Here is a 46,908-nt window from a genome sequence, read left to right on the forward strand (position 1 = left end):
ACGAGATTCGCCTTAGTCTCGTGGGCTCGGAGATGTGTATAAGAGACAGATCTGGGGCGATACAACGACAAGCGGAGACGTATTAGGCGGAAGTTAGAGGCTTGGGGCCGTTGGTCAGGGAAAGAGGTTTTATAAGCGGGGTATAGCAAAGCCTATCAATAATAGGTAAACGCTATTTCGAAGCTGAAGTTATAGGCGAAAGAGGCCCGCACTGGGGCGAGCCTCTCCGTTTGCGCATCGACGAAACGTTACGCCATCTTCTTATATTTGATGCGGTGAGGCTCCAACGCCTCCGCACCTAAGGTACGTTTTTTGTATTCTTCATATTCGGTGAAGTTACCTTCGAAGAATTCCACTTTACCTTCATCCTGATAATCGATGATGTGGGTCGCGATACGGTCCAGGAACCAGCGGTCATGCGAGATAACCATCGCACAGCCTGGGAATTCCAGCAGGGCGTTTTCCAGCGCTCGCAGGGTTTCGATATCCAGGTCGTTGGTCGGTTCATCGAGCAGCAGCATGTTGCCGCCGACCTGTAGCAGTTTCGCGAGATGAAGACGTCCACGCTCACCGCCTGACAGTTCGCCGATGCGTTTGCCCTGATCCACGCCTTTGAAGTTGAAACGGCCGACATAGGCGCGGCTGGGCAGCTCGAAGTTGCCGATGCGCATGATGTCCTGACCGCCGGAGACTTCTTCCCAAACGGTTTTGCTGTTGTCCATGTTGTCACGGAACTGATCGACGGAAGCCAACTTAACGGTTTCGCCCAGGCTGATCTCGCCGCTATCTGGCTGTTCCTGACTGGATAACATACGAAACAGCGTGGATTTACCCGCGCCGTTCGGACCGATGATCCCCACAATCGCGCCTTTCGGCAGTGTGAAAGAGAGATTGTCGATCAGGACACGATCGCCATAAGATTTAGACAGGTTAGTGACTTCCAGCACTTTGTCACCGAGGCGCTGACCGGCTGGAATAAACAGTTCGCTGGTTTCATTACGTTTCTGATACTCAACGCTGTTGAGCTCTTCAAAGCGAGCCAGACGCGCCTTGCCTTTTGACTGGCGGCCTTTAGCGCCTTGGCGAACCCACTCCAGTTCTTTCTCGATAGACTTGCGACGTGCCGCTTCGGAAGATGCTTCCTGAGCCAGACGCTGGTCTTTCTGTTCCAGCCAGGATGAGTAGTTGCCTTCCCACGGAATCCCTTCGCCACGGTCAAGCTCCAGAATCCACCCGGCCACGTTGTCGAGGAAGTAGCGGTCATGGGTGATCGCCACTACGGTGCCTTCGTAATCGTGGAGGAAACGTTCCAGCCAGGCGACGGACTCGGCATCGAGGTGGTTGGTCGGTTCATCCAGCAGCAGCATGTCCGGTTTTTCCAGCAGAAGCCGGCAGATGGCGACGCGGCGACGTTCCCCGCCCGAAAGTTTGCCGATCGTGGCATCCCACGGCGGCAGGCGCAGGGCATCTGCGGCGCGCTCCAGCTGATTGTCGAGGTTGTGACCGTCGTGCGCCTGAATAATCGCTTCAAGCTCGCCCTGTTCTTTGGCGAGTTTATCGAAGTCCGCATCTGGTTCGGCATAGGCCGCGTAGACCTCATCCAGACGAGTCAGCGCCTGTTTGACTTCACCGACCGCTTCTTCAATCGCTTCGCGTACGGTCTGCTCCAGATTCAACTGGGGCTCCTGCGGCAGATAACCGATTTTGATGCCGGGCTGCGGGCGTGCCTCACCTTCGATGTCTTTGTCGATGCCAGCCATAATGCGCAGCAGCGTTGATTTACCGGCCCCATTCAGACCGAGTACGCCAATCTTGGCGCCCGGGAAAAAGCTGAGGGAGATATCTTTCAGAATATGGCGTTTCGGCGGAACAATTTTGCCGACGCGGTGCATGCTGTAAACGAATTGAGCCACGTTGCTCTGAGCCTCTCTCTGTCAATGTGGGTGCGGCGGCAGTTGATTTCACCGCACCGTAGGGGAATCGGTCGGATGCGGGCATAGCACGCGAATCCGGCCGATGAGTTCACTGTGACGAAGTTTAGCTGTTTTCAGCCGGTGATCCCAGCCATCAGGCGTATTGGTGGTTCGCTTTGCGTGACGCATTCCGGGAGTCATGCAACGGCAGAGTAAAGTTTCATTGAGAACTGGGAACCTGCTCGGAAATGGCATAAATACCGTTAATTTTCCGAGTGATGAATATTCCATGCTGGCGTATCGTTGTCTGACTGGATGTGCCACACTTAGCCGAAGTGAGAAGCATGACAGCTTTTTGGGCAGGATCACCGTTGCTTGGAGCACTGGCACCTGCGGGCAGATAAAACGATAACGAATGAGGTCAGCGTAGTGATATTCAAAGCGGTTTATTGGCGCCATGCCTTGGTGGCAGTTTCTCTGGCCGGAGTCTCGATTGCCGCGCAGGCCGACTCTCTTACCGAACAACGTGAACGCTATCAGCAGGTTAAAACCGCCTGGGATGCGAACCAGATGGATACCGTAGCGCAGTTGATGCCTACCCTGCGGGATTATCCGCTTTATCCCTATTTGGAATATCGTTCTCTGACGCAGGATCTTTCGCTGCTGACCAGTATTCAGGCGAAACAGTTCATCACGTCGCATCCCACACTTCCGGTTTCTCATAATTTGCAGACCAGCTTCATTAACGAGCTGGCACGGCGTCAGGACTGGAGAGGACTGCTGGCGTTCAGCCCGACCATGCCTAAGCCAATGGCCGCTCGTTGTAACTACCTCTACGCCAAGTGGATCACCGGGCAGCGTCAGGGAATATGGGAACAGAATCGAGATATCTGGCTGAATGGTCGCTCGTTGCCGGCAAGCTGTGACAATCTGCTGACCTCCTGGCAGCAGTCAGGAATTTTGACGCCCTCATTGATACTTGAACGCATTCTGTTGGCAATGGATTCGGGCAGCAGCGGTTTGGTGACACATCTGGTACGACAGCTGCCGCCGGATTATCAGACCATCGCGGATGCGTTAAGCGCGCTGCAGCGCGATCCGATGACGCTGGAGCACTTCGCTCGTACCGTCGGGCCGACGGAGTTCAGCCGGAAAGTGACGCTGGCGGCATTTACCCGTGTGGCCCGTCAGGACCCCGATGAGGCACGCTCCATGCTCCCTGTTATTGCGCGTTTGCAGGGGATGGGGAGTCTCGAGCGCAGCAAGATGGAAGAGGACGTCGTCTGGCGTCTGATGGGGAAAGAGATTTCCAGTGAGCAGGCAGAATGGCGCGATGCGGTAATACAGCGTAGTCAGTCCACCGCGCTGCTGGAGCGTCGCGTGCGTATGGCGTTGGGAGAAGGCGACCGACGTGGACTGGCGACATGGCTGGCGCGTTTGCCCGCCGAGGTGTTACAAAAAGACGAGTGGCGATACTGGCGGGCCATGCTGACAATTGAAAACGGGCAGCGCTCGGAGGGAGAAGGGCAACTGCGCGAATTGATGAAAGCCCGCGGCTTCTATCCCATGATTGCGGCGCAGCAGCTGAAGACTCAATATCCGCTGACGATTAAGGTAGCGGCCAAGCCCGATCGCACGGTGGATCAACTCGCCGAAGTCGCGCGTATTCGTGAGCTGATGTATTGGCATATGGATAATCTGGCGCGTGCCGAATGGTCAGGCTTGGTGGCGAGCCGCGAACGGTTGCAGCAGGAGGCGCTGGCTCGTTATTCCTTTGAGCAAGGCTGGTATGATCTCAGCGTGCAGGCCACAATCATCGGCAAAATGTGGGACAACCTGGAAGAGCGTTTCCCGCTCGCCTGGAATGATGAATTTCGTCGTGCCACTCAAGGCAAAGATATCTCTCAAAGCTATGCGATGGCGATAGCGCGTCAGGAAAGCGCGTGGAATTCTCAGGCGAAGTCCGCCGTGGGCGCATCAGGCCTGATGCAGCTAATGCCAGCGACGGCGCAGCATACCGCCGCAAAATTTAATGTCTCGAGTTATTCCAATAGTGCGCAGCTCATGGATCCGCAGACCAACATTGAATTGGGCACGCTCTATTTAGAGTATGTCTATCAGTCGTTTGGGCAAAACCGCATTCTGGCGTCTGCCGCATATAACGCTGGGCCATCTCGGGTTAATACCTGGCTGAGAAGTAGCAACGGGCGTATTGACGCCGTCGCTTTTGTCGAAAGTATCCCATTTTCGGAAACGCGAAATTACGTCAAAAACGTGCTGGCCTATGACGCCTATTATCGCTATTTCTTGAAACATAACTCGCCTGTACTCATCGACAGCGAGTGGCAGCGCCGCTATTAGACAGTCTGCAGGCCAGGTAGTCCAAAGGGGCGGCTTTGGCCTGAGGGTATGCAAAGGTACTTTATGAGTTAAATCCGTTTCTTTAAATATGCTATGCTTGCGTACTAGTTTATTAGTATGGCAAAGGGCTATGACGACACCATTTCCTCACGATCCCGCACTTTCTGAAGAAGATAATGAAAACTGGTCGTATTTTCTGGATCTCTTACGTCAGTCGGTGAAGGACGATCTGGCGCTAACGTTGCTTCAGCTGCTGCTGACGGCGGATGAACGAACGGCGCTTGGAACACGGGTACGTATTATTCAAGAGTTGTTGCGCGGTGATTTAAGTCAGCGAGAGTTAAAAAACGAATTAGGCGCCGGAATTGCGACGATCACGCGTGGGTCGAATAGCCTGAAGGCTGCGCCGCCCGATTTGAAGATTTGGCTTGAGGCGCAGCTTCTGGAAAAAAAAGCAGGGTAACGTTAAGGATGACGTTTTACGGCTTGGAAACGGCCTGTTGGAACAAGGTGTTTTGAAACGGCACCAGGGCCAGCAACAGGGCCTGATGATAAACGCTGGTTCGGGTCAGTTTACCGTTGGTGAATACGCCAATCGCGCCACCTTTTTGTTTCACATTCTGAATACCGCTCAGGCGCGCCATTTCATCGCCTAGCTCGCGGCCTTCACGGATCCCCTGCAGGACCGCTTCAGGGAGCATCAGACTGGCGGAACGGGACTCTCCGCGAATTGTCGCGTTTTCGACAACCATCCAGGCAAAGGTCATGTTGTCTTCAATACCGGCCTCAACGCCGACCCAAAAATCGGCCTCGGGACGTACCTGTCGAGCCATCATGACGCGGTTTCTTGCCCCCGTACGTGTTTCTGTGGAACCTAAGGGCTGTTGTGGAACGCCGCTGTCTACGTCGACTCCCTCAATGCGGCAATTTTCCGCACCAAAAACATCAGCAAATGCTAAAGTTACGGCGTTAATTTTTGCCGGGTTAGTCGTAGACGCTACAACGTAATACATAATGTTCTCTACTCTAGTCGTTAATTTGACGCAGTATAACGGAAAACAATCATGTTACAGGTATATCTTGTTCGCCACGGAGAGACCGAATGGAACGTGGCGCGGCGCATCCAGGGTCAATCAGATAGCAAGCTGACGTCGGCGGGGGAGCAACAGGCTCGTCGGGTGGCGGAACGGGTAAAACATCTGGGAATTACCCACATTATTGCCAGTGACCTGGGTCGGACGCGTCAAACGGCCGACATCATTTCAGAGGGCTGCGGCGGTTGCCCCATTCTGCTCGATCCCAACCTGCGTGAGCTAAACATGGGCGTTCTGGAAGAGCGTCTGATCGACTCGCTGAATAGCGAGGAAGAGGGATGGCGCAAGCAAATCGTGGATGGCACGCGGGAAGGTCGTATCCCTGAGGGGGAATCACTTTCAGAGCTGGCCGAACGGATGCACAAGGTGCTTGAGTTCTGCCTGACTCTGCCCCCGGGGAGCCGTCCGTTGCTGGTGAGTCACGGTATTGCGTTGGGCTGTTTGCTCGGAACGCTGCTGGGGTTACCTGCGTGGGCTGAGCGTCGCCTTCGTCTGCGTAATTGCTCACTGTCCCGTATCGACCATCAGCAGAGTCCGTGGCTGGCGTCTGGTTGGGTTGTCGAGACGGCCGGAGATGTATCCCATTTGGATTCTCCGGCACTGGACGAACTGCAGCGTTAGCGCAGCACTGGGATGAAGTATTCGCAGCGGATGACAGCTGGTGGCTCATCCTGCTTGACTCCCCCAGACAGGTTAAACCGCTCGATGTCGCAACCTTTGCGTCGGGTCAGCTTGAAGGTCGGCAGGCATGTGTCATACAGACTGACAATAAAGTCCTGCAGCTCATCCTTCGGGCCTTCATAGTTGAACTTTGCATACTCACCGCCCGGCAGGGTAATCGGGTCGCCCGGCGCAGTGCCTTCCGGCACGTTATCGGGCTCCATCGCCGTGGTATAGAGCACTTCATGCTCGTCATCTTTTTCTTTGCTCGGCCGAGAGTGCGCCAATCCATACAACAGGTTGGGAATTTGCTTGGCGTCGCCAAGATACTGGCGCCAGAAATGCACCCGAAGTTCCATACGGAAATGACACAACTGTTCCAACGTACCGCTGTAAGTTTGCGTCACACCAACCAGTTTTAATTCTGGCAGTGTGATGAACTCTGGCTGAGGCATAGTAAAAGCGCCCAGTCGGATGGGGGCTTGAATGCCGTGAGTGTTCCAGTCATCCGAGCGACGGTATGACGCGGGCGTTTGGGAAAACTGTTTCTTGAACGCGCGAGTGAAGGTTTGCTGAGAATCAAAGCGATACTGTAGAGCAATATCCAGAATGGGCCGACTTGTGAGGCATAGCGCCACGGCGGCTTTGGTCAGGCGTCTGGCCCGGATATAAGAACCGATGGCATGGCCTGTGACGTCCTTGAACATTCTCTGTAGATGCCATTTCGAATAACCCGCTTTTGCTGCGACTTTATCCAGCGACAGAGGCTGGTCCAGATGACCTTCCAGCCAGTTAAGCAGGTCATGTATGATACTGGCTTGATCCATAGCTCGTCCTCATAGAACACTCAGAGCGTTAAAGGTTATAAGACCTTGCATGATAGCAACTTTTTTCACCTACGACTGCCTGGAATTTCAGGTAAAACCTCAATGGCGCTCGTCGGTAGAGTGAGACCTCGCTACCGATGGGGGAAAAGTTTTCTTTGTCAGCTTTTACACGTCATGAGTGATGGTCACATATCAGGAAAATTGCAGAATGTTTAAAAAATCATTGTTGAGTCTTGGGCTCTTTCTAAGCGTTGCGGTTTCAGCGAGTGCTGAAGAGGTAGGCTCCGTCGATACGGTATTTAAGCTGTTTGGCCCCGACCATAAAATTGTGGTGGAGGCTTTTGATGACCCGGATGTCGCCAACGTCACGTGCTATTTGAGCCGGGCGAAAACGGGTGGTATCAAAGGGGGATTAGGGCTGGCTGAAGATACGGCGGATGCGGCTATCTCCTGTCAACAGGTGGGGCCGATCACGCTCAGTGAGAAAATCGCGAAGAGTAAAGGAAAGGGGAACGTTGTTTTTCAACAGCGCACATCGTTGATTTTCAAAAAGTTACAGGTGGTGAGGTTTTACGATGAGAAACGTAATGCGTTGATCTATCTGACTTACTCTGACCGCGTTATCGACGGTTCGCCCAAAAATGCGCTCAGCGCGGTGCCTATCATGGCATGGGCAAAAACGCAGTAATGCAGTAGAGCGGGCAAACCGGAGATTGACGCTCCGGTCTGCCCTATCGATCACTCTTCCAGATCGCCACAGAAGCGGTAACCCTCTCCATGGATGGTGGCGATGATTTCCGGCGTATCGGCGGTGGATTCAAAGTGTTTACGGATACGGCGGATGGTCACGTCGACCGTACGGTCATGCGGCTTCAGCTCGCGGCCGGTCATTTTCTTCAACAGTTCTGCACGGGACTGAATTTTTCCCGGGTTTTCGCAGAAATGCAGCATGGCGCGGAATTCGCTGCGCGGCAGCTTGTACTGCTCGCCGTTAGGGCTGATCAGCGAGCGGCTGTTGATGTCCAGTTCCCAGCCGTTGAAACGATAGCTTTCAACCAGACGGCGTTCTTCGGTGCCTCCGCCCAAATTCATGGTGCGTGACAGCAGGTTGCGTGCCCGGATAGTCAGTTCGCGCGGGTTGAATGGCTTGGTGATGTAGTCATCAGCGCCAATTTCCAGGCCCAGAATCTTGTCGACTTCGTTATCGCGGCCTGTGAGGAACATCAGCGCTACACTGGCTTGTTCACGCAGCTCGCGTGCCAGCAGCAGGCCGTTTTTACCTGGCAGATTAATATCCATAATCACGAGGTTGATATCGTTCTCGGACAGGATCTGATGCATTTCAGCACCATCGGTGGCTTCGTGAACGATATATCCCTCAGCCTCGAAAATGCTTTTGAGGGTATTGCGAGTGACTAACTCGTCTTCGACAATGAGAATGTGCGGGGTCTGCATGTTTGCTACCTAAAATTGCCAACTGATAATTTGAGAAGTACAAAAGTCTGGGTTCTTCAGGCGCTCTAGAAATAATGTTCACCGTCTCACGCGCCAACTGACTCAAGTACGTAAATGCGTTTCGATGCACTTTTCCTCACCCGCAAAGTGTTTTAATGGCTGGTGAGAGGAGGCGCTAAACTCGGCCTCAAGTTTTAAAAGTGGCGCACAGTTTAACCTTATTAACAGCAACATAACAGTAAGCACTGATTTCGCCAGCCAGCAAATTTACGGTTCTGTTGACATATATCAAATTTGATTGTAGCACGTTAAAAATTTTGTGAAAAACAGATATAAAATTGTCAATTGAAATCACATTTTCGCGGCTTGTTGAATCGATTTGACCTATAAATTGTGTGGTTTTTTGGCATAAACAACACCAAGAATGACTGTAATAGGGTGATACAAATGGTTTTTTATTTTGGGCACTTTCTTTAAGTCGATTAACCGCGTCATCTGGGCAGCAAAAATAAATAAGCCAACTATTGTTGCTTTTATGTTTCGATAATGTTTGATTTCTAATTTTACCCCACTTTATTTCTCCGCTTCTGACACCGTTTTTGTTGAGAGCACAATTTTTCCTTCTTTTTACCGTATTTAGCTGGCGCCTTTCAGCGGGGTGTTCGCCATGCCTTTGTCATCGCCATTAGGCTATCCGTGGTAAATTGTCTCCCCCATCGCGTTACACGATTTAGCGTGAAAGGGAGGACGTTTTTTTTGGCGATGCAGGATCTCAAGAGGCAGTCATGCAGTTTTATATTATTTTGGTGGCTCCGGCGCGGGCTGAGAACGTGGGCGCGGCGGCGAGAGCGATGAAAACCATGGGGTTCACCCGGCTGCGCATCGTCGATAGCCATGCGCATCTGGAGCCCGCCGCACGGTGGGTCGCTCATGGCTCTGGGGATATCCTGGACGGCGTTGAAACTTTTAGCTCGCTCGCCGATGCAGTGGCTGACGTTGATTTTACCGTTGCCACCACGGCGCGCAGCCGCGCCCGTTTTCACTATTACTGCACGCCGACCGAATTGCAGGGGGTGATGGAAGAGAAACGCAGTTGGGTTTCTTCCGCCGCGCTGGTGTTTGGCCGTGAAGACTCCGGGCTGACCAATGAGGAGCTGGCGCTGGCCGATGTCCTGACCGGCGTGCCGATGCAGGCGGACTATCCTTCCTTAAACCTGGGACAGGCGGTCATGGTGTACTGCCATCAGCTGTCGTCGCTGATGAATGTGCAGCGGGATAATGCGCCGGTAGCGCAAGCGGGGCAGTTGAACGCGCTGCGCCAGCGTATGGATCGCTTGCTGGTGGATATCGGGGCGGAACAGGATGCCAAACTCAAGGATTGGCTGCATCAGCGTTTAGGCATGCTCGAACAGCGGGACACCGCAATGCTGCATATGCTGCTGCATGACATCGAAAAAGCCCTCTCGAAAGAAAATCAGGGGAAATGAGTTTTTTGAAGTCAAATATAAGACTTGGTTATTTTTCATAAATCAATCTGTGGCGGTTTGTAAATTTACTGGTTTATCTGTCTGTCTGGCGATGTGGGGAACAGGGGCGAAAAATCAGAAATCCATTGACTTAGCGGTGTGATTGCCCTAACTAATAGGGCCAGAAAAAGTTTATTACGAACGAGATACGACTATTCCATGCGTCCATTTAGCCTGATCACCACGATTATTATTACCATCACCGATACGATGTATTGCGGTGCGGGCTGACGCGTAAAGAAGAATCCAAAAAGGCCCGCACTTCACAGTGCGGGTTTTTTTTTATGGCAGGCGAAATCCTGCCTGCCACAAGCGGCAATCAAGAATGCAGTGAGCGTTTTTGTTGACGGAAATTCAGGAGAACAGATAAAAATGCGAGTGTTGAAATTTGGCGGGACTTCGGTGGCAAATGCGGAACGGTTTGTTCGCGTTGCCGACATTATTGAAAGTAATGCACGGCAGGGACAGGTTGCCACCGTCTTGTCCGCCCCGGCAAAAATTACCAACCATCTGGTTGCGATGATCGAAAAAACCGTTGCCGGACACGACACTGAGACGCATTTTAACGAAGCACTGACGATTTTCTCTTCGCTGTTGTCCGGATTGGAAAAAGCGCAGCCGGGTTTCCCTTACGCCCGTTTGAACACGCTGCTCGATCAGGAATTCGCACTCATCAAGCAGGTACTTCATGGTATCTCCCTTCTGGGCCAGTGCCCGGACAGCGTGAACGCCGCCATGATTTGCCGCGGTGAAAAATTGTCCATCGCGATCATGGAAGGTTTGTTCCAGGCGCGCGGCTATCAGGTTTCGGTCATTAATCCGGTCGAAAAACTGTTGGCGCAGGGACACTATCTGGAGTCCACCGTCGATATCGCCGAGTCCACCCGTCGCATCAACGAACAGGCTATTCCCAAAGAGGACGTAATCCTGATGGCGGGCTTTACCGCCGGTAACGAGAAGGGTGAACTGGTGGTGCTGGGCCGCAACGGCTCGGATTACTCCGCCGCCGTGCTGGCCGCTTGCCTGCGCGCGGAATGTTGCGAAATCTGGACCGATGTCGACGGTGTTTACACCTGCGACCCGCGTCAGGTTCCGGACGCGAGGTTACTGAAGTCCATGTCGTATCAGGAGGCCATGGAGCTCTCCTACTTCGGCGCCAAAGTCCTCCACCCTCGCACCATCGCCCCCATCGCTCAGTTCCAGATCCCCTGCCTTATCAAAAACACGGAAAACCCCAAAGCGCCCGGCACGTTGATCGGACTCGACAGCTCCGACAAACAGTATCCCGTGAAGGGCATCACCAATCTCAGCAATATGGCGATGATTAACGTCTCAGGCCCGGGGATGAAAGGCATGATCGGGATGGCGGCCCGCGTATTCGCAGCCATGTCCCGTTCCGGGATTTCCGTCGTGCTGATTACTCAGTCCTCTTCCGAATACAGCATCAGCTTCTGCGTTTCTCAGAATGAACTGCGTCACGCGTGCAAAACGCTGGAAAGCGAATTCTATCTGGAGCTGAAAGAGGGCGTGCTCGATCCGCTGGATGTGATTCAGCGACTGGCTATCATCTCTGTGGTCGGCGACGGTATGCGCACGCTGCGCGGCCTGTCGGCGCGTCTGTTCACCGCGCTGGCCAGCGCGAACATCAACATCGTCGCCATTGCGCAGGGGTCGTCCGAACGCTCCATCTCCGTCGTGGTGAACAACGATGTCGCCACCACCGGCGTGCGCGTGGCTCATCAGATGCTGTTCAACACCGAACAGGTGATCGATGTCTTCGTGATTGGCGTCGGCGGCGTCGGCGGCGCTCTGCTGGAACAGATTCATCGTCAGCAGCCTTGGCTTAAGCAGAAACATATCGACCTGCGCGTGTGCGGCATCGCCAACTCCAAAGCGCTGTTGACGAACATCAACGGTATCTCGATGGACAACTGGCGCGAAGATCTGGCGAAAGCCCGCGAGCCGTTCAATCTGGAAACGCTGAGCCGTCTGGTGAAAGAGTACCACTTGCTGAACCCGGTTATCGTGGACTGCACCTCCAATCAGGCTGTGGCCGATCAGTATGTGGATTTCCTGAAAGACGGTTTCCACGTCGTCACGCCGAACAAGAAAGCGAACACCGGCAGCCTGAACTATTACCATCAGCTGCGTGATGCGGCGGCCGCCTCTCGCCGTAAGTTCCTGTACGACACTAACGTGGGTGCGGGTCTGCCCGTGATTGAAAACATGCAGAACCTGCTTAATGCGGGCGATGAACTGGTTCAATTCAACGGGATTCTGTCCGGTTCGCTATCCTTTATCTTCGGCAAGCTGGATGAGGGTATGACGCTGTCGCAGGCGACTCTGCTGGCGAAAGAAAAAGGGTATACCGAGCCGGATCCTCGTGACGATCTGTCCGGTATGGACGTTGCGCGTAAATTGCTGATTCTGGCGCGCGAAGCGGGCTATGAGCTGGAGCTGGACGATATTCTGGTCGAATCCGTATTGCCGGACAGCTTCGATGCGTCTGGCGATGTGGCGACCTTTATGTCCCGCCTGCCGGAACTGGACGGCGAGTTTGAACGCCGTGTGGAAAAAGCGCGCGACGAAGGGAAAGTGCTGCGTTATATCGGTATGATTGAAGACGGTCAGTGCAAAGTCGCCATCAGCGAGGTGGGCGGCAATGATCCGTTGTTCAAGGTCAAAGACGGTGAGAACGCCCTGGCCTTTTACAGCCGCTATTACCAGCCTCTGCCGCTGGTGCTGCGCGGTTACGGAGCTGGAAACGATGTGACGGCGGCGGGTGTTTTCGCCGATCTGTTGCGTACCTTGTCATGGAAGGTGGGAGTGTAATCATGGTCAGAATTTATGCACCGGCCTCCATCGGGAATGTGAGCGTTGGGTTTGATGTCCTGGGCGCGGCTGTTTCGCCGATAGATGGTTCTTTGCTGGGAGACTGTGTCTCCGTCAGCGCGGCTGATGAATTCAGCCTGAAGAATGAAGGGCGCTTCGTCAGCAAACTGCCGACTGAGGCCCGCGAGAACATCGTTTATCAGTGCTGGGAGCGTTTCTGTCAGGAACTCGGCAAAACCGTGCCTGTGGCGATGACGCTGGAAAAAAATATGCCTATCGGCTCCGGTCTGGGCTCAAGCGCCTGCTCCGTGGTCGCCGGGCTGATGGCAATGAATGAATTTTGCGGTAAACCGCTGGATGACAATCGTCTGCTGACGCTGATGGGCGAGCTGGAAGGCCGCATTTCGGGCAGCGTTCACTACGATAACGTTGCGCCGTGTTTTCTGGGCGGCATTCAGCTGATGGTGGAAGACTGCGGGATCGTCAGTCAACCCGTGCCGGGGTTTGACGACTGGCTGTGGGTGATGGCTTATCCCGGCATCAAGGTGTCGACCGCCGAAGCGCGGGCGATTCTGCCTGATAGCTACAGTCGCCAGGACTGTATTCGTCATGGCCGCTACCTGTCTGGCTTTATTCACGCATGTCATACCGGCCAGGCTGAGCTGGCGGCGACCTTGATGCACGATGTGATTGCGGAACCTTACCGCACCCAGCTGCTGCCCGGTTTCGCCGAGGCACGACAGGCGGCGCAGGAAATCGGCGCGCTTGCGACCGGGATTTCCGGTTCCGGTCCGACGCTCTTCTCAGTCTGCAACGATAAAGTGGTCGCGGAGCGTCTGGCGGACTGGCTGCGGGTAAACTATCTGCAAAATGACGAAGGTTTTGTTCATATTTGCCGTCTGGATACGTCCGGCGCGCGACAATTGGGATAACGCATGAAACTGTACAATCTGAAAGATCATAACGAACAGGTCGATTTTGCTCAGGCGATACGACAAGGATTGGGAAGCCAGCAAGGTCTGTTTTTCCCGCTGGATCTGCCGGAGTTTGATCTGACGGCGATCGATGAGCTGCTGGAGCAGGACTTCGTGACCCGCAGCAGTCGTATTCTGTCGGCCTTTATCGGTGACGAGCTGCCGCCGGAAACGGTCTACCAGCGGGTCAAAGCGGCGTTCGCTTTCCCTGCGCCGGTCGTCCCGGTCAGCGAAGATATCGCGGCGCTGGAATTGTTCCACGGTCCGACGCTGGCCTTTAAAGACTTCGGCGGTCGCTTTATGGCGCAGATGCTGGCGGAAGTCGCCGGCGATCAGCAGATCACCATTCTGACCGCAACTTCCGGCGATACCGGTGCCGCGGTGGCGCATGCGTTCTACGGTCTGGAAAACGTGCGCGTCGTTATCCTGTATCCGCGCGGCAAAATCAGCCCGCTGCAGGAAAAACTGTTCTGCACGTTGGGCGGCAACATCCATACCATCGCCGTCGACAGCGACTTCGATGCTTGTCAGGCGCTGGTGAAACAGGCGTTTGACGATCAGGAACTGAAAGATACGATCGGTCTGAACTCCGCTAACTCCATCAACATCAGCCGCCTGCTGGCCCAGATCTGCTACTACTTCGAAGCTGTGGCGCAGCTGCCGCAGGAAGCGCGCAATCAGCTGGTCGTCTCGGTACCGAGCGGCAACTTCGGCGATCTGACCGCGGGTCTGCTCGCCAAATCGCTGGGCCTGCCGGTCAAACGTTTCATCGCCGCGACCAATGCGAACGACACCGTGCCGCGCTTCTTGCAGAACGGCGCATGGCAGCCTAAACAGACGGTCGCCACGTTGTCGAATGCGATGGACGTCAGCCAGCCGAACAACTGGCCGCGCGTGGAAGAGCTGTACCGTCGTAAAAACTGGCAGTTGAATACGCTGGGCTTTGGTGCGGTCAGCGACGAGACCACTAAAGAGGCAATGCATGAGCTGGAAGCGCTGGGTTATACCTCTGAGCCTCATGCGGCCATCGCTTACCGTCTGCTGCGCGATCAGCTGCAGCCAGGAGAGTTCGGCCTGTTCCTGGGAACGGCGCATCCGGCGAAGTTCAAAGAGAGCGTGGAAGAGATTCTGGGTAAACCGCTGGAGCTGCCTGCCGCCCTGGCGGAGCGCGCCGATCTGGAGCTGCTGTCTCACCACTTCGGTGCTGACTTCGCCCAGCTTCGTCAGTTCCTAATGGAACTGCCGCGCTAAACCACATCGCGAGCCGTGAGGAGAGCCTTCTCCTCACGGCGCTGGCGAGCGTCCGGCGGCGTTGCAGGCGTTAGGCCAGCAAACCCGCGCCGTTGGATGGCTGGCTGATATACAGCGTAGGTTGCAGGCCGGTGAGACGCGGGTATTCCCGCTCAATCACCGCGCCGATGTCCTGCGTCATGTCTACGGGAACCAGCGCCACCACACAGCCTCCGAAACCGCCTCCCGTCATTCTCGCGCCTCCCCGATCGCCGACCTCATCCTGAATTAACTTCGCCAACGCATCGACGGGCGGGACCGTGATTTCAAAGTCGTCACGCATGGAAAGATGCGACTGCCTCATCAGCGTGGACAGGCTCGGCATATCGCCTGCGGTCAGCGCTTCGGCGGCGGACAGCGTACGGGCATTTTCCGTGATGACGTGACGCGCGCGGCGCGCGGCAAGATCGTCCAGCCCGGCTTTTTCCTGCTCGAACTGTTCCAGAGAGACATCCCGCAGCGCAGTGACGCCAAAATGGCGGGCCGCGATTTCGCACTGCTGCCTGCGCAGGTTGTATTCGCTGTCCACCAGACCACGATGGACGTTGGAATGGACGATCATGACGGCGATCCCTGTGGGCATTTTCACCCGAGAATGATCCAGCGAGCGGCAGTCGATCAGCAGGGCATGACCTGCGCGGCCCTGCGCTGAGATGTACTGATCCATAATGCCGCAGCTACAGCCGACGAAGTCGTTCTCTGCCTGCTGTCCGTTCAGCGCGAGCTCAAGCTGGCTGAGCGACAGTCCATTCAACGCTTTAAAGGTTTGACCGATGGCGACTTCCAGCGACGCGGAGGAGCTTAATCCCGCGCCGGTGGGAACGTTGCCGACGATGGTCATATCCATCCCCGTCAGATTCACACCGCGCAGCCGCAGGCATTTCACCGTACCGCGAACGTAATTGGCCCAGCCGAAGGTGGGATGCGGCACAATATCCTGCGTCAGATCGAACTCATCCCGCTGACGATCGTAATTAATGGCGACGACCCGGATGCGGCCATCATGACGCGGGCGGGCGGCGATCACGGTCTGATAGTCAATTGCGCAGGGCAGGACAAACCCCTCGTTATAGTCGGTGTGTTCGCCGATCAGATTGACGCGCCCCGGCGCCTGAACGAAGGCGGCCGGCGCGTAGCCGAATGACTCCTGGAATACCGCGGCTGCGGTCATTTTCAAATGGGTGATGCGAGTGGTCATCTGTCAGCCTCAGGCGTGTTCGCGAAAGTGAATGTCGCTGACCGCCCGCAGGCGTTCTGCCGCCTGCTCCGCCGTCAGATCGCGCTGGCTTTCCGCCAGCATTTCATAGCCCACCATGAATTTTCGGATACTGGCGGAGCGCAGCAGCGGCGGGTAGAAGTGTGCGTGCAACTGCCAGTGGTCGTGGCTTTCCGCCGTGAAGGGCGCTCCGTGCCAGCCCATGGAATAGGGAAATGAGCACTGGAACAGATTGTCGTAGCGGCTGGTCAGCTTTTTCAGGGCAAGTGCCAGATCGTCGCGCTGTCGGTCATTCAACTGCGGTAATCGCCGGACGGCGAATTTCGGCAGCAGCAGCGTTTCAAACGGCCACGACGCCCAGTAAGGGACCACCGCCAGCCAATGCTCGGTTTCCACCACGGTGCGAACGCCCGCCTGTTGTTCGCGTTGCATGTAGTCGAGCAGCATCGGGGTTCCGTACCGCGTCAGATAGTCGCGCTGCTGCTGGTCTTCAATCTTCGCCTCGTTGGGCAGAAAATCATTGGCCCAGATCTGCCCGTGCGGATGCGGGTTGGAACATCCCATCATCGCGCCCTTGTTTTCAAACACTTGCACCCAGGGATAATGGGCACCCAGTTCTGCGGTCTGATCGCTCCAGGTATTAATGACGGCGCGCAGCGCGCGGAGGGGGAGCTGCGGGATCGTTTTACTGTGATCGGGAGAGAAGCAGATCACCCGGCTCAGCCCACGGGCGTTGCTCATCTGAAAGAGCGGATCCTCGCCCGGTGAGACGTCCGGGGTGTCCGGTAGCAGCGCTGAAAAATCATTGGCGAAGACAAACGTGCTGGCGTAGTCGGGATTGACCTCTCCAGAGATACGACGGTTGCCGGCACACAAGTAACAGCTCGGATCGTGGGCGGGCGGTGTCGTGAGATCGGGGTGATCCTGCTGTCCTTGCCAGGGCCGTTTGGCCCGATGCGGCGAGACCAGCACCCAGTCGCCCCTAAGTGGGTTGAAGCGTCTGTGTGGGTGTTCTGTAGGTTCAAACAACATCATGGACGACTCCTGTGTCATCACTGGGACCGATGCCCCGTGTTGCAAAGCGTTGATCCGCTTTTTGGGCGAGAGAAATTGATGAATTGTGTAATCAGTTACACCCCATTTTATATAGGAATGTGGCCTAAAATTGGCATACTGTTGAGCGGTGATTTGTTGTTTTTTTTGATTTTGTGTAATCGGTTACCCCATTTAAACAGCGGCGGATCATTTTGTGAAGTGCCGATAGAGGTAAGGACCGTGACCACGATCGCGTAAACGTATCGCGCCTGCGTGAGGTGCGGTAGAAGGTCGCAGGCTTAGGGTGAAAGCGGTATATTGAGCGGCATGGCGAGCGCTGTGTGTCGCCCCGTAATAGGCAATAACGTCAATGTGTGTGCCACTGCACGCCGTTACGTATACAGGAATGTGATATGGCTACCATAAAGGATGTTGCCCGTTTGGCGGGTGTCTCAGTTGCGACAGTGTCCCGTGTGATTAATGACTCCCCCAAGGCCAGCGTGGCGTCGCGCGAGGCTGTGACTCAGGCGATGGTGGCGCTGCAGTATCATCCTAACGCCAATGCTCGCGCGCTGGCGCAGCAAAGCGCCGAGACGATGGGACTGGTGGTGGCGGATGTCTCCGATCCCTTTTTCGGCACCATGGTTAAAGCGGTCGAACAGGTGGCCCAGAGCGCTAAAAAGTTCCTGCTGATCGGCAATGGTTATCACGATGCCGAACAGGAAAAACAGGCGATCGAACAGCTCATTCGCCATCGCTGCAGCGGTTTGGTGGTGCATGCGAAAATGATCGCCGACGATGAGCTCGCCATGCTGATGGACCATATTCCGCACATGGTGCTGATCAATCGGGTGCTGAAAGGTTATGAACGACGTTGCATCGCGCTGGACGATCGTCAGGGCGCATTTTTATCCACGCAGCATTTGATTCAGTCAGGCCATCGGCGCATCGGTTTCCTGTGTTCAAACCATCCTATTTCCGACTCAGCCGACCGTCTGCAAGGATATAAAGAGGCGCTGGCTAAACATCAAATCGCCTACGATGAGCGGTTGGTGGCGAGTTCTACCCCGGACGAAGCGGGCGGTGAGATGGCGATGACGATCCTGTTGAGTCGCGGCGGAGATATGACCGCGGTGGCCTGTTACAACGATTCGATGGCGGCGGGCGCGCTGTCGGTGCTGGATGATAACGGTATCGCGGTGCCTCAGGCGATGTCGCTGGTGGGATTCGACGATGTCCTGATCGCCCGTTATTTACGTCCTCGCCTCACCACGATCCACTATCCTGTCTCGGCGATGGCGGTACAGGCTGCGGAGCTGGCGTTGGCGCTGTTCGAAGGCAGAGAGCCGGCGGAGTCGACGCATCTGTTTCACCCCACGCTGGTGAGACGTCAATCGGTCGCAGGGCCGTCCGAGCCCCGCTGATGTCATCGGCTGTCCGTGCGCGATAAAGGGGATCGTCCTCTATCCCCGAGCGCGATACCGCGGCAGCCTCCGCATACCGATATGCGCTTCTGTGCGCTGAACGCCTTATTGGAGGTGTTGGTCCAGAAAGGCCCGGATGACCGGAATGATCTCCTGTCCGTGCGTTTCCAGCGCAAAGTGGCCGGTATCGTAAAAACGGATGTCGGCATTCGGAATATCGCGCTTCCAGGCTTTCGCGCCAGCGGGCAGAAAATAAGGGTCATTTTTGCCCCAGACGGCGAGCAGCGGTGGCTGTGTCTCACGGAAGTAGGCTTGAAAACGCGGGTAATTACGTACGTTGGACGCATAATCCAGCACCAGATCGAGCTGAATATCGGCATTGCCCGGGCGTGATACGTGCAGTCCCTCGAGTGTATAGCCATCCGGCGATACGAGGTCAGTCTCCGGCACGCCTTCCAGATACTGCCATTTGACGGCGGCAGGCGTCGGAAAATCGCTCAACGCTGCGCGGTTTTCCGGCGTCGGCGAGTCCCAATACTTTCTGATGGCGTCCCAGCCCTGAGCTAAACCTTCTTCGTACGCATTACCATTCTGAGAAATAATCGCCGAAATCCGCTCCGGATGCGCCGCCGCCAGGCGCCAGCCGACGGGTGCGCCGTAGTCATGCACCATGATCGCGTAGCGCTTGAGCTTCAATTGCTCTGTGAATTGGTCGATCGTTTCCGCCAGATTATCAAACGTATAAGCATACTCGCCCCTCGACGGCGCTTCGGTGAAACCAAATGACGGCAGGTCAGGCGCAATCACATAATACTTCTCCGCCAGCGCCGGGATGAGATCCCGGAACATGTACGACGACGCGGCGAAGCCGTGCAGCAGGAGCACGCAGGGGGATGAGGGATTCCCCGCTTCTCGATAGAACATGTTGACCTGTCCCACCGGTTCATAGCGGTAGTGGACCTGCGGTGGCGTTTTCACGGTGCTGGCAGCGTTCATCGTTTTTCCTTTGTAACCTTTAAAGTGGTTATTTGAAGGTTACTGATATCTCGTGTAACCTGTCAATTATTTTTTAAGGGTTACATCGATGACGGCATCCTCTTCTTCGCAGCCTCACTTTCTCGCGAACCATCTGGCTCTGGACTTTATTAATAGCGCCTATGGCGTCGGGGAGGCGTTTCAGGACTGTCTGACCGATGATGTCAGCGTTGTCTCCTGGCTTAAGGCCGCCGGGCAACTTCCTGACGATTTTTCAGATATTCCGTCCGGCCTCGCTGAAAAGGCCAGAGCGTTAAGAGAGACGGCAGGGCAAATGATTGCGTCGGGCCGGGCTGGGGTGGCCTGTTGTCCGGAGGCGGTCAATCAGGTCTTGGATCAAGGACGACCAACCAGACGGTTGGAGTGGGACGAACCGGCGTCAGCGTTCAAACTGATTGAATGCCGCAGAGACGACCGTGTTGATAGCTTGCTTGAGCCGATAGCGGCTGCGCTGGCGGTGCTGCTGTCTGGGGAAGAGTTGAAGTATGTGCGCCAGTGCGAGGCCCACGACTGCACGCTGCTGTTCCTGGACACCACAAAGTCGCATCGACGCCGCTGGTGCAGCATGGCGCTCTGCGGTAACCGAATGAAAGTGGCGGCGTTTCGCTCACGGAAGCAGGACGCGAGATGAGCGGGTTTCGAGCCGTCACCTCAATCACATTCAGGTGACGACATCAATAAAACATCAGCGTGGTGAAGGCTGAACATCGCTCGGTATGCTGTTGAATAGGCTAAACGATGGATATGTCCAGAACGCCTTCAATACCAGAAGGCCGAAAGGCGACGAAGTGTGGATCGCCGCCGTGGCTTCCGCCACTCCTTATACGCGTTCGGCGCGTTTGAATACCAGCTCGTCCGCTGACGACTCGGCGGCGGCGAAGCCGTATCCCTCAAGATCAAACCCTTTCAGCTGTTCCGGCTGCGTGAGCTGATTCTGGATGATGAAACGGCTCATCAGCCCACGGGCTTTTTTGGCATAGAAACTGATGACTTTGTATTTGCCGTTTTTCTCATCCAGAAAGACCGGCTTGATGATGCGCGCGTTCAGCGCCTTGGGCTTCACCGACTTGAAGTATTCGTCGGAAGCAAGGTTAATCAAGATGTCGTCACCCTGCGCTTCCAGTGCCTGATTCAGCGTGTGGGTGATGGTATCTCCCCAGAACTGATACAGGTTATCTCCCGCCTGATTGTTGAGTTTTATCCCCATTTCCAGCCGGTAGGGCTGCACCAAGTCCAGCGGGCGCAGCACGCCGTACAGGCCTGAAAGAATACGCATGTGCTTCTGGGCGAATGAAAAATCACGATCGCTGAAATCCTCGGCCGCGAGTCCGGTATACACGTCGCCCTTAAACGCGAGCAGCGCCTGACGAGCGTTATCCGGCGTGAAGTGGGGCTGCCAGTCGTTGAAGCGCGCCGCGTTCAGCCCGGCGAGTTTGTCGCTGATGCCCATCAGCGAAGCGATCTCCGCAGGCGTCAGTTTCTTGCAGCGTTCGATGAGCTGGGACGAGCGCTCCAGCAGTTCTGGCTGAGAGTGACGCTGAGTCGGGAGCGGGCTGGTGTAGTCCAGCGTTTTGGCCGGAGAGATCGTGATAAGCATGAGCGGGTTCCCTTTGATTTCTATGCGCAATTTTTATAGCACTAATGTAGCAAAAAACGGGCTAATACCGGGGAAGGAAAGGGCGATGGTTGCGACAGGGAGGGGTAATCGACGCGGCTGCCAAGGGACTTTTTTTCGCCTTTATATCCACATCAATGAAAATGTTATTGGCGGTGATTTTTGATTTTCTTATTGATTTTAAAAGTGAAAATCATAAATAAAACACGATGGCAGTGATTTGTCAGGCCGTCTTGCATGGGGTTTCGCGCATGCTATTATCAATTTCTGGCGACGGCACCCTGCCACCAGTTCATGTACTAACAATGAGAAAGGCCAACATGACGGATAAACTGACTTCCCTACGCCAATACACTACGGTGGTGGCTGATACCGGTGATATCGCGGCAATGAAACTGTACAAGCCGCAGGATGCCACGACTAACCCTTCTTTAATTCTGAATGCGGCCCAGATCCCGGAATATCGCAAACTGATTGATGACGCCGTGGACTGGGCGCGTCAGCAGAGCAACGATCCCGCTCAGCAGGTGACCGACGCCTCCGACAAACTGGCCGTGAATATCGGGCTGGAAATTTTGAAGCTGGTTCCCGGCCGTGTTTCCACCGAAGTGGATGCTCGCCTGTCCTATGACACCGAAGCCAGCGTGGCGAAAGCGAAGCGCCTGATCAAACTTTACAACGATGCCGGGATCGACAATGGTCGTATCCTGATCAAACTGGCCTCTACCTGGCAGGGCATCCGAGCGGCGGCGCAGCTGGAAAAAGAAGGCATCAACTGTAACCTGACTCTGCTGTTTTCCTTTGCTCAGGCTCGCGCCTGTGCGGAAGCGGGCGTGTATCTGATCTCTCCGTTCGTGGGCCGTATCCTTGACTGGCACAAAGCCAACGGCGAACAGCAGACGTTTGAACCGCAGGAAGATCCGGGCGTTATCTCGGTGAGCGAAATTTACGATTACTACAAGTCTCACGGTTACGAGACGGTGGTCATGGGCGCAAGCTTCCGTAACAGCGGTGAAATTCTGGCGCTGGCGGGCTGCGACCGTCTGACTATTGCGCCTGCTCTGCTGAAAGAGCTGGCGGAAGCGGAAGGCAGCGTTGAACGTAAACTGTCTTACCGCGGCGATATTCAGGCACGTCCTGCTCCGCTCACGGAATCCGAGTTCTATTGGGAACACAACCAGGATCCGATGGCCGTCGATAAACTGGCGGAAGGGATCCGTAAGTTTGCCGTCGATCAGGGCAAACTGGAAAAAATGATTGCCGATCTGCTGTAAGGGCGGCAAAGACAGGAAGCATCGCAATACGGCCAGCCATCGCTGGCCGTTTATTTTTCAACGCGGTTACGGTTTATTTTGGCGGCGTACAGCTTGATGTCAGCACGATTGAGCACTTGTTCCAGCGTTTCTTCGCCAGCCGCGTATTCCACCAAACCAATACTGACGGAAAGATGGTGTTTGGAGAGTTTGTCGTAGGTCATTTCGTGGATCGCCAGGCGGATGCGTTCCGAGACTCTGTAGGCGTTATCCAACGTCGTATTCGGTAATATCACGGCGAATTCGTCGCCTCCCAAACGTCCTAAGATGTCGCCTCTGCGAAAATAATGTCGGGTCACATCAGCGACATCTTTCAGCGTTTCATCCCCCGCAGCATGCCCCAGCGTATCATTAATTTTCTTGAAGTGATCGAGGTCGATCAGCAGGACGCACAGCGGTTGATGTTGCTGGGTGGCGTTGCGCATGACTTTGTTGGCGGCATGGTAAAAGGCGTCTCTGCGCAGGCAGCCGGTCAGGTCGTCGTAACGTGCAATGGCTGGCAGATCTATCAGGTATTTTTTGATCAGCAGTGCCAGCAGGGTGCCAAGAAACGCGCCAAACAGGCTGATGCTCAGCAGCGCCACCAACGAGCTGAGAGAGGAAAATACGGAGCCGAAAACTGGCGGTCCGCTCAACGTGGCGAAGCGGATACGGATACCTACCAGGTCATCCGTCGACGACAGGAGAGGAAGTACGGACGTTAACTGATCTTGCCTATTCAGCTCCCCCACAGTAGGCAGCTTGCTCTGGCAGACGCGCGTGATCGACTTTTCGCTCATCGCGATATCGAATGACGAAAGTCGGTGAATACACTCTTTGACGACATCGTTGCTTCGGAACGAAAGAATAATCACTCTTGAAAAGAGCGACTCACCATTTTTATAGCTATGGTCGCTTTCTACGAGTGCATTACCATTATTGAATGATTCATAGATCTGAATGATATTATCAAAATAGCGTTTTTCTTCCTGCCAATTATTTCGCTGTGTGTTCAGCAGAATGCTGGCAGTAATGACAAATGAGACTATACCAAACAGGACGAACGCGACCGGCGTATGCGATAAGGTTTTTAATACATTGCGTTGAATTTTATTCATTCAGACATCTTATTCTAATTAAATCATTCACCTAAAATATTTATGCAGGATAACCATAAGTAATACTGATGAAAAACAGGGTGACCAAAACCACGTACCAGTGTGGCATAGCAAGCGCTCTATTTTGGCGATTTTATTCTCGAGTGTCAGCAGTTGACGATAATATATTATCGCATTCCTAAATTCGTTTTTATCCTGGGCGTTAATTCGCCAGCGTTTTCATTGTCGATAAAAAATTAAATGGCGATGAATGCGTGGCGGGATATTTTCTCGATTAGCCTCCAAATTTATTTCCGGAGGTGCTGTTTACGTCGGCCTGATAAAATGGGCTTTTCCGAGACAATTAAGATAGGCACGAGGTCATTATGAACAGTCTGCGCATTGGGTTAGTGTCGATTTCCGACAGGGCGTCCAGCGGCATTTATCAGGATAAAGGGCTCCCTGCGTTGGAGACCTGGCTCTCACAAGCGCTGACGACGCCGTTCGAGATACAGTCGCGTCTGGTGCCGGATGAACAAGCGTTGATCGAACAAACGCTGTGCGAGCTGGTGGATGAATTTGGCTGCCATCTGGTGCTGACCACCGGTGGAACCGGTCCGGCCCGACGTGATGTCACCCCCGATGCGACGCTGGCGGTCGCCGATCGTGAGATGCCGGGATTCGGCGAACAGATGCGTCAGATCAGCCTGCGATTCGTGCCGACGGCGATCTTGTCCCGTCAGGTGGGCGTGATTCGTAAACAGGCGTTGATTCTGAACCTGCCGGGTCAGCCCAAGTCGATTCAAGAGACGCTAACCGGCCTGAAGGATGACGCGGGGCAGGTCATCGTTCCCGGCATTTTCGCCAGTGTCCCCTACTGCATTCAGCTGCTGGAAGGCCCGTACGTTGAGACCGATCCCGACGTGGTTGCCGCTTTCCGTCCTAAAAGCGCGCTGCGCGATTTTCAGAACTAAAGTCGGCGCTTATGCGCCATAAGATTTAGATTTGTCTGGCTGACTGAAATTTGTCGGTATAGTCATGTTTTCGCAAGGAGACTACAGCGCCCCGACTCAACGGCGCATAGCGCGGTTATTATGGATAACGAATCTCATCAGCAGTTGAATCGACAAGACTACAAAACCCTCTCTCTGGCGGCGCTGGGCGGCGCGCTGGAATTTTACGATTTCATCGTGTTCGTCTTCTTCGCACCGGTGATCAGCCAACTTTTTTTCCCATCCGACAGTCCAGAGTGGCTGCGTCAGCTGCAAACGTTCGGCATTTTTGCCGCAGGCTATCTGGCCCGGCCGTTGGGCGGCATCGTCATGGCTCATTTCGGCGATCTGGTGGGACGTAAAAAGATGTTCAGCCTGAGCATCTTGCTGATGGCGTTGCCGACGCTGGGTATGGGGCTGTTGCCTACGTACGCGACTATCGGGATGGCCGCCCCGTTGTTACTATTGCTGCTGCGTTTGTTGCAGGGCGCGGCCATTGGCGGGGAAGTGCCCGGAGCTTGGGTCTTCGTCGCCGAACATGTGCCGGCAAAGCGTCTCGGCATTGCCTGCGGCATCCTCACTTCGGGTCTGACTCTGGGCATTCTGGTGGGGTCAATGCTGGCTTCGCTGTTGAACATGCTGTTATCTCAGGATCAGATTCTCTCCGGCGGTTGGCGTATTCCCTTTTTCATCGGCGGCCTGTTCGGTTTTATCGCGATGTACCTGCGGCGCTGGCTGAAAGAAACCCCCGTGTTCGTAGAGATGCAGGCGCGTAAAGCGCTGGCGAAAGAACTGCCGCTCAAATCAGTCATCCAAGAGCACAAAAAGTCGGTCGCTTTATCGATGCTGCTGACCTGGCTGCTCTCGGCGGGAGTGGTCGTCGTCGTGCTGATGTCGCCCACCTATCTGCAGAAGGTTTACGGCATCGCCCCTGCGCTGACCTTGCAGGCGAACAGTCTGGCGACCGTCATGCTGATGTTGGGCTGTATCGTTGCCGGTGCTATTGCGGACCGACTGGGGTTGGGCAAAACGTTCATCGGCGGCAGTTTGCTGCTGGCCGCCAGCAGCGGATTCTTTTATACCCACGCGGCGGACAGCACGACCACCCTGTTCGCGAGCTATGCGCTGGCCGGTTTCAGCGTCGGTGTGACGGGATTGGTGCCGTGTGTGATGGTGCGCGCTTTCCCGCCTGTCGTGCGATTTTCCGGTATCTCATTATCCTACAATATCGCCTATGCGATCTTTGGCGGACTCACGCCGGTTTTGGTGACCTTCTTGATGACATTGACGCCGTTGGCGCCCGCGTTTTACGTCTTGTTCTTGTCGATAGGCGGCGTCCTGATGGGCGGCTATCTCATGCGTTATCTGCGCGAAAAAGAGCAGGGTGACGCCTCCTCTGACAGTGAGGCCGCCTCTTCTTCCTTCTCCGGCCGTGGGTAAAAAGCCCCTTCGGCTTAACCCGCACCGTCGACGCTCACTGGTCCTATCTCTGACGGGGTATCCATCCCCGTCGGCGACAACATCGCGGGCGAAACGGGCTCACACGCGGTACCAAAACACGGCTTAGCGCCTTTCGTCTGTACACAGAAAAAGCAAAATAGCAAAAGAATGGTTTTTTTTACCTGGTAGCCCTTGATGCTGGCATTGTCGTCCCCATCTATGAGTCATCGAGAACAGTTTGACCGAACACGGCATGGTATAGCGGGGAGTTGAAAATTCATCCGCTGCCCACATAGTAGGTTGAACTACCACAACCGAATATGACTTTTTAGTGGAGATGTTTAGATGGGTAAGATCATTGGTATCGACTTGGGAACAACCAACTCTTGTGTTGCGATTATGGATGGTACGAAGGTTAAGGTACTGGAAAACAGCGAGGGCGATCGCACCACGCCTTCCATCATTGCTTATACGCAAGACGGTGAAACTCTGGTTGGCCAACCGGCTAAACGTCAGGCGGTGACCAACCCGAAAAACACGCTGTTCGCCATCAAGCGTCTGATTGGTCGTCGTTTCCAGGACGAAGAAGTCCAGCGTGATGCCAACATCATGCCGTACAAAATTATCGGTGCCGACAACGGCGATGCGTGGCTGGAAGTGAAAGATCAGAAACTGGCTCCGCCGCAGATTTCCGCCGAAGTTCTGAAGAAAATGAAGAAAACGGCTGAAGATTACCTGGGCGAAGCCGTCACTGAAGCGGTAATCACCGTACCGGCTTACTTCAACGATGCTCAGCGTCAGGCAACCAAAGATGCTGGTCGTATCGCCGGTCTGGAAGTCAAACGTATCATCAACGAACCGACGGCTGCCGCTCTGGCCTACGGTCTGGATAAAGAAGTCGGCAACCGTACTATCGCGGTTTACGACCTGGGTGGTGGTACGTTCGATATCTCCATCATCGAAATCGATGAAGTGGAAGGCGAAAAAACCTTCGAAGTACTGGCGACCAACGGTGATACCCACCTGGGTGGTGAAGACTTCGACAGCCGTCTGATTAACTACCTGGTTGACGAGTTCAAGAAAGAGCAGAACTTCGACCTGCGTAACGATCCGCTGGCAATGCAGCGTCTGAAAGAAGCGGCAGAAAAAGCGAAAATCGAACTGTCTTCCGCACAGCAGACCGATGTTAACCTGCCGTACATCACGGCTGACGCTTCTGGCCCGAAACACCTGAACATTAAAGTGACTCGCGCCAAACTGGAATCTCTGGTAGAAGAACTGGTCACCCGTTCTCTGGAGCCGCTGAAAGTGGCGCTGCAGGATGCCAAACTGTCTGTATCCGACATCAATGATGTCATCCTGGTCGGCGGTCAGACTCGTATGCCGATGGTTCAGAAGAAAGTCGCTGACTTCTTCGGCAAAGAGCCGCGTAAAGACGTTAACCCGGATGAAGCCGTGGCTATCGGTGCTGCCGTACAGGGCGGCGTTCTGTCTGGTGATGTGAAAGACGTACTGCTGCTGGACGTGACCCCGTTGTCTCTGGGCATCGAAACCATGGGCGGCGTGATGACGGCGCTGATTGCCAAGAACACCACGATCCCGACCAAGCATAGCCAGGTGTTCTCCACCGCGGAAGACAATCAGTCCGCCGTGACGATCCACGTGCTGCAGGGTGAGCGTAAACGCGCTCAGGACAACAAATCCCTGGGTCAGTTTAACCTGGACGGCATTCAGCCGGCACAGCGTGGTATGCCGCAGATCGAAGTCACCTTCGACATCGATGCCGACGGTATCCTGCACGTGTCTGCGAAAGATAAAAACAGCGGTCGCGAACAGAACATCACCATCAAGGCGTCTTCCGGTCTGAACGAAGACGAAATCCAGAAGATGGTGCGTGAAGCTGAAGCGAATGCCGAATCTGACCGTAAGTTCGAAGAGCTGGTTCAGACTCGCAACCAGGGCGACCACCTGCTGCACAGCACGCGTAAGCAGTTGGAAGAACTGGGCGACAAACTGGCCGCTGACGACAAAACGGCGATCGAAGACGCGCTGAAAGCGCTGGAAGCGTCTCTGAAGTCTGAAGATAAAGCGGACATCGAAGCGAAAATCCAGGCGCTGGCTGAAGCATCAACCAAACTGCTGGAAGCTTCTCAGCAGCAGCAGGCTCAGCCGGAAGCGGGCGCCGCTGGCGGCGAAAGCGCTGACCGTAAAGACGACGATGTCGTTGATGCGGAATTCGAAGAAGTCAAAGACAAAAAATAATCGCCCTTGAGCGGGCGCGGCAGCGATAAGTTATCGTTGCCGGCAAGGCAATCAGCACGGGCGTCGGGGAAACTCTGCGCCCGTGCACGCATGTTGAGGGCAGATAACAAGCATGGCTAAGCAAGACTACTACGAAACGTTAGGCGTTGCGAAAAGCGCGGATGAACGTGAAATCAAGAAGGCGTACAAGCGCCTGGCGATGAAATTTCACCCGGACCGTAACCCCGGTGACAGCAGTGCTGAAGCCAAATTTAAAGAAGTCAAAGAAGCCTACGAAGTGCTGAGCGATTCGCAGAAACGTGCTGCATACGACCAGTACGGTCATGCTGCGTTTGAACAAGGCGGCATGGGTGGTGGTGGTGGCGGCGGCGGTTTCGGCGGCGGCGCAGACTTCAGCGATATCTTTGGCGACGTTTTCGGCGACATTTTTGGTGGTGGACGCCGTCAACGCGCGAGCCGTGGCTCAGACCTGCGTTACAACATGGATCTGACTCTGGAAGAGGCCGTGCGTGGCGTCACCAAAGAGATCCGTATTCCGACGCTGGAAGAGTGTGATGTTTGTCATGGCAACGGCTCCCGTCCGGGCAGCTCGCCTGCGACCTGTCCAACCTGTCATGGTAACGGTCAGGTGCAGATGCGCCAGGGCTTCTTCACCGTACAGCAGGCGTGTCCGCACTGTCATGGTCGCGGCAAGATCATCAAAGATCCGTGCGTGAAATGTCACGGCCACGGTCGTATGGAAAAAAGCAAAACGCTGTCGGTTAAAATTCCGGCTGGCGTGGATACGGGCGACCGCATTCGTCTTTCCGGCGAAGGTGAAGCCGGTGAGATGGGCGCTCCAGCAGGCGATCTGTACGTACAGGTTCAGGTGAAACAGCACCCGATCTTCCAGCGTGAAGAGAACAACCTGTACTGCGAAGTGCCGATCAACTTTGCGATGGCGGCGTTGGGCGGCGAAATCGAAGTGCCGACGCTGGATGGCCGCGTGAAGCTGAAAGTCCCGGCGGAAACGCAGACCGGCAAGCTGTTCAGAATGCGCGGCAGGGGCGTGAAGTCCGTTCGCGGCGGCGTGCAGGGCGACCTGCTGTGTCGCGTCGTGGTAGAAACGCCGGTCAGCCTGAACGAGCGTCAGAAAGAGCTGCTGCAGGAGCTGGAGCAGAGCTTTGGCGGACCTTCCGGCGAGCGTAACAGCCCGCGTTCGAAAAGCTTCTTCGATGGCGTGAAGAAGTTCTTCGACGATTTGACCCGTTAAGATCGTTCTAAGCGTCAATCCTCATCAACGGTCCGCTTTGCGGGCCGTTTTTTTATGGCGCGAGGATGACTCATTTTTCCCCTGCCTTGCGGACAGTCTTGCGTAAGCCGGTTTTCCCGGCCAATACGGAGCGCTGTTACAAAAACGTCATATCGCGACGATATGCTTAGGCCCCTTATTGATTGCTCAAACAGGTGCTTAGCATGCAACGATTTTTCCACTATTTCTGTGCGTTTCTGTGTTTAGCGGCGGTGTCCGGCACGGCGTATTCCGCGAGTGCGCCCCAGGTGATTGCGCATCGGGGTGGGACCGGCGACGCGCCGGAAAATACGGTGATAGCGGTTGATACCGCGCTGAAGAATGGCGCGGATGCAGTTTGGGTCACGTTGCAAGAGGCGAAAGATGGTGTGATTGTGCTGTATCGGCCGACGGATCTTAAGGCGTTGACCGATCAACAGGGGCCGATTTCTGCGTACACCAGTGCTGAATTGGCGAACGTAGATGCGGGATGGGCTTTCGGTGATACCACGCATCATCCCTTCCGCCGCAAAGGTATCGGTATTCCGCGATTGGATGCGGTCTTGCGGGCGTTTCCTCAGGTGCCGTTCTATCTGGATATCAAATCGCCTGATGCCGATCCGGTCCGCTTCGGTCAGGCGTTGCTGAAAACGCTGCAGGATACCGGAAGCCTGGCGCGCACGCGTGTTTACTCCACGGATGCGCGCTATCTCGACGCGTTGCCGCCGCAGATTGCTCGCTTTGAAACTCGCGACCGTACCAGAACCTTGTTGGCGAATGTCTCCATGACGCATCAATGCGATCCGCTTCCGGTCACGCAGACGCCGCATTGGTATGGCTTGGAATTACGCCGTGAGGTCGAGGTCGTTGAGCGTTTCACGCTGGGAGAAGGGCGTTCTAAAACCATACTGACCTGGGATAAAGAGGCGATGGACTGTTTTCGCTCTGCCGGAACGGCGCAGGTGATTCTGTTTGGCGTTAATACGCCAGCCGACTACCAGCGTGCGCAGGCGTTGGGGGCGGATGGCGTGCTGGTGGACTCTCCGCGCAGCGCACGGTCTTTTCGTCAGGGAAGCGCGCCAAAATAGCATAGTGGCAACCTGGGATGAATAGCCGTTGGCGCAGGGCGACAACGTCGCTGTAGACACCCGGTGGCTCATCATTTTGCTGTAATTTCTTACTGCCGAAGGTTATCCGGTTTTTGTTGAATATTGCGGCATTTTCAACGAGTGTATTGGCTGATGATCCGACTTCCTGACTTCACAGGAAGACGGTGTGCTGATTTCGCTTTGCAGAGAGAGTGTCCTGATGATGAGGTTATTGCGCCGGTTCGCCCGGCTGGATGCGGCGGCCGGGATGACGCTGATTACGGCAACGCTGCTGGCGTTGCTCATGGCGAATCTTCCGCTGACGGCGAGCGGATATGACAAGGTACTGACGACGCCGCTCCACCTGACGTGGGGAGAAATACGCATTCATGCCTCGCTGTTGCATGTGATTAACGATGGCCTGATGACGCTGTTTTTCCTGATGGTGGGGCTTGAGGTCAAACGCGAGCTGATGGTGGGCGCACTGGCCAGCCGGCGTCAGGCGCTGTTACCCGTTGCGGCAGCGCTGGGAGGAATGGTGGTCCCTGCGCTGATCTATCTGGCGATCAACGCCGCAGATGCGCACACTCGGGTGGGGTGGGCAATCCCCACGGCGACGGACATCGCCTTCGCCGTGGGGATTCTGGTGCTGCTGGGTAAACGGGTGCCGCTGGGACTCAAAGTTTTCCTGTTGGCGCTCGCGATCATTGACGATCTCGGGGCGATTCTGGTGATCGCGCTGTTTTATACGCAGCAACTGCATGGATGGGCTCTGCTGGGTGCGACGCTATCGGCGTTGGTTCTGGCGTATTTGAATTGGCGACAGGTCATGAACACACCCGCTTATTTATTGGTGGGCGCCGCTGTGTGGCTCTGTGTTCTGCTGTCGGGCGTGCATGCCACGCTGGCGGGCGTGGTGGTGGGATTCCTCATCCCGCTGCGCGCGCCAGCGGGACAATCGTCGCCTGCGAAAGCGCTGGAACACCGGTTGAGCGGTTGGGTCGCTTTTCTGATTATTCCTCTGTTTGCCTTCGCCAATGCGGGTATCGCGCTACAGGGTGTAGACGCAGCGCAGATGCTCTCGCCGCTCACGGTGGGCATCGCCGCGGGTCTGCTGATAGGAAAGCCGCTGGGTATTATGTTGTTCAGCGGGGGGGTGATCGCGTTGGGGCTGGCGGCATTACCGGCGGGCGTGAACTTTCGTCAGCTTAGTGCGGTATCGGTGCTGTGCGGTATCGGCTTCACGATGTCTATTTTCATCACGTTGCTCTCTTTCGGCGGTGAAGCAGATGCGGCGACGGTGCTGTATGCCAAGCTCGCGATCCTGGTGACCTCGTTGGCGGCTGGGGTGTTGGGTTTTGTCGCCTTACGTATTGCACTGCCTACAGTGTCTTGTCAAACGACGTTGCCCAGAGAAGAGTGAATTGTCGCAGGCATCCGATGATGGGCGCTACGATCGCGTGGGCATGTAGAAGCCTCTACGCGACCAAGGCTATGCTCAGTCAGGTAAGATCATCGTTTGCTGTTTCAGGATCTGCAGACATAAAAAAACCGGCCTAGGCCGGTTTTTTCTAGCAATGCTCGCAAAAAGCGATTATTGCAAAGCGTTGATCTGAGCGATCAGGTTTGACTTATGACGTGCAGCCTTGTTCTTGTGAATCAGGCCTTTGCTAGCCTGACGATCCACGATCGGTTGCATTTCATTAAACGCTTTCAGTGCTGCTTCTTTATCGCCAGTGGCGATCGCCGCGTATACTTTCTTGATGAAAGTGCGCATCATGGAGCGACGGCTTGCGTTATGCTTGCGACGCTTTTCAGACTGTACGGCGCGTTTCTTAGCTGATTTGATATTAGCCAAGGTCCAACTCCCAAATATATTCTATCGAGGACAATTCAAAGGCCGAGGAATATGCCCGGTTAGCCTTCTTTTGTCAATGGATTTGTGCAAATAAGCGCCGTTTGTACGTCAGCGCTTGTTACGTTGTGATGGCGCAGGATTTTAACAGCTTCACGTCGGGGAATACAGCCTTTCACACCATAAATCGGTATTAAAACGCGCAACCCGTGTTAACCGACTGATCTTGGCAATCCCATGCCTTACTGAGGGCGAGATACTACCTCATAGGAGGCAATTCTGCTCATTTTAAGCTGCCTTCCCGTGCTGAAATCAGCAGGGCTGGCGACAAAAGGCACGCATCCCGGGTTAACCTTACTCGCTGTACAAGGTATAATCCGCCGATTTCCACTGTTTTGAGCCAGTTATGCAGCTAATACGCGGTATACACAATCTTCAGGCACACCATCATGGCTGTGTGCTTACTATTGGTAACTTTGACGGTGTCCACCGCGGGCATCATGTGCTGCTCGAACGCCTGAAACAGGAAGGGCAGAAGCGTGGACTGCCGGTGATGGTGATGATTTTTGAACCCCAACCGCAAGAACTGTTCGGCGGTGAAAACGCGCCTGCCCGACTGACCCGGTTGCGCGACAAGGTCAAATACCTGTCGCAGGCGGGGGTGGATTACCTCTTGTGCGTGAAGTTCGACGCGGCTTTCGCCGCCCACAACGCCCATACCTTTATTTCCGATCTGCTGGTCAACAAGCTGGGCGTGAAATTCCTGGTGGTGGGGGATGACTTCCGCTTCGGCGCTGGTCGCAAAGGGGATTTCCTGTTATTACAGAAAGCGGGCGTTGAGCTGGACTTTGAGGTCATTAGCACCGATTCGTTCTGCAACGGTGGAAAACGAGTGAGTAGTACCGCGGTGCGGGAAGCGCTCAGCCAGGACGATTTGGCGCAGGCCGAAGCGCTACTGGGGCACCCGTTCAGTATCTCGGGACGCGTGGTACACGGTAATGCACTGGGCCGCACGATCGGTTTCCCTACGGCGAACGTGCCGTTAAAACGCAAGGTCTCGCCGGTCAGTGGTGTGTACGCCGTCAGCGTTTACGGATTGGGCGATGAGCCTATTCCCGGCGTGGCTAACATCGGAACGCGTCCGACGGTCACCGGCGACAAACGTCAGCAGCTGGAAGTGCATTTGCTTGACGTCACGCTGGATCTGTATGGCCGCCATATAGAAGTGGTCATGCGCAAAAAACTACGTAATGAACAGCGATTTGCTTCGCTTGATGCGCTGAAGCAGCAGATTGCTAATGATGAGGTGGCGGCCCGTGAATTCTTTGGGCTAAAGGCACCGGTTTAATTTTTCTAGCCGAAAACGAAATCGAGAATCTAATGAGTGACTATAAAACTACCCTGAATTTGCCGGAAACAGGGTTCCCGATGCGTGGCGATCTCGCCAAGCGCGAACCCGATATGCTGAAACGTTGGTACGATCAGGATCTGTACGGGATTATTCGTAGCGCCAAGCAGGGTAAAAAAACCTTTATCCTGCACGATGGCCCCCCGTACGCCAACGGCAACATTCACATTGGTCACTCGGTTAACAAGATTCTTAAAGACATTATTATCAAGTCCAAGGGGCTTTCCGGCTATGACTCGCCCTATGTTCCGGGCTGGGACTGTCATGGTCTGCCTATCGAGCTGAAAGTAGAACAGTTGGTCGGCAAGCCGGGCGAAAAAGTCAGCGCGGCAGAATTCCGTCAGGAGTGCCGTAAGTACGCGGCAGAGCAGGTTGCCGGACAGAAAAAAGACTTCATTCGACTGGGCGTACTGGGCGAGTGGGATCATCCTTACCTGACGATGGACTTCGACACCGAAGCCAACATCATCCGCGCGCTGGGCAAAATCATCGCTAACGGTCATCTGCACAAAGGCGCGAAGCCGGTGCACTGGTGCGCCGACTGTGGTTCCGCACTGGCGGAAGCGGAAGTGGAATACTACGACAAAACGTCGCCTTCTATTGATGTTGCTTTCAGCGCGGTAGATCCTTCCGCCGTGGCGGCGAAGTTTGGCGTTTCAGCCGATGCGGTAGTCGGTTCCATCTCTCTGGTGATTTGGACGACGACCCCGTGGACCCTGCCGGCTAACCGCGCTATCTCCCTGAATGCGGAATTCATTTACCAGCTGGTGCAGGTTGATGGTCAGGCGCTGATTCTGGCGGCGGATCTGGTTGAAAGCGTGATGCAGCGTCTGGGCGTTTCCGAATGGAAGGCGCTGGGTGAGTGCGAAGGTAACGCGCTGGAACTGATGCGCTTCAATCACCCGTTCATGGGCTTCGATGTCCCGGCGATTCTGGGCGACCACGTCACGCTGGATGCCGGTACGGGCGCGGTCCATACCGCGGGCGGACATGGTCCGGACGATTACGTCATCAGTCAGAAATATCAGCTGGAAATCGCCAACCCGGTAGGTCCGAACGGTTGCTATCTGCCGGGTACATTCCCGGGACTGGACGGTCTGTTCGTCTTCAAGGCTAACGACACTGTTGTTGAAATGCTGCGCGAACGCGGCGTGCTGCTGCACGTTGAAAAACTGCTGCACAGCTATCCTTGCTGCTGGCGTCACAAAACGCCGATTATCTTCCGCGCGACGCCGCAGTGGTTTATCAGCATGGATCAGAAAGGGCTGCGTAAGCAGTCACTGTCAGAAATCAAAGACGTGCAGTGGATCCCGGACTGGGGTCAGGCGCGTATCGAAACCATGGTCGCCAACCGTCCAGACTGGTGTATTTCCCGTCAGCGTACCTGGGGCGTGCCGATGTCGCTGTTCGTGCATAAAGACACCGAAGAGCTGCATCCGCGCACTGTGGAACTGATGGAAGCCGTCGCGAAACGCGTTGAGCAGGATGGCATTCAGGCATGGTGGGATCTGGATTCGGCAGAACTGCTGGGCGAAGACGCCGCCAACTACGTCAAAGTGCCTGATACGCTGGATGTGTGGTTCGATTCCGGCTCTACCCATGCATCTGTCGTCGACGTGCGCCCGGAATTCGGCGGCCACGAGGCTGATATGTATCTGGAAGGCTCCGACCAGCATCGCGGCTGGTTCATGTCTTCTCTGATGATCTCTACCGCTATCAAAGGTAAAGCGCCGTACCGTCAGGTACTGACTCACGGTTTCACCGTGGACGGACAGGGCCGCAAAATGTCCAAGTCCATCGGCAACACGGTCAGCCCGCAGGACGTCATGGATAAACTGGGCGCCGACATTTTGCGCCTGTGGATCGGTTCCACCGACTACTCCGGCGAGATCGCGGTGTCCGATGAAATCCTGAAACGTTCCGCCGATGCTTACCGCCGTATCCGTAACACCGCCCGCTTCCTGCTGGCGAACCTGAACGGTTTCGATCCGGCTCAGCACAGCGTGGCACCTCAGGATATGGTCGTGCTGGATCGCTGGGCGGTCGGTTGCGCGAAAGCGGCGCAGGAAGAGATTCTGGATGCGTACGAAAACTACGATTTCCACCGCGTGGTCCAGCGTCTGATGCAGTTCTGCTCGATCGAAATGGGATCGTTCTACCTCGATATCATCAAAGATCGCCAGTACACCGCGAAGAGCGACAGCGTCGCGCGCCGCAGCTGTCAGACGGCCCTGTTCCACATCGCCGAAGCGCTGGTGCGCTGGATGGCGCCGATCCTCTCCTTTACTGCGGATGAAATCTGGGCTTACCTGCCGGGCGAGCGCGCGCAGTACGTCTTTACCGAAGAGTGGTATGACGGCCTGTTCGGTCTTGACGGCAATGAAAGCATGAATGAGGCTTTCTGGGCCGATATGCTGCAAATCCGCAGCGAAGTGAACAAGGTCATCGAGCAGGCGCGCAACGACAAGCACATCCGTGGTTCTCTGGAAGCGGCTGTCACGCTGTATGCGGATAGCGCGCTGACCGAGAAGCTGAATCAGCTGCAGCCTGAGCTGCATTTCGCGCTGCTGACCTCGAAAGCGACCATCGCCTCTTACGACGATGCGCCTGCGGAAGCTCAGCAGACGGAATTATCAGGGCTGAAAATTGTCCTTGATAAGGCTGACGGCGAGAAATGTCCGCGCTGCTGGCATTTTGAAACGGATATCGGGACTGACTCCGAGCATCCTGAAGTGTGCGGTCGCTGTGCTACCAATGTTGGTGGTGCGGGCGAAGTGCGTAAATTCGTCTAATGAGACACTCTATGAAATCAACGGGACTGCGCTGGCTTTGGCTGGCGCTGGTAGTGCTGGTAGTCGATCTGGGCAGCAAGCAGTGGGTCATGACCCACTTTCAGTTGGGTGAGTCGCTGCCGCTGATCCCATTCTTTAATCTGACCTACGCCCACAATCCGGGCGCGGCGTTCAGTTTCCTGGCCGATAAAGACGGCTGGCAGCGTTGGTTCTTTGCGGTGATTGCGCTGGCGATTACCGCAGCTCTGCTGGTACTGATGTATCGCTCCAGCGCCAGTCAGAAGCTGAATAACATCGCTTACGCCATGATTATCGGCGGCGCGGTGGGTAACCTGACCGATCGCATAGTTCATGGTTATGTTATTGACTTTGTTGATTTCTATATCAATGACTGGCACTACCCCATCTTCAATATCGCCGATGCGGGCATCTGTATCGGAGCATTGCTGATTGTGCTCGAAGGCTTTTTCGTGTCCTCTGAGAAGAAAAAAGCCGAAGGTAAATAACCTATGTCTGAGCGTGTTGAGAACCACAGTACCGTCTTGGTGCATTTCACGTTGACGCTGGAAGACGGATCTGTGGCGGAAAGCACTCAGCGCAGCGGAAAACCGGCGCGGTTTCGGCTGGGGGACGGCAGTTTGTCCCTCGAGCTGGAGCAGCAGCTGTTAGGGCTTCAGGTGGGCGATAAGCGTCGCTTCAGCCTGCCGCCCGAGTCCGCTTTTGGCGACGCCAATCCCGATTTGATTCAGTTCTTCCTGCGACGCGACTTCGCCGAAACCGGCGTGCCCGACGTGGGAACCATCATGCTGTTCAGCGGCGTTGGCGGTCAGGATATGCCGGGCATTATTCAGGAAGTGGCGGAAGAGTCCGTCACCGTCGATTTCAATCATCCGCTGGCCGGACACACCATCACGTTCGATATCGACGTGCAGGCTATCGATCCCCCGTTACAGGAGGAGAAGCATGAAAATCTTGCTGGCTAACCCCCGCGGGTTCTGTGCGGGCGTTGACCGCGCCATCAGCATCGTGGAACGCGCGCTGGAGATTTACGGCGCGCCGATTTACGTGCGTCATGAGGTGGTGCATAACCGCTTTGTCGTTAACGGCCTGCGGGAACGCGGCGCTATTTTTATCGAGCAAATTGATGAAGTGCCGGATGGCGCTATCCTTATTTTCTCGGCGCACGGCGTTTCACAGGCGGTACGGGCAGAGGCCAAAAGCCGCGATTTGAGCGTGTTCGACGCGACCTGTCCGCTGGTCACCAAGGTGCATATGGAAGTCGCGCGCGCCAGCCGGAAAGGGATGGAAGCGATTCTGATTGGTCACGCGGGGCATCCCGAAGTCGAAGGCACGATGGGGCAGTACAACAACCCTGAGGGCGGTATGTATCTGGTCGAAAGCCCAGAGGACGTGTATGCGCTGCAGGTGAAGCACGAAGACCATTTGTGTTTCATGACGCAAACGACCCTGTCTGTTGACGATACCTATGCGGTGATTGATGCCCTGAGGGCGCGCTTCCCCTCCATCATCGGGCCGCGTAAGGACGACATCTGCTATGCGACGACCAACCGGCAGGAAGCCGTGCGTAATTTGTCCAGCGAAGCGGACGTCGTGCTGGTGGTCGGTTCGAAAAACTCCTCCAACTCAAACCGTCTGGCGGAGCTGGCTCAGCGCGTCGGCAAACGCTCTTATCTCATTGACTCGGCGGACGACATTCAGGAAGCCTGGTTCAACAATGCGGCCTGTGTCGGCGTCACGGCCGGTGCCTCCGCGCCTGACGTTCTGGTGCAGGCGGTCGTACAGCGTCTCCAGTCGCTGGGCGGCGAAGTGGCGCACGAGATGGTCGGACGCGAAGAAAATATCGTGTTCGAAGTGCCGAAAGAGCTGCGCGTTGAAGTTAAACAGGTCGACTAACGATCTGACAGAACGACAGCCCGTTCGGTGCTGTCGTTTCCTCCTTCCCGAAAATATTTCCCTGCGTTGAAACTGCATGTTTATGCGTTATAGTGATGAACCTGCACGATGCTTTGAACACCGCAAAAATGGCATATAACCACCCTCAGCGAGTGGTGGCGCGGGTGACAGAGGCGGGAGACGTGCTCATTTTCACCGGTCGGCAAATCGCTTCATTTTCTGCCGTTCGGTTTGGTTACCCTAAATGCATTTTTTATGCATGACATGAACAAGAGAGAGAAGACATGAAGGATTCATCAATCCGTATTGCGATTGCCGGTGCCGGCGGACGCATGGGGCGTCAGCTCATACAGGCCGTTGACCTCGTTGATGGCGCCGTGCTGGGCGCTGCTCTGGAGCGAGCGGGCTCTACGCTGGTCGGCAGCGATGCCGGTGAACTGGCCGGGCTGGGAAAACGGAATGTGGTTGTTTCTGACTCCCTCGATGCCGTAAAGAACGACTTTGACGTTTTGATCGATTTCACGCGTCCGGAAGGCACATTGGCGCATCTGGCATTTTGTCGCCAGCACGCTAAATCCATGATTATTGGAACGACGGGTTTCGATGAGGCGGGCAAAGCCGCGATTTCTCAGGCATCGGCTGACATCGGCATCGTATTCGCTGCCAACTTCAGCGTGGGCGTCAATGTGATGCTGAAGCTGCTGGAGAAAGCGGCGAAGGTCATGGGCGACTATACCGACATCGAAATCATCGAAGCGCATCACCGCCACAAAGTGGATGCCCCTTCGGGGACGGCGCTGGCCATGGGCGAATCCATCGCCGGCGCGCTGGGGCGCGATCTCAAAAGCTGTGCAGTCTATGCGCGTGAAGGCTATACCGGCGAGCGTGACCCCAAAAGCATTGGTTTCGCGACCGTTCGCGCGGGCGATATCGTCGGTGAACACACGGCCATGTTTGCAGACATCGGCGAGCGCGTAGAGATAACCCACAAGGCTTCAAGTCGCATGACGTTTGCAAATGGCGCAGTAAGAGCCGCCGTTTGGTTAAGTGCGCATAAATCAGGTCTTTATGATATGAAAGACGTGCTGGGTCTCGAAGATTTGTAATTTCATGATTTTATGGTTTTGCTGTAACTAAATGATTTAAATGGCACCTTTGGGTGTCATTTTTAGTATTGTGTGTGAAATTTTGGTTTTGGTTTTATTTTTGTCTGTAGTTTGTTTATTTCAGTGTTTTCTTCCTTTGTTGGCTGGTTTTTCACTTCTTCTCTCTCCGTTTTACGCAATTGATGCTATCTCAAGCGTATTTTTTGTCATCTTGGCGAGCAACCGTTTTCTTACGCCATTTTAAGTGTGTTTTTATGGCTGTCGGCTGGGATTATTGACTGAATACGTATAAACATAAGAAAAAATCCTGTTTTGGATGGACAATTGACCGGGCCGTCATTAAAATGCGCCCAATTTGCCGAAAATTTACCTTACAGGTGGTTTTTGCATTGATTTAGATCGGCTAATCTGAATTAATATGCAAATAACGTGATTGTTTATTCCTTGGAGGGTGTTTTGATTAAGTCAGCGCTATTGGTTCTGGAAGACGGAACCCAATTCCACGGTCGGGCCATTGGGGCAGAGGGATCGGCTGTGGGGGAAGTGGTCTTCAATACGTCGATGACCGGTTATCAAGAAATCCTCACTGATCCTTCCTATTCCCGCCAGATTGTTACTCTTACGTATCCTCACATTGGTAATGTCGGCGTCAACGCCAGCGACGAAGAATCCTCATCCATTCAGGCACAAGGCCTGATTATTCGCGACCTTCCCCTCATTGCCAGCAACTACCGCAGCCAGGAAAGCCTCTCCCATTACCTTCAGCGCAACAACATTGTGGCGATTGCGGATATTGATACCCGCAAGCTGACGCGTCTGCTGAGAGAGAAAGGCGCGCAAAATGGCTGCATCATTGTGGGCGATGCGGCGGATGCCGCGCTGGCGCTGGAAAAAGCGCGCTCATTCCCGGGCCTGAAAGGCATGGATTTGGCGAAAGAGGTGACGACTGCTGCCAGCTACGAGTGGCGTCAGGGGAGCTGGACGCTGCAAGGCGAGCTGCCGACGGCGAAAGACGACAGCGAGCTGCCTTACCATGTGGTGGCCTACGACTACGGTGCCAAGCGCAATATTCTGCGCATGCTGGTGGATCGCGGCTGCCGTCTGACGGTTGTTCCGGCCCAGACGTCGGCTGAAGAGGTCTTGAAGCTCAACCCGGACGGCGTGTTCCTGTCCAACGGTCCCGGCGACCCGGCGCCCTGCGGTTACGCGATTGACGCCATCAAAACGCTGCTGGATACCGACATCCCGATCTTCGGCATTTGCCTGGGTCACCAGCTGCTGGCGCTGGCCAGTGGCGCCGACACCATCAAAATGAAATTCGGCCACCACGGCGGCAACCACCCGGTGAAAGATCTGGATGCGGACTGCGTGATGATCACCGCTCAGAACCACGGCTTTGCGGTAGACGAAGCCTCACTCCCGGCGAATTTGCGCGTCACTCACACATCGCTGTTCGACGGCTCGCTGCAGGGCATTCACCGCACCGATAAACCGGCTTTCAGCTTCCAGGGACATCCGGAAGCCAGCCCCGGTCCGCACGACGCCGCGCCGCTGTTTGACCACTTTATCGAGCTGATTGAGTCTTACCGTCACACCAAATAATCAGAAGACGCTGAGTCGCGCCGCGCCGGGGAATCACCCTTGGACGGCGGCGAGTCAGCGGGTTCTCAGGAGCGAGAAATGCCAAAACGTACCGACATAAAAAGTATCCTCATTCTGGGCGCCGGCCCGATCGTCATCGGTCAGGCGTGCGAGTTCGACTACTCTGGGGCGCAGGCATGCAAGGCGCTGCGCGAAGAGGGCTACCGCGTCATTCTGGTGAACTCCAACCCGGCGACGATCATGACCGACCCGGAGATGGCCGATGCCACCTACATCGAGCCGATTCACTGGGAAGTGGTGCGCAAAATCATCGATAAAGAGCGGCCTGATGCGGTGCTGCCGACGATGGGCGGCCAGACGGCGCTGAACTGCGCACTGGAACTGGAACGCCGCGGCGTACTGGAAGAGTTCGGCGTCACGATGATCGGCGCGACCGCCGATGCTATCGATAAAGCGGAAGACCGCCGTCGTTTCGATATTGCCATGAAGAAAATCGGGCTGGATACTGCCCGCTCCGGCATTGCGCATACGATGGAAGAAGCGCTGGCCGTGGCGGCTGACGTCGGCTTCCCTTGCATTATCCGTCCGTCCTTTACGATGGGCGGCACCGGCGGCGGCATCGCCTACAACCGCGAAGAGTTCGAAGAAATCTGTACCCGCGGTCTGGATCTTTCTCCGACCAATGAGCTGCTGATTGATGAGTCGCTGATTGGCTGGAAAGAGTATGAAATGGAAGTGGTGCGCGACAAAAACGATAACTGCATCATCGTCTGCTCTATCGAAAACCTGGACGCGATGGGGATCCATACCGGCGACTCCATCACCGTGGCTCCGGCACAAACGCTGACGGACAAGGAATACCAGATCATGCGTAACGCCTCGATGGCGGTACTGCGTGAAATCGGCGTTGAAACCGGCGGTTCCAACGTGCAGTTCTCGGTGAATCCGAAAAATGGCCGTCTCATCGTCATCGAGATGAACCCGCGCGTCTCTCGTTCTTCGGCGCTGGCCTCCAAAGCCACCGGCTTCCCGATTGCGAAGATCGCCGCGAAGCTGGCGGTGGGCTACACGCTGGACGAGCTGATGAACGATATCACCGGCGGCCGTACACCGGCGTCGTTCGAACCGTCAATCGACTATGTCGTCACCAAAATCCCGCGCTTTAACTTCGAAAAATTCGCAGGCTCGAACGACCGTCTGACGACGCAGATGAAGTCGGTGGGTGAAGTGATGGCGATTGGCCGCACACAGCAGGAGTCGCTGCAAAAAGCGTTGCGCGGACTGGAAGTGGGCGCGACCGGGTTTGACCCGAAAGTGGATCTGGACGATCCAGAGGCGCTGACCACCATTCGCCGTGAGCTGAAAGACGCGGGCGGCGATCGCATCTGGTATCTGGCCGATGCTTTCCGCGCCGGGATGTCGGTAGACGGCGTTTTCAACCTGACCAATATCGACCGCTGGTTCCTGGTACAGATTGAAGAGCTGGTGCGTCTGGAAGAGCAAGTAGCGGAAGAAGGGGCGAACAGCCTGACGCCTGAGTTCCTGCGGATGCTGAAGCGTAAAGGCTTTGCCGATGCGCGGCTGGCGACGCTCGCGGGCGTCTCTGAAGGTGAAATTCGTAAGCTGCGCGACAAGTACAACCTGCACCCGGTCTACAAACGCGTGGATACCTGCGCCGCCGAATTCTCTACGGATACGGCTTACCTGTACTCGACTTATGAAGACGAGTGCGAAGCCAACCCGAACACCGACCGCGATAAAATCATGGTGCTGGGCGGCGGCCCGAACCGCATCGGTCAGGGTATCGAGTTCGACTACTGCTGCGTACATGCCTCGCTGGCGCTGCGGGAAGACGGCTATGAAACCATCATGGTCAACTGCAACCCGGAAACCGTCTCTACGGACTATGACACTTCCGATCGCCTCTACTTTGAGCCGGTGACGCTGGAAGACGTACTGGAAATCGTCCGTATCGAAAAACCGAAGGGCGTCATCGTCCAGTACGGCGGCCAGACGCCGCTGAAGCTGGCGCGTGAACTGGAAGCGGCCGGTGTACCGGTGATTGGCACCAGTCCGGACGCTATCGACCGTGCGGAAGACCGCGAACGTTTCCAGCAGGCGGTTGACCGTCTGGGCCTGAAACAGCCTGCGAACGCCACCGTCGTTGCCATCGACCAGGCGGTAGAAAAAGCGGCGGGCCTCGGTTATCCGCTGGTAGTGCGTCCTTCTTATGTCCTAGGCGGCCGTGCGATGGAAATCGTCTACGACGAAACGGATCTGCGCCGTTACTTCCAGACGGCGGTCAGCGTCTCTAACGATGCGCCCGTGTTGCTGGACCGCTTCCTGGACGACGCGGTGGAAGTGGACGTGGATGCTATCTGCGACGGCGAACAGGTGCTGATCGGCGGCATCATGGAACACATCGAACAGGCAGGCGTTCACTCCGGCGACTCCGCGTGTTCGCTGCCGGCTTACACCCTGAGCAAAGAGATTCAGGATGTGATGCGTCAGCAGGTCGAAAAACTGGCGTTCGAACTGGCGGTGCGCGGGTTGATGAACGTGCAGTTCGCGGTCAAGAACAACGAAGTGTATCTGATTGAGGTGAACCCGCGCGCGGCGCGTACCGTGCCGTTCGTCTCCAAGGCGACCGGCGTGCCGTTGGCGAAAGTGGCGGCGCGCGTGATGGCAGGCAAAACGCTGGCCGAGCAGGGCGTAACTAAAGAGGTGATTCCGCCTTATTACTCGGTCAAAGAAGTGGTGCTGCCGTTCAATAAATTCCCGGGCGTCGATCCTATTCTGGGGCCGGAAATGCGTTCGACCGGTGAAGTCATGGGCGTGGGCCGCACGTTTGCAGAGGCGTTCGCCAAAGCGATGCTGGGTAGCAGCTCCGCCATGAAGAAAAACGGCCGGGCGCTGTTGTCGGTACGTGAAGGCGACAAAGGACGCGTTGTAGATCTGGCGGCCAAGCTGCTGAAGCACGGGTTTGAGCTGGATGCGACTCACGGTACTGCCGTGGTGCTGGGAGAGGCGGGCATCAATCCGCGTCTGGTCAACAAAGTACACGAAGGGCGTCCGCACATTCAGGATCGCATCAAGAACGGCGAGTACGCTTATATCGTGAATACGACGGCTGGCCGTCAGGCGATTGAGGACTCCAAGCTGATCCGTCGCAGCGCGCTGCAGTACAAAGTGCACTACGACACCACCATGAACGGAGGATTTGCTACCGCCATGTCGCTGAATGCCGATCCGACGGAACAGGTGACCTCCGTGCAGGAAATGCACGCGAAAATCAGCCAATAACGCTCGCGATACTGGGTGTTGATAACGGGCCGATCGGTTATGCCGATTGGCCCGTTTTTTATTGATATTTCATTGCGTTGAATCTGTTTTTGGCAGCACAAATGACTCTTTTTCCTGAAAAAGACGCATTTAGCGTCTACGCTTAGAGGGTGACCCAAACGTGTGCGGATGAGCATTTTTTATCCGTCTGAACATCCTTTATCAGGAGATAAGTATGGCTTCGCATGAGAAAGAAGGTCAGTCCTCACATTCTGCATTAACCGGTAAAAATCCGGTCGACGCCTATCCCCATCCCCCGTTTCCCAGCCAGCCGCAAACCCCGCCGGGGCTAGCGAGTAAAATGCAGCCGCTGCCGGATCACGGCGAGAAAAGCTATCGCGGAACGGGCCGTCTGCAGGGCCGTAAAGCGTTGGTAACCGGCGGCGATTCCGGTATTGGCCGCGCGGTGGCCATCGCCTATGCGCGAGAAGGGGCTGATGTCGCGATCAACTATCTGCCGGAAGAAGAGTCTGACGCGAAAGAAGTCATTGAGCTGATTCGCGCCGAAGGGCGCACGGCGGTAGCGATACCGGGCGATATTCGCGACGAGTCGTTCTGCCACAAGCTGGTGGACGAAGCGGTACATAAGCTGGGCGGAGTGGATATTCTGGTCAACAACGCCGGACGCCAGCAGTACGTCGAGTCCATCGCACAGCTGACGACCGAGGCGTTCGACGCCACGTTCAAAACCAATGTCTATGCGCCGTTCTGGATCAGCAAAGCCGCGTTACAGCACATGAAACCCGGCTCAGCGATCATCAATACGACCTCGGTGCAGGCCTTCAACCCCAGCGCTATTCTGCTGGATTACGCGCAGACCAAAGCCTGTAACGTGGCGTTCACCAAGGCGCTGGCGAAGCAGGTGACAGGCAAAGGGATTCGCGTGAATGCGGTCGCGCCGGGACCTTACTGGACGGCGCTACAGTCCAGCGGCGGTCAGCCGATGGAGATGGTGCAGCAGTTTGCCGCGAGTTCGCCGATGGGGCGTCCTGGGCAGCCGGTGGAAATCGCGCCGCTGTATGTCACCTTGGCCTCGGCGGAAGCCAGTTATACGTCCGGTCAGGTCTGGTGTGCGGACGGCGGCACCGGCACGCTGTAATCTTTGTCCAATCCCGGGGCGTGGAGCGGCGATGGGCCGTTCCACGCTGTTTCATTGAGGGTGGGTATCCACGACACCGCCGCCCCGATTGTCATGCCCGATTTACGCCGTTCCTGCTTTACGCTTCCTCCGTTTCATCTCCCTGATTAGCTGCCATAATCCTTATCATCATCAAAACCATTGCGGTAAATCCGTGCATAATGTTGGCAAATCACGCTGTGGCTTAGCCTGTGTGGGTCGTAAGCCGTGAGTGGCGACGCCGTGGGGCTGTCACTGCCTTGGTGACTTGCGTCAGCGTGAATTCTCGGGACTTTTGAGGTCGGGTCGGAGCATCAACATGATCAGTTCAGGTATCGCCCAACGGGACATCACCCGGTTGTGTATTCAATGTGCGCTGATGCTGCTACAGCACGGTGCGGAAAGTACGGTCGTCGAGCAGCTATCGTCGCGTCTGGGGAAAGCGCTGGGCGCCGATAGCGTGGAAAGCTCTATTTCCGCTAACGCCGTGGTGCTGAGCACGATCGTCAACGGACACTGTTTGACGACGACGCGCAGAAATGAGGATCGCGGCATCAATATGCACGTCGTGACGGAGGTGCAGCATGTCGTGATTATGGCTGAACATCACTTGCTGGGCGTTGAGGAGGTGGCGAAACGGCTCAATAACATCAAGCCGCTGCGCTATCCGCGCTGGATTGTGGTGAGCATCGTCGCGCTCTCTTGCGGCTGTTTCAGCCGATTGAACGGCGGCGGCTGGGATGCGTTTCTGATCGCGCTGCTCTCCAGCGGGCTTGCGATGTACGTGCGCCAGCTGCTGACGGCCCGCAGCTTCAATCCGTTAATCAACTTCTGCATTACGGCCTTCGTTGCCACCTCCGCGTCCGGTTTGCTGATGCGAGTGCCGGGGCTGGAGAATTCCGCCACGGTGGCGATGGCGGCCAGCGTGCTGCTGCTGGTGCCCGGCTTTCCCTTGATTAACGCGGTGGCTGATATGTTCAAAGGACACGTCAACACCGGGCTGGCGCGCTGGGCAATCGCCAGTCTGCTGACGCTCTCCCTGTCTCTTATACACATCTCCGAGCCCACGAGACT

General features: G+C 55.5%; 38 protein-coding genes and 1 other annotated feature. Of the genes, 28 read left to right on the plus strand and 10 right to left on the minus strand.

The window, feature by feature from the left end:
- Positions 1–248 precede the first annotated feature (248 nt).
- Positions 249–1,913 (minus strand): energy-dependent translational throttle protein EttA, encoded by a 1,665-nt coding sequence (gene ettA, locus Q7O77_RS00320; RefSeq protein ID WP_085651284.1) that lies wholly within the window; start codon positions 1,911–1,913, stop codon positions 249–251.
- Between the two features lie 375 nt (positions 1,914–2,288).
- Between ettA and sltY the strand changes: the two genes are divergently transcribed.
- Positions 2,289–4,274: a murein transglycosylase gene (gene sltY / locus Q7O77_RS00325; protein ID WP_304162178.1), complete on the plus strand. Its 1,986-nt coding sequence runs from the start codon at positions 2,289–2,291 to the stop codon at positions 4,272–4,274.
- Positions 4,275–4,404: 130 nt separating this feature from the next.
- Complete coding sequence (gene trpR / locus Q7O77_RS00330; protein ID WP_085651285.1) at positions 4,405–4,737, plus strand: trp operon repressor; 333 nt, start codon at positions 4,405–4,407, stop codon at positions 4,735–4,737.
- A gap of 16 nt (positions 4,738–4,753) precedes the next feature.
- On the opposite strand, the gene yjjX is transcribed toward trpR, so the two are convergent.
- Entirely contained in the window at positions 4,754–5,287 is a 534-nt protein-coding gene (gene yjjX / locus Q7O77_RS00335) for an inosine/xanthosine triphosphatase (protein WP_085651286.1), read from the minus strand.
- 51 nt (positions 5,288–5,338) lie between these two features.
- Here yjjX and gpmB point away from each other — a divergent pair, with 51 nt between their 5' ends.
- The gene (gene gpmB / locus Q7O77_RS00340; RefSeq protein ID WP_094118069.1) at positions 5,339–5,989 is read left to right on the plus strand and encodes a 2,3-diphosphoglycerate-dependent phosphoglycerate mutase GpmB; all 651 of its coding nucleotides are present in this window, start codon (positions 5,339–5,341) and stop codon (positions 5,987–5,989) included.
- Here the strand turns inward: gpmB and robA are convergent.
- Entirely contained in the window at positions 5,986–6,855 is an 870-nt protein-coding gene (robA, locus tag Q7O77_RS00345) for an MDR efflux pump AcrAB transcriptional activator RobA (RefSeq protein ID WP_094118070.1), read from the minus strand. The genes gpmB and robA overlap by 4 nt on opposite strands.
- 208 nt (positions 6,856–7,063) lie before the next feature.
- On the opposite strand from robA, the gene creA reads away from it, so the two are divergent.
- On the plus strand, positions 7,064–7,543 hold the full coding sequence (creA, locus tag Q7O77_RS00350; RefSeq protein WP_304162188.1) for a protein CreA: 480 nt from the start codon (positions 7,064–7,066) through the stop codon (positions 7,541–7,543).
- Between the two features lie 50 nt (positions 7,544–7,593).
- Here creA and arcA read toward each other — a convergent pair whose 3' ends face one another.
- Positions 7,594–8,310, minus strand: a complete 717-nt coding sequence (gene arcA / locus Q7O77_RS00355; RefSeq protein ID WP_026739041.1) for a two-component system response regulator ArcA — start codon at positions 8,308–8,310, stop codon at positions 7,594–7,596.
- A 785-nt stretch (positions 8,311–9,095) separates the two neighbouring features.
- Between arcA and Q7O77_RS00360 the strand changes: the two genes are divergently transcribed.
- The 5 genes from Q7O77_RS00360 to thrC all read left to right on the plus strand — a co-directional run bounded on the left by Q7O77_RS00360 (position 9,096) and on the right by thrC (position 14,893).
- Complete coding sequence (locus Q7O77_RS00360; protein ID WP_304162193.1) at positions 9,096–9,797, plus strand: tRNA/rRNA methyltransferase; 702 nt, start codon at positions 9,096–9,098, stop codon at positions 9,795–9,797.
- Between the two features lie 198 nt (positions 9,798–9,995).
- Entirely contained in the window at positions 9,996–10,067 is a 72-nt protein-coding gene (gene thrL / locus Q7O77_RS16960) for a thr operon leader peptide (RefSeq protein WP_072000207.1), read from the plus strand.
- Positions 10,003–10,121: a sequence feature (Thr leader region), on the plus strand. (Overlaps the previous gene by 65 nt.)
- 87 nt (positions 10,122–10,208) lie before the next feature.
- Complete coding sequence (gene thrA, locus Q7O77_RS00365) at positions 10,209–12,668, plus strand: bifunctional aspartate kinase/homoserine dehydrogenase I (protein ID WP_304162195.1); 2,460 nt, start codon at positions 10,209–10,211, stop codon at positions 12,666–12,668.
- 2 nt (positions 12,669–12,670) lie between these two features.
- Positions 12,671–13,600, plus strand: a complete 930-nt coding sequence (gene thrB, locus Q7O77_RS00370) for a homoserine kinase (protein WP_304162198.1) — start codon at positions 12,671–12,673, stop codon at positions 13,598–13,600.
- Positions 13,601–13,603: 3 nt separating this feature from the next.
- The gene (thrC, locus tag Q7O77_RS00375; RefSeq protein WP_304162200.1) at positions 13,604–14,893 is read left to right on the plus strand and encodes a threonine synthase; all 1,290 of its coding nucleotides are present in this window, start codon (positions 13,604–13,606) and stop codon (positions 14,891–14,893) included.
- Positions 14,894–14,963: 70 nt separating this feature from the next.
- Here the strand turns inward: thrC and galK are convergent, their stop codons facing one another.
- Both galK and Q7O77_RS00385 read right to left on the minus strand, forming a co-directional pair.
- Positions 14,964–16,130, minus strand: coding sequence for a galactokinase (gene galK, locus Q7O77_RS00380; RefSeq protein WP_304162203.1), 1,167 nt, complete (start codon positions 16,128–16,130; stop codon positions 14,964–14,966).
- A 9-nt stretch (positions 16,131–16,139) separates the two neighbouring features.
- The gene (locus tag Q7O77_RS00385; RefSeq protein ID WP_304162206.1) at positions 16,140–17,183 is read right to left on the minus strand and encodes a UDP-glucose--hexose-1-phosphate uridylyltransferase; all 1,044 of its coding nucleotides are present in this window, start codon (positions 17,181–17,183) and stop codon (positions 16,140–16,142) included.
- 413 nt (positions 17,184–17,596) lie between these two features.
- Here Q7O77_RS00385 and galR point away from each other — a divergent pair, with 413 nt between their 5' ends.
- Positions 17,597–18,607, plus strand: a complete 1,011-nt coding sequence (galR, locus tag Q7O77_RS00390; protein ID WP_304162209.1) for an HTH-type transcriptional regulator GalR — start codon at positions 17,597–17,599, stop codon at positions 18,605–18,607.
- A 105-nt stretch (positions 18,608–18,712) separates the two neighbouring features.
- Here the strand turns inward: galR and Q7O77_RS00395 are convergent, their stop codons facing one another.
- Positions 18,713–19,603 (minus strand): alpha/beta fold hydrolase, encoded by an 891-nt coding sequence (locus tag Q7O77_RS00395; protein WP_304162212.1) that lies wholly within the window; start codon positions 19,601–19,603, stop codon positions 18,713–18,715.
- Between the two features lie 88 nt (positions 19,604–19,691).
- Between Q7O77_RS00395 and Q7O77_RS00400 the strand changes: the two genes are divergently transcribed.
- Positions 19,692–20,273: a CGNR zinc finger domain-containing protein gene (locus tag Q7O77_RS00400; RefSeq protein ID WP_304162215.1), complete on the plus strand. Its 582-nt coding sequence runs from the start codon at positions 19,692–19,694 to the stop codon at positions 20,271–20,273.
- A gap of 189 nt (positions 20,274–20,462) precedes the next feature.
- Here the strand turns inward: Q7O77_RS00400 and yaaA are convergent, their stop codons facing one another.
- Positions 20,463–21,239, minus strand: coding sequence for a peroxide stress protein YaaA (yaaA, locus tag Q7O77_RS00405; RefSeq protein ID WP_304162217.1), 777 nt, complete (start codon positions 21,237–21,239; stop codon positions 20,463–20,465).
- 338 nt (positions 21,240–21,577) lie between these two features.
- On the opposite strand from yaaA, the gene tal reads away from it, so the two are divergent.
- Complete coding sequence (gene tal, locus Q7O77_RS00410) at positions 21,578–22,531, plus strand: transaldolase (protein WP_304162219.1); 954 nt, start codon at positions 21,578–21,580, stop codon at positions 22,529–22,531.
- 50 nt (positions 22,532–22,581) lie between these two features.
- On the opposite strand, the gene Q7O77_RS00415 is transcribed toward tal, so the two are convergent.
- Entirely contained in the window at positions 22,582–23,667 is a 1,086-nt protein-coding gene (locus Q7O77_RS00415) for a GGDEF domain-containing protein (RefSeq protein WP_304162222.1), read from the minus strand.
- 365 nt (positions 23,668–24,032) lie between these two features.
- Between Q7O77_RS00415 and mog the strand changes: the two genes are divergently transcribed.
- From mog to nhaA, 6 genes are all read left to right on the plus strand, one after another.
- On the plus strand, positions 24,033–24,620 hold the full coding sequence (gene mog / locus Q7O77_RS00420) for a molybdopterin adenylyltransferase (protein WP_304162225.1): 588 nt from the start codon (positions 24,033–24,035) through the stop codon (positions 24,618–24,620).
- 120 nt (positions 24,621–24,740) lie between these two features.
- Positions 24,741–26,078, plus strand: coding sequence for an MFS transporter (locus Q7O77_RS00425; RefSeq protein ID WP_304162228.1), 1,338 nt, complete (start codon positions 24,741–24,743; stop codon positions 26,076–26,078).
- A 345-nt stretch (positions 26,079–26,423) separates the two neighbouring features.
- The gene (gene dnaK, locus Q7O77_RS00430) at positions 26,424–28,340 is read left to right on the plus strand and encodes a molecular chaperone DnaK (RefSeq protein WP_094118081.1); all 1,917 of its coding nucleotides are present in this window, start codon (positions 26,424–26,426) and stop codon (positions 28,338–28,340) included.
- 112 nt (positions 28,341–28,452) lie between these two features.
- Positions 28,453–29,592: a molecular chaperone DnaJ gene (gene dnaJ / locus Q7O77_RS00435; protein WP_304162232.1), complete on the plus strand. Its 1,140-nt coding sequence runs from the start codon at positions 28,453–28,455 to the stop codon at positions 29,590–29,592.
- Between the two features lie 203 nt (positions 29,593–29,795).
- Positions 29,796–30,698, plus strand: coding sequence for a glycerophosphodiester phosphodiesterase family protein (locus Q7O77_RS00440; RefSeq protein WP_304162235.1), 903 nt, complete (start codon positions 29,796–29,798; stop codon positions 30,696–30,698).
- Positions 30,699–30,918: 220 nt separating this feature from the next.
- Entirely contained in the window at positions 30,919–32,121 is a 1,203-nt protein-coding gene (gene nhaA, locus Q7O77_RS00445; protein WP_304162238.1) for a Na+/H+ antiporter NhaA, read from the plus strand.
- Positions 32,122–32,292: 171 nt separating this feature from the next.
- On the opposite strand, the gene rpsT is transcribed toward nhaA, so the two are convergent.
- Positions 32,293–32,556: a 30S ribosomal protein S20 gene (gene rpsT, locus Q7O77_RS00450; RefSeq protein ID WP_026739060.1), complete on the minus strand. Its 264-nt coding sequence runs from the start codon at positions 32,554–32,556 to the stop codon at positions 32,293–32,295.
- A 403-nt stretch (positions 32,557–32,959) separates the two neighbouring features.
- Here rpsT and ribF point away from each other — a divergent pair, with 403 nt between their 5' ends.
- The 10 genes from ribF to Q7O77_RS00500 form a co-directional block, all read left to right on the plus strand.
- Positions 32,960–33,901 carry a bifunctional riboflavin kinase/FAD synthetase gene (ribF, locus tag Q7O77_RS00455; protein WP_304162251.1) on the plus strand — a complete coding sequence of 314 codons (942 nt, stop codon included), beginning with the start codon at positions 32,960–32,962 and terminating at the stop codon, positions 33,899–33,901.
- Between the two features lie 32 nt (positions 33,902–33,933).
- Positions 33,934–36,753 (plus strand): isoleucine--tRNA ligase, encoded by a 2,820-nt coding sequence (ileS, locus tag Q7O77_RS00460; protein ID WP_304162254.1) that lies wholly within the window; start codon positions 33,934–33,936, stop codon positions 36,751–36,753.
- Complete coding sequence (gene lspA / locus Q7O77_RS00465) at positions 36,753–37,259, plus strand: signal peptidase II (protein WP_304162256.1); 507 nt, start codon at positions 36,753–36,755, stop codon at positions 37,257–37,259. Before ileS ends, lspA begins: the two co-directional genes overlap by 1 nt.
- A 3-nt stretch (positions 37,260–37,262) precedes the next feature.
- Positions 37,263–37,736 (plus strand): FKBP-type peptidyl-prolyl cis-trans isomerase, encoded by a 474-nt coding sequence (gene fkpB, locus Q7O77_RS00470; protein ID WP_304162259.1) that lies wholly within the window; start codon positions 37,263–37,265, stop codon positions 37,734–37,736.
- Complete coding sequence (gene ispH, locus Q7O77_RS00475) at positions 37,717–38,667, plus strand: 4-hydroxy-3-methylbut-2-enyl diphosphate reductase (RefSeq protein WP_304162262.1); 951 nt, start codon at positions 37,717–37,719, stop codon at positions 38,665–38,667. The genes fkpB and ispH overlap by 20 nt, the downstream gene beginning before the upstream one ends.
- 284 nt (positions 38,668–38,951) lie before the next feature.
- On the plus strand, positions 38,952–39,773 hold the full coding sequence (gene dapB / locus Q7O77_RS00480) for a 4-hydroxy-tetrahydrodipicolinate reductase (RefSeq protein WP_304162265.1): 822 nt from the start codon (positions 38,952–38,954) through the stop codon (positions 39,771–39,773).
- Between the two features lie 456 nt (positions 39,774–40,229).
- Entirely contained in the window at positions 40,230–41,375 is a 1,146-nt protein-coding gene (carA, locus tag Q7O77_RS00485; protein WP_304162267.1) for a glutamine-hydrolyzing carbamoyl-phosphate synthase small subunit, read from the plus strand.
- A 78-nt stretch (positions 41,376–41,453) separates the two neighbouring features.
- On the plus strand, positions 41,454–44,678 hold the full coding sequence (gene carB, locus Q7O77_RS00490; protein WP_304162270.1) for a carbamoyl-phosphate synthase large subunit: 3,225 nt from the start codon (positions 41,454–41,456) through the stop codon (positions 44,676–44,678).
- A 214-nt stretch (positions 44,679–44,892) separates the two neighbouring features.
- Positions 44,893–45,816, plus strand: coding sequence for an SDR family oxidoreductase (locus Q7O77_RS00495; protein ID WP_304162273.1), 924 nt, complete (start codon positions 44,893–44,895; stop codon positions 45,814–45,816).
- A gap of 337 nt (positions 45,817–46,153) precedes the next feature.
- The coding region (locus tag Q7O77_RS00500) for a threonine/serine exporter ThrE family protein (protein WP_304162275.1) at positions 46,154–46,908 on the plus strand (755 nt) is incomplete at its 3' end.

The sequence above is a fragment of the Lonsdalea britannica genome (assembly GCF_946477055.1).
GTDB classification, from domain to species: Bacteria; Pseudomonadota; Gammaproteobacteria; order Enterobacterales; family Enterobacteriaceae; genus Lonsdalea; species Lonsdalea britannica_A.

Excerpts from the sequence above, each read along its gene's own strand:
- robA (WP_094118070.1), bottom strand. The coding sequence starts at position 6,855 with ATGGATCAAGCCAGTATCATACATGACCTGCTTAACTGGCTGGAAGGT.
- thrB (WP_304162198.1), top strand. The coding sequence starts at position 12,671 with ATGGTCAGAATTTATGCACCGGCCTCCATCGGGAATGTGAGCGTTGGG.
- creA (WP_304162188.1), top strand. The coding sequence starts at position 7,064 with ATGTTTAAAAAATCATTGTTGAGTCTTGGGCTCTTTCTAAGCGTTGCG.
- Q7O77_RS00415 (WP_304162222.1), bottom strand. The coding sequence starts at position 23,667 with ATGAATAAAATTCAACGCAATGTATTAAAAACCTTATCGCATACGCCG.
- galK (WP_304162203.1), bottom strand. The coding sequence starts at position 16,130 with ATGACCACTCGCATCACCCATTTGAAAATGACCGCAGCCGCGGTATTC.
- nhaA (WP_304162238.1), top strand. The coding sequence starts at position 30,919 with ATGATGAGGTTATTGCGCCGGTTCGCCCGGCTGGATGCGGCGGCCGGG.
- dnaJ (WP_304162232.1), top strand. The coding sequence starts at position 28,453 with ATGGCTAAGCAAGACTACTACGAAACGTTAGGCGTTGCGAAAAGCGCG.
- ileS (WP_304162254.1), top strand. The coding sequence starts at position 33,934 with ATGAGTGACTATAAAACTACCCTGAATTTGCCGGAAACAGGGTTCCCG.
- yaaA (WP_304162217.1), bottom strand. The coding sequence starts at position 21,239 with ATGCTTATCACGATCTCTCCGGCCAAAACGCTGGACTACACCAGCCCG.
- Q7O77_RS00395 (WP_304162212.1), bottom strand. The coding sequence starts at position 19,603 with ATGAACGCTGCCAGCACCGTGAAAACGCCACCGCAGGTCCACTACCGC.
- thrC (WP_304162200.1), top strand. The coding sequence starts at position 13,604 with ATGAAACTGTACAATCTGAAAGATCATAACGAACAGGTCGATTTTGCT.
- galR (WP_304162209.1), top strand. The coding sequence starts at position 17,597 with ATGGCTACCATAAAGGATGTTGCCCGTTTGGCGGGTGTCTCAGTTGCG.
- fkpB (WP_304162259.1), top strand. The coding sequence starts at position 37,263 with ATGTCTGAGCGTGTTGAGAACCACAGTACCGTCTTGGTGCATTTCACG.
- tal (WP_304162219.1), top strand. The coding sequence starts at position 21,578 with ATGACGGATAAACTGACTTCCCTACGCCAATACACTACGGTGGTGGCT.
- ispH (WP_304162262.1), top strand. The coding sequence starts at position 37,717 with ATGAAAATCTTGCTGGCTAACCCCCGCGGGTTCTGTGCGGGCGTTGAC.
- Q7O77_RS00440 (WP_304162235.1), top strand. The coding sequence starts at position 29,796 with ATGCAACGATTTTTCCACTATTTCTGTGCGTTTCTGTGTTTAGCGGCG.
- dnaK (WP_094118081.1), top strand. The coding sequence starts at position 26,424 with ATGGGTAAGATCATTGGTATCGACTTGGGAACAACCAACTCTTGTGTT.
- arcA (WP_026739041.1), bottom strand. The coding sequence starts at position 8,310 with ATGCAGACCCCGCACATTCTCATTGTCGAAGACGAGTTAGTCACTCGC.
- gpmB (WP_094118069.1), top strand. The coding sequence starts at position 5,339 with ATGTTACAGGTATATCTTGTTCGCCACGGAGAGACCGAATGGAACGTG.
- Q7O77_RS00385 (WP_304162206.1), bottom strand. The coding sequence starts at position 17,183 with ATGATGTTGTTTGAACCTACAGAACACCCACACAGACGCTTCAACCCA.
- carB (WP_304162270.1), top strand. The coding sequence starts at position 41,454 with ATGCCAAAACGTACCGACATAAAAAGTATCCTCATTCTGGGCGCCGGC.
- Q7O77_RS00425 (WP_304162228.1), top strand. The coding sequence starts at position 24,741 with ATGGATAACGAATCTCATCAGCAGTTGAATCGACAAGACTACAAAACC.
- Q7O77_RS00360 (WP_304162193.1), top strand. The coding sequence starts at position 9,096 with ATGCAGTTTTATATTATTTTGGTGGCTCCGGCGCGGGCTGAGAACGTG.
- mog (WP_304162225.1), top strand. The coding sequence starts at position 24,033 with ATGAACAGTCTGCGCATTGGGTTAGTGTCGATTTCCGACAGGGCGTCC.
- ribF (WP_304162251.1), top strand. The coding sequence starts at position 32,960 with ATGCAGCTAATACGCGGTATACACAATCTTCAGGCACACCATCATGGC.
- yjjX (WP_085651286.1), bottom strand. The coding sequence starts at position 5,287 with ATGTATTACGTTGTAGCGTCTACGACTAACCCGGCAAAAATTAACGCC.
- thrA (WP_304162195.1), top strand. The coding sequence starts at position 10,209 with ATGCGAGTGTTGAAATTTGGCGGGACTTCGGTGGCAAATGCGGAACGG.
- Q7O77_RS00495 (WP_304162273.1), top strand. The coding sequence starts at position 44,893 with ATGGCTTCGCATGAGAAAGAAGGTCAGTCCTCACATTCTGCATTAACC.
- trpR (WP_085651285.1), top strand. The coding sequence starts at position 4,405 with ATGACGACACCATTTCCTCACGATCCCGCACTTTCTGAAGAAGATAAT.
- Q7O77_RS00400 (WP_304162215.1), top strand. The coding sequence starts at position 19,692 with ATGACGGCATCCTCTTCTTCGCAGCCTCACTTTCTCGCGAACCATCTG.
- dapB (WP_304162265.1), top strand. The coding sequence starts at position 38,952 with ATGAAGGATTCATCAATCCGTATTGCGATTGCCGGTGCCGGCGGACGC.
- lspA (WP_304162256.1), top strand. The coding sequence starts at position 36,753 with ATGAGACACTCTATGAAATCAACGGGACTGCGCTGGCTTTGGCTGGCG.